The sequence below is a fragment of the Acinetobacter sp. COS3 genome, from assembly GCF_000475335.1.
In the GTDB taxonomy this organism is placed as follows: Bacteria; Pseudomonadota; Gammaproteobacteria; order Pseudomonadales; family Moraxellaceae; genus Acinetobacter; species Acinetobacter venetianus.
Genome location: NZ_AXCD01000080.1, coordinates 1 through 57,671 on the forward strand (window position 1 = coordinate 1; position 57,671 = coordinate 57,671).

Genomic DNA, 57,671 nt, shown 5'->3' on the forward strand with positions numbered 1-57,671 from the left:
GCTCAAGTCTCTGAAGTGGTGGAACTGGGTCAGCTTGATCCTGAACACATTATTACCCCAGGCATCTTTGTCCAACATGTAGTTGCCGTTGAAGCCACGTCACCTGTATCAGCATAAGGAGAACAACATGAGCTATCAAAAACTCAACCGTGATCAGATTGCTGAACGTGTTGCACAAGATATTCCAGATGGGGCTTATGTCAATTTAGGCATTGGTTTACCGACCAAGATTTCAAAATACTTACCTGCCGATAAAGATGTGTTTCTGCATTCTGAAAATGGTTTGTTGGCCTTTGGCCCCCCTCCAGCCAAAGGTGAAGAAGATCCTGAACTGATTAATGCAGGTAAGGAATACGTGACTATGCTGACTGGTGGGTGCTTTTTCCATCATGGCGATTCATTTGCCATGATGCGTGGTGGACATTTGGATATTGCAGTACTCGGTGCATTTCAAGTTGCAGCCAACGGAGATCTTGCCAATTGGCATACAGGTGCAGCCGATGCCATTCCTGCTGTAGGTGGTGCAATGGATTTAGCCGTCGGTGCAAAGAAAGTGTTTATCACGACTGATCATGTCACCAAACAAGGTGAGCCAAAAATCGTTGAAGAACTCAGCTATCCAGCAACAGGATTGAAATGTGTCGATCGTATTTATACCGATCTGTGTGTGATTGATGTGACTACAGACGGTTTAAAGGTAATTGAAAAAGTGGATGGTCTGAGCTTTGAAGAGCTACAGGCTTTGACAGGTGCTCAATTGATTGATGCCACACAGGGATAATGAATCTCTCCCGTGCGGAACTTTAATCGTTCCTCACCCTTTAACAAAGGGTGGAGTTCCCCCTCTTTACAAAGAGGGGTTAGGGGAGATTTTTAAGGAAAAACACATGAAAAACGCTTATATCATTGATGCCATTCGTACTCCATTTGGTCGTTATGCAGGTGGTTTAGCGCCTATACGTGCAGATGACCTTGGAGCGATTCCACTTCAGGCCTTGATGCAACGTAATCCAAGTGTCGATTGGCAACAAGTAGATGATGTGATTTACGGCTGTGCCAATCAGGCGGGTGAAGACAACCGTAATGTGGGGCGTATGTCAGCATTATTAGCAGGCTTACCTTATCAAGTGCCTGCTACTACAGTGAACCGTTTATGTGGTTCATCACTGGATGCGATTGCCATGGCTGCGCGTGCGATCAAAGCCAATGAAGCTGACCTGATCATTGCTGGTGGTGTGGAAAGTATGAGCCGTGCCCCATACGTGATGGGTAAATCAGAGAGTTCATTTGGACGTAGTCAAAAGATTGAAGACACCACCATGGGATGGCGTTTTATCAATCCAAAACTCAAACAAATGTATGGTATAGACACCATGCCACAAACGGCTGAAAACGTGGCAGAACAATTCAATATCAATCGTGCCGATCAAGACCAGTTTGCCTTGGTGAGCCAACAACGTACTGCAGCAGCGCAAGCCAAAGGCTTTTTTAAACAAGAGATCGTGCCCGTCACTATTCCTCAGCGTAAGGGTGATGCGATTGTGGTGGATAGCGATGAACATCCGCGTGCATCAACCACGATTGAAGCCTTAACTAAACTCAAAGGTGTGGTAAAAGCAGATGGCACAGTGACAGCAGGTAATGCATCAGGGATTAATGATGGTGCAGCAGCACTCTTGATCGCCTCAGATGAAGCGGTTGCTCACTATCAACTGAAACCACGCGCCAAAATTATTGCTGCAACAACGGTGGGTGTTGAACCACGCATTATGGGATTTGCAACTGCACCTGCAATTAAGAAATTACTGCAACAGACCAATCTGACATTAGAGCAGATGGATGTGATTGAGTTAAACGAAGCCTTTGCAGCTCAGGCATTAGCGGTAACTCGTGATTTAGGTTTAGCTGATGATGATGCACGTATCAATCCGAATGGTGGTGCGATTGCTTTAGGTCATCCTTTGGGTGCGTCAGGCGCACGCTTAGTCACCACCGCATTGAACCAGCTTGAACAGATTCAAGGACAGTACGCATTGTGTTCAATGTGTATTGGTGTGGGTCAAGGCATTGCGCTGATTATTCAACGTGTTGAGTGAGGTTTGATATGAGCCAGTTATATGCCAGCTTGTTTTATCAGCCTGAAGCCACGGACATTTTTAGTGATCGTGCTTTGTTGAACTACATGATTCAAGTTGAAGTTGCTTTAGCAAAAGCTCAGGCGCAGGTTGAAGTCATTCCCATATCTGCTGCAACGATCATCGAGCAAGTTGCACAAAATGCATTAGAAGCTATTGATTTTGATGATTTAGCCGTTGCGTCAGGTTTGGCTGGAAATATTGCAATTCCTTTTGTGAAGCAATTTACAGCAATCGTAAAACAACAAGATCAAGATGCTTCTCGATATGTGCATTGGGGTGCGACTAGCCAAGATATTATTGATACAGCGATGATTTTGCAGTGCCGTGATGCATTGCTATTGATCGAAAAGCAATTGCAATTTGCTTATCGCATTTCGATTAAACAGGCACAGCAATATCGTAATCAAGTCATGATCGGACGTACATGGTTGCAGCAGGCATTACCTATTACTTTGGGTCATAAATTTGCGCGTTGGGCAGCAGCATTTAAACGTGATTTAGATCGCTTACAAGCTATGAAATCTAGAGTTCTAACAGCTCAGTTAGGTGGTGCAGTAGGTTCTTTGGCTTCTTTAGGAAATCAAGGCTCGGCAGTCGTTCAAGCTTTTGCAGCTGAGTTAAATCTAACTGTTCCTGAATGTACGTGGCACGGTGAGCGTGATCGTATAACTGAAATGGCTGCCACGCTCGCAATCATTGTTGGTAATACAGGAAAAATGGCTAAAGATTGGTCATTGCTGATGCAAACAGAAATTGCAGAAATATATGAGCCGACAGCGAAAGGGCGTGGTGGTTCATCGACAATGCCTCACAAACGAAATCCTGTTGCAGCAGCTTCAGTTCTTGCAGCTGCAAATCGCTTACCAGCATTAATGGCTAGTGTTTATCAAAGTATGGTGCAAGAGCATGAGCGAGCTCTAGGTGCTTGGCACGCGGAATGGTTGGCGATTCCAGAAATTTTTCAGTTATGTGCAGGCGCATTAGAGCGGACTACTGACGTGCTTGAAAATATGCAAGTCAATCCTGATGCCATGCAGTGCAACCTTGAATGTACCAATGGATTGATTATGGCTGAAGCGGTGATGATGGCACTTGCAACTAAAATCGGGCGATTGAATGCGCACCAGCTAGTTGAGCAAGCTTGTCAGCAAGCCGTTAATCAGCAACAGCATTTAAAAATCACATTATCCGAGATGGATGAAGTCAACGTACATTTGAGTCCAAGTGAACTGAATGAGATTTTCAAACCTGAAACTTACCTCGGAAATATTCAGGCGCAAATTGATGCGGTTCTAAAAGCAGCACAAGGAGATTCGGCATGATGATCAAAATAAGCAATCGTCAAGGCCATCAATTGGCTGTTCAAACATCGGGTTTGAAAGACGCACCTGTACTCATGTTCTCAAATTCTTTGGGTACTGATCATGGGATGTGGCAAGCGCAAGTTGCAGCTTTTGCTGAGCATTATCAAGTCATTACTTATGATACGCGTGGGCATGGTGACAGCGATGTAATTGTCGATACAACTTTGCAAAATCTTGCTGAAGATGTGGTGGATATTTTAGATGCCTTAACAATTCAAAAAGCCCATTTTTGTGGAATTTCAATGGGTGGCATCACAGCGCTTGAATTAGCGATCCATCATGCTGAGCGTTTTCATAGTATTACCGTTGCGAACTCTGCTGCCAAAATTGGTACAGCCGACGCATGGAATATGCGGGCAGATAGTGTTGAACAAACAGGTCTAGCAGACATCGTGAAAACGACACATACCCGTTGGTTTAGTGAACATTTTGATTATGTACATGATGTTCTGGCTCAAAAAACAATTCAGAGCTTAGCGGTTACACCAGCACAGGGATATGCCAACTCTTGTAGAGCATTGGCAAATGCAGATGTGCAATCAAAGCTGAGCTTGATTCAAATCCCAACTTTAATTATCGCAGGTCAATTTGATCCTGTTACTACGGTTCATGATGCAGAGTTCATGCATCAGTCTATTGCAAACAGTCAACTTGAAATCTTGGCAGCGTCTCATTTGTCCAATATTGAACAACCCCAAGTTTTCAATCAGGCATTGGCTAAGTTTATTCAAAAAATATAACCGCAAAGGTTAGAAAGGAATTCGCCTACAAGGAGGCAACTATGGCACAGGAATTTGCTGCCCCAAAAAACAGTATGGATGCACAAGCACTGATTAATGATGCACCAGTAAGCAAGTATCAATGGATGATTGCAATTATTTGTTTTCTCATTGTATTTGTAGATGGAATCGATACTGCTGCGATGGGTTTTATTGCACCAGCATTAGCACAGGATTGGGGAATTGATCGTTCTCAACTCGGTCCTGTAATGAGTGCGGCGCTGGGTGGGATGATCATTGGTGCATTGGTTTCAGGCCCAACTGCGGATCGTTTTGGTCGCAAAATCGTTTTAACGATTTCAATGTTGATCTTTGGTGGTTTTACTTTGGCATCTGCTTTTGCAACTGATCTGAATAGTTTAGTTGTATTGCGCTTCTTAACAGGTATTGGTTTAGGCGCTGCAATGCCAAATGCAACCACATTATTCTCAGAGTATTGCCCGCAACGAATCCGTTCTTTGCTCGTCACTTGTATGTTCTGTGGTTATAACCTTGGCATGGCGATTGGTGGCTTCATTAGCAGTTGGTTAATTCCAACATTTGGATGGCACAGCCTATTTTTGGTCGGGGGAGTTTCTCCATTAATCCTCATGATATTGGTGATTGTACTTTTGCCAGAATCATATCGTTTCCTAATCGTCAAAGGTAAAGACTCTCAGAAAGTACGCAACATTCTGAATCATATTGCACCTGAAAAAGTACAGCGTGCTGAAAGCTTCCATATTCCAGAAGAGCAATCTGCTGTTGCAGAAAAGAAAAATGTATTTGGCATGCTGTTTTCTAAGCAATATGCCAAAGGCACAGTTTTGTTGTGGTCAACTTATTTCATGGGATTAGTGGTGATTTACTTACTCACCAGTTGGTTGCCAACGTTGATGCGTGAAACAGGTGCGACTATGGAGCGTGCAGCATTTATTGGTGGCTTATTCCAATTTGGTGGCGTGTTGAGTGCCTTGTTTATTGGTTGGGCAATGGATCGCTTTAATCCAAATCGCATTATTTCAGGTTTCTATTTTATTGCTGGATTGTTTGCAGTGGCGGTGGGCAAAGTCTTAGCAATCCAACATTATTGGCCATTCTCGTATTGTGCGCAGGTATTGCAATCAATGGTGCGCAATCGTCTATGCCTGCCTTAAGTGCTCGCTTTTATCCTACTCAATGCCGTGCAACAGGCGTGGCATGGATGACAGGTATTGGTCGCTTTGGAGCAGTATTTGGGGCTTGGATTGGCGCAGTTTTATTAGGTAATGATTGGTCATTTACCGCGATTTTAAGCCTCTTAATGATCCCTGCAACAGCAGCTGCGGTCGCGATCTTTGTGAAATCTTTAGTTGCTCATACAGATGCAACCTAACATTAAATCTCTCGATATCAGGACAACGCCAATGAATGATGAGCAGCGTTATCAACAAGGACTTAAAGTCCGTACAGAAGTACTTGGTGAAAAACATGTCGGTCGTTCTTTAGAGAACCTGAATGATTTTAATCAAGATTTCCAGAATTTTATTAGTCGTTTCGCTTGGGGGGAAGTGTGGTCACGTGAAGGTTTACCACGGCACACCCGTAGTTTAGTCACCATTGCCATTTTATTGGCCTTGGGACGAGAAGATGAATTGAGAATGCATTTACGTGCTTGTTTTAACAACGGGGTGACCAAGGATGAGCTTAAAGAACTGATTTTACATAGTTCATTGTATGCAGGTTTACCAGCCGCAAATGCGGCCATGCATATGGCTGAAGAAGTGTTCAAAGAGCTTGGAATAGATGTGCAACCCGTTTCAGTACAAGCAAAAGATTAAGGAGACCGTCATGTTACATCACACATTGGGTGCATATCCGCAACGCGATACAGAGGATCATCCGCCAGCATATACACCGGGCTATAAAACCAGTGTATTACGCTCGCCAAAGAATGCATTGATTTCGATTAATGAAACATTGACTGAGGTGACTTCACCGCATTTTGAGCCGAGTATTTTTGGGCCTAAAGACAATGATTTGATTTTGAATTATGCCAAAGAAGGACTGCCGATTGGTGAGCGGATCATCGTTCATGGCTACGTGCGTGATCAGTTTGGTCGCCCTGTAAAAAATGCCTTATTAGAAGTTTGGCAGGCCAATGCATCGGGTCGCTATCGTCATCCAAATGACAAGTTTATTGGTGCAATGGACCCTAACTTTGGTGGGTGTGGTCGTACTTTAACTGATGAAAATGGTTTCTATATTTTCCGTACCATTAAGCCCGGCCCATATCCTTGGCGTAACCGTATCAATGAATGGCGTCCTGCACATATCCATTTTTCTCTTATAGCTGATGGTTGGGCACAACGTTTGATTTCGCAGTTCTATTTTGAAGGCGATACCTTAATTGACTCATGCCCAATTTTAAAAACCATTCCATCTGAGGATCAACGTCGTGCTTTGATCGCGTTGGAAGACAAAAATAATTTCATTGAATCAGATAGCCGTTGCTACCGCTTTGATATTCATCTTCGTGGTCGTCGTGCGACTTATTTTGAAAATGATTTGACTTAATGGAGTGACAGAATGAACGCGTGGAATTTTCAGGAACTTAAAGAAACACCATCTCAGACAGGTGGTCCTTATGTTCATATCGGTTTATTACCTCAACAAGCCAATATCGAAGTCTTTGAACATAACTTCAATAATCAGTTGGTAAATGAGCAAACTCAGGGCGAGCGTATTCGTCTTGAAGGTCAAGTGTTTGACGGGCTTGGTTTGCCATTAAGAGATGTATTACTGGAAATCTGGCAAGCAGATGCCAATGGGGTTTATCCAAGTCAGGCTGATACACAAGCAAAAACTGCTGATCCAAATTTTCATGGATGGGGACGCACAGGTGCAAATTTTGAAACTGGTTTCTGGAGTTTTAACACCGTAAAACCGGGTTCAGTTTCAGGACGTAAAGGTACGATCCAAGCACCGCATATCGCAGTGGCTTTATTTGCCCGTGGCATCAATATTGGTTTGCATACGCGTATTTATTTTGAAGATGAAGCAGATGCAAATGCAAACGATCCTATTTTAAACAGCATCGAGTGGGCCACACGTCGCCAAACACTGATTGCAAAACGCACAGAAGCAGATGGTGAAATTGTTTACCGCTTTGATATTCGTATTCAAAGTGAAGATGAAACTGTGTTTTTTGATATTTAAGAGTTAATAACGAAAGATTGCTTTGTCTTGGGAAAGACGGGCATCCATTAAGGATGATGAAGATGAAAATGAAAACACTGGCAGCGTTTACGCTGCTTGTAAGCCCTTTTTTTGCGGTTCAAATGGTACAGGCACAAGAAAATACGCATAGTCCAGTTCAATTGGCTGAGTTGGTGAAATCACCTGTTAAAACAATTGTACCGATCACAGCGAAAACTAAAGATCAGGCTTTGGCACAAGCAAAAGTGATTGCGGCAAATCCAGATGTAGATTTGGCTGAGTTTCGTATCGATTTACTTGATTTTGCGAATGAAACTAAACAAGTGATTGCATTGGGTCAGGAGCTAAAACAGATTCTAGGCAATAAGCCTATGATTGCGACGATTCGTACGCATAACGAAGGTGGCAAGCTCACGATTAGCGATGTTGACTATGGAAAAACTTACCAAGCTTATTTAAAACATCCTTTTATGGACATGTTGGATGTTGAAATGTTTCGTGACCAACAGATTGTCAAAAATATCGTGAAATTGGCGCATGATAAAAATGTACTGATCGTCATGTCGAATCATGATTTCCAAAAAACGCCAAGTGAAGATGAGATCGTTAAACGTTTATTAAAACAAGATGAACTTGGGGCAGATATTTTAAAAATCGCAGTCATGCCACAAAGCAAACAAGATGTCTTCACTTTGATGAATGCAACTTTAAAAGTGAGTGAGTTGTCCAAGAAACCACTGCTCACAATGTCAATGGGAAGACTTGGAACGATTTCCCGAATTGCAACAGCAAATATGGGCGGTAGCTTTAGTTTTGGCATGATTGGTGAAGCTTCAGCACCAGGTCAAATTGATGTAACTCAACTAAAGCAGTTTTTAAAAACGGTTCAACCGACACAATAATTGAAAAGGATTTGTTAGACATGAAATTGATTTCTTTACGTTTAAGTACTTTAGCGATGGGTTTGGCTATATCTAGTTTGGCTACAGCAGAAACGTATGTGGTTGATCGTTATCAAGATGATGCTGAAAAAGGCTCATTACGTTGGGCGATAGAGCAGGCAAATACTCAGCCGACTGTAAGCAGTGAAATTTTGATCCAAGCGGTAGGAAAAGCACCTTATGCAATTAAGGTCAATAGTCCGCTTCCAGAAATTAAAGCACCAGTAAAAATTATTGGTACACAGTGGGCCAAAACTGGTGAGCATATCGCGATTGATGGTTCAAACTATATTAAAGGCACAGGAGTAGAAGCTTGTCCAGGAGCAGTTGCAGGGCAATTTGGTACTAATGTTAGAACGACAACTTTACCGGGAATTGTTTTACGTGACATTAATGGCGTAACTATCCAGGGTTTAGAGATTCGTCATTTCTGTATTGGCATTTTGATGAATCGTGCGAGTAATAACGTCATTCAAAACAACCGCATTATGCATAACTATGGTGGTGCAGGAGTAATGCTGACGGGTGATGATGGCAAAGGCAATCCAACTGCAACGACGACCAATAACAATAAAGTGCTCGATAACTATTTCCAAGACAATGGTGATGGGCTTGAGTTAACGCGTGGCGCGGCATTTAACTTAGTCGCAAATAATCATTTTATTTCAACTTCAGCAAACCCAGAGCCGTCACAAGGCATAGAAATTCTTTGGGGGAATGATAATGCTGTGGTTGGCAATAAATTTGAGAATTATTCAGATGGTTTACAAATCAACTGGGGTAAACGTAACTATATCGCCTACAACGAACTCACCAATAACTCAAATGGTTTTAACTTGACGGGTGATGGCAATATTTTGGATAGCAACAAAGTGCATGGCAATCGTATAGGAATCGCCATTCGTTCAGAAAAAGATGCAAATGCACATATCACACTGACTAAAAATCTAATTTGGGATAACGCCAAAGATATTAAACGCTGTGAGGCAGGTGGGAGTTGTGTTCCAAATCAACGTTTAGGCGCGATAGTTTTTGATGTTCCGGGCTTAGAACATGCGCATTTTGTGGGTTCTCGTGGGCATGGTGTGAAGATTGATCCTGCAAATTTACAGAAAACTTGCCAACAGCCAAATGAGCAAGGCTGTAATGCGCAGCCCAACCAAGCAATTCAAGCACCGAAATTGAGTTTCTCAAAAGGACAAGTGAATGTGGTTGTAATAGGGCAAGCAAACCAGCGCTATCAAGTTGAATTATTTGGCAATCGTTTAACGAGTTCAAATGAAGCAGAGATTTACTTAGGTTCAATCGTTGCTGCGACCAATGCACAAGGCGAAGCGAATGTTTCATGGAAACCAACAACAAAAGTAGCATCTCTAACTGCAAATGTAACGGATCAACTCGGTGCAACATCTGAACTTAGTACAGCGCTAAAAATGAAATAAGAAAGCACGGAGGCTTTTTATGAACTCAAATAAGTTATTGATTAAATTAAGCTGCTTGGCAGTTGCTATCTGTACAGCGCAAAGCAGCTTTGCAAATGAACCGTGGTCACAAGATCGTCAATGGCTACTTGGTGATTGGAATAGTCAACGCCAACAACTTGAACAAGACGGTTATAAGTTTACTGCATCGATTATGAGCCAAGGGGCGACCAATCTAGATGGCGGATATAACGATACCAACACATTTAAAAATGCAGCACAGTTAGCGCTAGGTGCAAATTTTGATTTAGAAAAAATTGCAGGATGGAAAGATACAACAGCCAATATTGTCATTACAAAACGTGATGGTAATGCGCTAACTCTTGAGCAGATTAAAGACCCACGCTCAAGTGCATTAGGTAACTCACAAGAAATTTATGGTCGAGGCAAAATCTGGCGTTTAACCCAAGCATGGGTAAAAAAAGGTTTTGCTGATAATACGGTTCAATTCAAGATTGGACGTATGGGCATGTCTGATGACTTTAATAGTTCGCAATGTGAATTCCAAAATCTACTGCTATGCGGTGGTCAGCTTGGAAAATCAATAGGATCTATTTGGTACAACTGGCCTGTAGGGATTTGGGGAACCAATATCAAGTATCAGTTTTCCCCTGAATGGACGCTTGGAGTCGGTGTCTATGAAGTAAATCCTGACAATGTAAAAACCGAAAAAGACAGTGACGGTTTTAATTTGGATATGGATAACGTGAAAGGCGCAACGATTCCAGTAGAACTGGCGTGGCGACCTAAACTTACGATATTTAATGGTTTGCCGGGAGAATATAAGGTTGGTGCGTTGTATTCGACTGCTGAAGCAAATGATATTGCGACGACCGATAAAGTCCATGATGGCAAGCATAGTTTTTGGTTGAATACTCAGCAGCAACTCACGCAGAAAGGCGACGATGCAAAACGCGGTTTATACGCCAGTTTTAATGTCGTTGTGAATGATAAAGCCACTACGGCAGTTCAAAGCACTCAGCAACTCGCACTTTGGTACAAAGGGGCTTTTGATAGTCGTCCACATGATTCGATTGGTTTTGGTATTGCCAATTATTTAGTCAATGACCGTTATAAAGATCGTCAAATCGCAACGAATACGAGTCGTGGTTATGACGAATATGATGCATTCGCAACAGATTATGTCCCAGTTCAACGAGATGAACTCAATGTTGAGCTGAACTATAGCTATCAATGGTCACCAGCAGTTATGTTAAGACCAAACCTACAATATATTCATCAACCCGCGGGTGTAAAAGAGGTAGATGATGCTTGGGTTGCTGGATTGAGCATGCGAGTGAATTTCTAATATAGGAGTATGAAGTATGTCTGAATCTACAAGCTCACATACCATACTGAAGATATGGTGTCTGATTTTAGGCTTAGTATTACTGCTCACAGGACTGTTTTTTACAGTCGGTGGCGCTAAGTTAGTTGCTTTAGGGGGATCATGGTATTTCGTGATCTCTGGTGTATTCACTTTAGTATCAGCAATTTTCATTTTTAAAAAGAAAGCAGTTGGCGTTTGGCTATTCAGCTTAGTGTTCATCGGTACGATTATTTGGTCACTTCTTGATGCGGGTTGGGAGTTTTGGCCCTTATTTTCACGTTTGATGTTCCCAGCGGGTTTATTTGCGGCGTTGATGTTTACATTACCTTCGATTCGTCGTTATCAAATTCAACCGAGTGCTGATTTAGCTGCTTATGGCTTTGGTATGCTGACTGTTCTAGGCATGTGCGTCGGTCTCTACCAAATGTTCCAACCTCATGCGACAGTTTCGGCTTCAGGTCAGGAGCTACCATTAGTTCCTGTTAAAACAGATATGAAGCAAACCAATTGGCAGCATTATGGACAGGATTCGGGTGGTAGTCGCTTTGCTGCTTTAGATCAAATTACTCGAGATAATGTTCATCAGTTAAAAGAAGTATGGCGTTTTCGTACAGGTGATTTTACGACGGGTACCGGTAATGGTGCAGAAGATCAAATGACACCTTTACAAGTCGGCAATAAGATTTTCTTGTGTACACCACATAACAATATTTTTGCTTTAGAGGCTGACTCTGGCAAGCAATTGTGGAAAGCAGAAGTTAATTCAAAAGCGGATGCGTGGGAACGTTGTCGTGGTGTTGCTTATTTTGATTCGACTCAACCTTTAGTTCAGCCAATATTAGCTGGTGCGACACCCGTTAAAACGGTTGCAACAGATACAGCATGTTTAAGGCGTGTGTATACCAATACACCAGATGGGCGATTAATTGCAGTAAATGCGGATACAGGTGAACGTTGCAAAGACTTCGGTGTAAACGGTACGGTGGACTTACTCAAAGGTTTAGGCGAGGGTACCAAAGCGCCACGTTTTGAAGTAACTTCAGCGCCAACGATTGCGGGAACAGTGCTCGTCGTTGGAAGCCGAATTGCAGATAACTTCGCAGCAGATATGCCGGGTGGAGTGATTCGTGCATATGATGTCATTACAGGTGAATTACGTTGGGTGTTTGATCCACGAAATCCTGATCCAAATTACATGCTTAAAGAAGGCGAAACATACAAACGTAGTTCGGCGAACTCTTGGGCAGCGATGTCATATGATCCGCAAATGAATACCGTGTTTTTACCAATGGGTAGCTCATCTGTCGATGTTTGGGGCGGCAATCGTCAGCCTTTAGATCATAAATACAATTCATCTGTTTTAGCTTTAGATGCGACAACAGGTAAAGAAAAATGGGTTTATCAAACGGTTCATAATGACTTATGGGATTTTGATTTACCGATGCAGCCAAGTTTGGTGAACTTCCCGATGAAAGATGGCAGCAATAAACCTGCTGTTATAATTGGAACTAAATCAGGTCAATTCTTTGTCTTAGACCGCTTAACAGGTCAGCCTTTGACAAAAGTGATTGAACAACCTGTCAAGCCAGCGGACATCGAAGGTGAACAATATAGCCCAACGCAACCTCGATCAGTTGAAATGCCACAAATTGGTAATGCAGCCTTGACTGAGTCTGATATGTGGGGTGCGACACCTTTTGATCAGCTGATGTGTCGTATCAATTTTAAATCGATGCGTTACGAAGGCTTATATACAGCACCTGGCAAAGACAAATCTTTGAGTTTCCCAGGCTCCTTGGGTGGTATGAATTGGGGCAGTATTGCGTTTGATCCAAGTCATCAATACATGTTTGTGAATGACATGCGTTTAGGTTTATGGATTCAGTTAATTGAACAGACACCTGAAGATTTAGCGCTTGAAGCCAATGGTGGTGAGAAAGTGAATACAGGTATGGGTGCAGTACCAATGAAAGGTACACCATATAAAGTTAACAAAGATCGCTTCTGGTCTAAGTTGAATATTCCATGTCAAAAACCGCCGTATGGAACAATGACTGCAATCGATATGAAAACGCGTCAAATTGCATGGCAAGTTCCAATGGGTACTGTAGAAGATACTGGTCCAATGGGAATCAAAATGGGGCTTAAAGCACCAATTGGGATGCCAACGATCGGTGGGCCGATGGCAACGCAAGGTGGTTTAGTCTTCTTTGCTGCGACACAAGATTACTATTTACGTGCCTTAGATTCGTCTACAGGTAAAGTCTTATGGAAGTCTCGTTTACCCGTGGGTAGCCAAGCTACACCGATTAGTTATGTTTCCCCTAAATCAGGGAAGCAATATGTATTGATTACCGCTGGTGGTGCACGTCAATCGCCAGATCATGGTGATTATGTGATTGCTTATAGCTTAAACTAAGTGTTTAATTGATCCGTTCTAAAGCCTGCAAAAGCTTACTTTTGCAGGCTTTTTTATTTAAATCATGCAAGTCATGTATTTTATAAAATCTCATAATCGATAATCAAAAAGATGAAACCAAACTAGAAAATTGGCATATTCATTGCTTAACATAAATACATCTGGTCAGACCAGTCAGACAATGCAATAAATTGGAGCAAAAATGGACTTGGAACAATTCAATCAATTGGATACAGCGCATGCCGAAGCGGCATTAAGCCCATGTGTCCATATTCATTCATGGATTGAGCATTTAGTTCAACATCGTCCGTATTCGACTCGTGATGCATTGTATCAGACTGCCAAAGTTCAAGCTCAAACATGGCAATGGTCTGAGATAGCAAATGCTTTAGCACAGCACCCTCGGATCGGTGAGAAAAAAGCAGCGAGTGCATTGTCTGAAAAAGAACAGCGCTTTTCAGCCAAAGAGCAAGGACAACTTGGGGCAGATGAAGACCTTCAACAAGCACTGTATCAGGGCAATTTAGATTACGAATCTAAATTTGGACATATATTTTTAATTCGTGCGGCAGGGCGAACTGGCGCAGAAATGTTAGCTGAGTTACAACGCCGTTTAAACAATAGTGTGGTGCAGGAACAGCAAGAAGTTCAGCAACAATTGGCTGAGATTGCACTTATTCGTTTAAAACAGGAGATTCAATAATGGCTGGTATTAGTACGCACATTCTAAATGCTTCACTCGGAAAACCAGCAGTTGGAGTTACTGTCAAATTATTTCGAGAAGTAGAGCAACAATACGTGCTATCTGATGAGCAACAGACGGATGCTGATGGACGTATTAAAGCATTTGAGTTTGAGTCTTTTACGCAAGGGAATTACCAGCTGATTTTTGAAATTTCAGACTATTTTCAATCGTTAAATACAGAGAGTTTTTATCCGAGAGTGTGCATTGATTTTAAAGTACTTGATATACAACAACATTATCACGTACCGCTATTAATCAGCCCTTTTTCTTATTCAACCTACCGTGGCAGCTAATTTAGAAATTAACCGATGTAGACATGATTAATCTTATTTGAGGAATAACTTCATGCATCAAGACAAAGTGCACAGTGATGTCGATATGGATGTTTCAGCAGAACATCAATATTTGGGGATGAACAAAAATATCATCTATGGTTTGCAACATGTGCTGACCATGTATGGCGGAATTATCGCTCCACCACTGATTATTGGTGCAGCCGCAGGTTTAGACGGTTCGGAAATCGCATTATTAGTTGCTGCAGCACTGTTCGTCGGGGGAATTGCCACAGTTTTACAAACCATTGGTTTTAAACATTTCGGGGCGAAATTACCCATTGTGCAAGGTGTCTCGTTTGCAGGGGTTGCCACGATTCTTGCCATTGTCAGTACGGGTGGTGGGTTACCATCTGCATTTGGTGCAGTCATTGTGGCTTCGATTATCGGATTATTTCTAACTCCTTTTTTTGCCAAAATCATTCGATTCTTTCCGCCAGTAGTGACGGGTTGTGTGATTACCATGATCGGTATATCGCTTACACCTGTAGCGATTCGTTGGATTATGGGGGGAAATCCAAAGGCAGAAAACTGGGGCGATCCAGCAAATGTCGGACTTGCTGTTATGACTTTGGCAATCGTGATCATCTTTAGTATGTTACGCAGCCAAATTCTACGTCGACTGGCAATTTTAATTGCTATCGTATTGGGTACGATTCTGGCTTATTTCGCTGGCTTTGCAGATTTTTCAAAAGTTGCATCAGGTTCTATTTTTGCTTTACCTAGCTTTTTCCATTTTGGTTCTCCAGTTTTTGAATTCTCTGCAATTCTATCTATGACTATCGTGACTTTAGTCATCATGACGGAAACAACAGCGGATATTATTGCGATCGGAGAGATCGTGGGCACTAAAGTTGATTCAAAACGTATCGGCGATGGTTTGCGTGCAGATATGTTGTCGAGTGCAGTTTCACCGATCTTTGGTTCATTTATGCAAACCGCATTTGCCCAAAATGTAGGGCTGGTTGCGATTACAGGCATCAAAAGTCGTTTTGTAGTTGCAACTGCAGGTGGAATCTTAATCGTGTTGGGATTATTGCCAATCGTAGGTCGTTTAGTGGCTTCGATACCAATGCCCGTGTTAGGTGGCGCTGGAATCGTATTATTTGGCACAGTGGCGGCGAGTGGTATTCGTACTTTGGCGAAAGTTGATTACAACGACCACAAGAACTTAATTATTGTGGCGACTTCGTTGGCTATCGGGATGATTCCAATCGTAAATCATGAGTTCTATGCACAGTTTCCGATTTGGGTACAAACACTTCTTCATTCAGGCATTAGCTCCGCTTGCCTCACCGCAATTTTCTTAAATATTGTGTTTAACCACTTACCGTTTACCAAGAAGTCTTCGGAAGTTGCAACATTACCTGTAAATTCAGGTCATTAATTTCAACCTTAACGACCTCAGTTTTTAACAAGCAACGTTTTTAATTTTAATCATCAACCATTTAAAAATCGCTTATTCAATTTTGAATAGGTCTTGGGGAGCTTTTGACTTCAAAAAAGTTAAAAGTTGGGTTTTTGACAACTTAAAAAATGGATTGAGTTGATTTTTAAATGCATCATTCGGGGAACTTTATGAAAAATTTTACTTTGAAATCTGCAACTTTGCTGATTGCAATGGGGAGTATGAATCAGGTTTGGGCTGCGGATACCAGCTTAAATGGACTCTTTAATTTAGGACAGGACTGTAAAGTCCAAGATAATTCAGTGCAATCCGTACAAGCAATGTTGGGATGTGGAACGTTACATGGTGTAGTGAAATCGACCTATTACTCGTTAAATAATGGTTATTTTGTCAATAATTTGAACCAAGATACGGTCGCCATTGGTGGTTATGTTCGATATGAAACAGCGCCATTTCTCGGTGTACAAGCAGCGGTTGGTTATGACTTACAACGTCGTTTAGATGATAAAAATCAAAATGATGAAGTTGACGAGTTAAAAGAAGATCGTGATGGTTTAGCTGAAGCATATTTGACTTGGAAAAATGATCTTGCGCGAGTCACCATTGGTAATCAACGTTTGAATTTACCGTTTATGGGAGATTATGCAGACCGTCGTGTTTTGATGTATTTATACCAAGCCGCAGATGTTCAGGTCGGCAATAATACTGACTTTTTACGTCTAACCAAGGTGAATAAATACAAAAGCTATGGCGAAGATGAATTTACTAAGACATCTCGTCAAAACTCAAATATCGAAACAGATGGTTTATGGTCATTTGGTTTGGGTAAAAGTTTTGATTTAGCCAGTGATAAAAAATTAAAGGCGCAGCTTTGGTATCAAGATTATGATGATTACACGCGTTTGATCTATGCTCAAGCCGATTTATCTTTTCCCAAATTAAATTATTCGCCAGAGTTTTCTGTGCAATATATTTCAGGTAAAGATCAAGGCAAAGCATTGGCAGGTGAGGTGAATAGTCAAATTTTTGGTGCACAAGCTGCGTTGAAAGTATTGCCTAAAGCGAGTTTGAAAGTGGCCTATAACTACATCAAACCAGATAGCGAAAGTTATTTAAATGGTGCTTTATTAACGCCGTACGCAACCAAAACTTCTTCAGGGGAAATCTTCGCACAACCATTTTTTACCAGCACACAAGATCTCGGTGCAGGAAATGCATTTATGCTTTCACTTGAAAGTAAAGTAACTGATCAAATAATCGCAGGGGCGCGATATTCATTTATGGATTTGAAAGAAAAAGAGAATGTAGCAAGTCGAAATCAATCTGAATATATGATTTTCGGGATCTATAATTTTTCAGGTGCTTTAAAAGGTTTCAGTGTGAGTAATTTCTTTGGTATCCAAACTTCACCACGTTATGAAAAAGACTTTTTACAAAACCGCTTTACATTGAGCTATAAGTTTTAATTTTTTCTGAAATCACAAGAGCCTATCTATATCTGAGATAGGCTTTTTTATTTTCAAAAATTAGATCGAAATTATGAATAAATCAGCTATCTAAAATATTTAGACAAAAAAAGCCCCCATTGAAGGGGGGAGTTAAAACTTGTAGCTATCAATCTAAAGGATTTCCCACAATATTGCTAATAATTCCTTGCATGATGTGTGATCCTTGTTCTGTATAGAGTGATTGATACCATTCTTCAGTCACTTTTTGATCTTTCATATGTGTTACATCGCAACGTTTACGCGCACGTAGTACCATTTCTTTGGTGCGATCATTACGTTTATTTTGATAACGCTCAAGCGCATCATCCAATCCGAAAGTATTTATCTGCAAAGCGCGTGCCAAGTAAATCGCATCCTCCATCGCTTGACAACCACCTTGACCTATATCAGGAGTCGTACTGTGCGCCGCATCGCCTAATAACACCACGCGACCTTTATAAAAATTCATAAAAGGTTCAATGTCATGAATTTCGACACGATTGGTTCTTTGCTCATCTAAGCAATCAATCAATTGATGCACAGGTGCACACCAGTCTTGAAAATGCTCTTTTAATTCAGTTTTATATTGATCACGTTGGTTAGGTAAACCGACCTCTATGGGTACATCAAAGAAGAAATAGAATCGATTTTCCGCGACAGGCATGAGAGATACACGTTTTCCTTCACCTACATAAGTTGTCCATTGTTGTGCTGGTGCAATAGCCTCATTAATTTCAATCAAACCATTCCAGTTTACATAGCCTGCGTAGCGGCGTTCCACTTGATAGCCAAGAACAAATTTACGTGTAATTGAATGTGTGCCATCTGCACCAATTAAAAGATCAGCTTGGACTTGAGAACCATCGTGAAAATGCAAACAGACATGATTAGCATGATCTTCAATTGCCATCATTTTCATACCGAGTTTGATATCTTCCATACCGAATTGCTGCATCAATAATTGTTGTAAGTCAGCACGAGCAACAGGGTAGGCTCGTTGCCCAACTTCTTTATAGAGTGGAGTTAAGCTGAATTGAGTCATGGTGTGCTGATTCAGTCCATCAACATAGGCAAGAGATTGCATATCTCCACCCAATGCTTGAATCTGATCAGTCAGCCCTAAATAGTTAAGGCACTTTACACCATTTGACCAAAGTGAAATCGCAGCTCCAACAGGTAGAATCTCAGCAGCTTGTTCGTAGATCGTGACTTGATGACCAAACTTTTTTAAAGCGATACCAGCCGTTAAACCGCCTATACCTGCACCAACAATCGCAATATTCATTTTTAAGACCTTAAATATTTTATCAATACATCAAAAATTTCTAAGGAGTATTAAGCGAGAAGCGTGCCAATTTTATAAACTGGTTTTACTGGTCATACCAGTGATTTTGCATCATTAGAATGCAAGATAGGGTGAGGCGCAATATCATTGTTCAGAACGTGAAATAAAGTGGTGCAACTTGTGCTGATCTTATCGGTTAGACATATTCAAAGTTAATTTGTGTACCTTTAGCTATCATGTCGAGAAAAATAAACACCAGCTCTTTGTGCAGCACCAATAATATGTGCACGCATGGCTTTTTCAGCAGCAGGCGCGTCTTGTTGGAAAAGTGCTTGCAATATCAAATCATGTTCTTGAATGGTCTTGAATGCTAAATTTGGTTGAACAAATGGAAGAATTTGACTCTTTTTAATCCATTCAGTATGCATTTTAAGAGTTTGAATAATAGATTGATTGTGACTCAACTCGATCACATGTTGATGAAACGCATAGTCAAATTCAGAAGCGGCTTGCCAGTCCTGTTCTTTGATTGCATGTGCTAGATTTTCATAATGTTGCTGCAATATTGTTTTATCTTGTTCAGTTAAATATTCACATGCAAGTAGGGCACAAAAGCCTTCGAGTACATAACGTAATTGATAAAAGTCTTTTAATGAAACTCGATGTTCCCCATCCCATTGTTCAGCTGCTTGGCTATGTTGTGAGATAACATAAACGCCTTTACCTGCTTTGATTTCCAATAAACCTAAAGCAGCAAGACGAGTCAGGGCTTCACGTAGAGAGGCACGGCTTATGCCGAGTTGTGCCGCTAAATCACGTTGCGAGGGCAAAGCTGATCCAATCGCATAGCTGCCTTGTTGAATGCGTTGATGAATCACTTCCACAGCTTGCTCAGTCACCTGAGATGATTTTCCATTGAGCATCGCTTGTGGGTTCATAGGCGACGAATCCTAAAAATAATAAACAGTTTGATTCTACACAAAAATTACGATTTTTTTAGTGACTCAATTAAAAATTAGGAATATTTTTATAACAGGTCAGACCAGTTGGACTGGATTTTGCATAATTGAATTGAAGTAAAAATATTTAGGATTGATCAATGACGGTGCATATAGCGAAAACAGTAACTTTACCAGATCATTTACAGGGTTTAACAAATTTGGCTGATACCCGAATTGGTGCAACCATTGTGTCTTGTTCAGATGATTTTTTCGCAGAAGCCAAAAGAATGCTTCAAACTGAACCAGCCAAGTTCATCGAAGGTAAATATGATGACAATGGTAAATGGATGGATGGTTGGGAAACCCGACGTAAACGTGAAGCAGGCTATGACTGGTGTGTTGTTCGTTTAGGAGTTACTGGAACAGTCTCTGGTTTTGATATTGATACTTCATTTTTCACAGGAAATTATCCTGCATCAGCATCAATTGAAGGATGTTATGCACCTGATGAGCAATTGGATCATGCGCAGTGGATTCCATTATTAGAAAACTCAGTATTGTCACCCGATCATCATCATTTTTTTGCGTGTCATCCTCAAAAGATTACGCATATCCGCATCAATATTTTCCCAGACGGGGGAATTGCCCGTTTACGTGTCTATGGAAATGTCGTTTTGGAGCATGTAGATACGACTCAGCAAATGGATCTAATTGGATTGAAAAATGGTGGGAGAATCGTTGCTTATAGTGATGCACATTTTGGTCATCCTAATAACTTATTAAGTCCTGATCGTGGCATCAATATGGGGGATGGATGGGAAACCAAGCGTCGTCGTGCACCTGGGTTTGATTGGTGCATTATTGCTTTAGGGCAGGCAGGTCATGTTGAAAAAATTGAGGTTGATACTGCTTATTTTAAAGGGAATTACCCTGCATTTTGTTCAATCCAAGCTGCGTATATTGAGGGTGCAACCGATGCGCAATTGATTCCTCAAAGTATGTTTTGGTCTTTTTTATTGGAGCAGCAACCTTTATCTATGGATGCAATTCATGAATATATTGCAGAAGTTTTGCAGCATCAAAAAGTGAATTATATCCGTGTAAATATGATTCCTGATGGTGGGATTAGTCGCATTCGTTTATGGGGTAAGGTCGGTATTTAAGCAGTATGGTGTCGGGCGTATTTACTGCGCCCTGATATTGGCTTAGCGATTTAGGATGTTCTAGCAATGAATAAAACCATGATTCCAATACAACCTTTAACCCAAGAGGCATTTGCAGCATTTGGCGATGTGATTGAAACTACAGGGCGAGATTTTTTTCCGATTAATCAAGGTTTAACAGAGCGCTATCATGCATTATCTATCGCGCAAGTGTCTGGCGATAATGTTGCTGTGGGGATCAGTGTTTTCCATAATTTGGCGGCAACAACGCTTCCTTTTAGTATTGAAATGTTGGAACGGCATCCTTATGGTTCACAGTCGTTTATCCCACTACAACAGCAAAAATTTATAGTCATCGTGGCGCTTCCTTTAGATCAAAAGCAACCCAATGAACAAAAAATCTATGCATTTCTCACCAACGGTAAGCAGGGTGTTACTTATCACCAAGGGGTTTGGCACCATCCACTCATTACTTTAGAAGCCAAAAGTGATTTTTTAGTGGTGGATCGTATCGGTGAGGGCAAAAATTGTGATGTGCACCATTTGGCTCAGTCATGTTGGATTATTGAACAACAGTTGCAGTCAGAGATAGTGAGTCTCTGACCGCAAATTTACTCAGTATTTTCCTTCAAAATTTGCACTAATTCTTTGTTTTAAATATTCCTTAGCCGTGATCACAGGGTATTTCTTTTTAGGACTTTCAATCACAACATCTTCATTGGCTTGGCAAAAGAATGCCAAACTATATCGTGGACCCTGATATTCATGAGCTTCAGGATTTTTTACACGATGGAAATTAGATGGCAATTGATCATCGCTCCAACGCATCAACATATCTCCAATATTACAGGTAATCACATCGTCTCTTGGTTCAATGCTTGTCCATTGTTGTTGCTCCATATCTTTACCAGGACAGACTTGCAAGCCGCCTTGACCTTTGCGCTGGAACAATAAAGTTAAGCAATCAAAATCAGTGTGTGCACCTGCACGCCATAAACCAAGTTGATCTTTAATGGCTGGGTCGATTGCATAGTAGTGCAACATCCGCAGAGTACTTTGATATGTTTCTTGGTCTGGATCATGTGCAAGCGCAAAGAAATTATCTGCAAAGCCAAGTTTGTAGGCGAAGCAAGATAATATTTTCATACCGACTTGCCAGCAAGATTTTTCAAACTCTAGCATGGTTGCTTTAAATGTCGGTAATTCTTGTTCGGTTGGATATAAGCCAGCCATACGTGGACGAGTGATTTGATAAGATTCTTTTTGATCAGGCGTACTGGTGGATGGTCGAATTTGCGCTTTACTTTCCCAGCCCGCATTACGGTTCAATGGGTATTGTGCTTTGATGTGTTCAGGAAGATTGAAAAAGTTTTCAGTCATTTCAAAGGCATTTTTGATTTGATCTAAATCAATGCCATGATTTGAAACTTGAAAAAAACCAATATCTGTTGCGGCTGACCAGAGCTGATCTGCTATGTCATACTTACGTTGTTCAAAGTCAGATAAATCAATCACGCGAACTTCACGTTCAAATGTTTCTTGACCTAAAGCGCCCATGCGAGATTCTTTCTGGAGTTCTTCGAGGCTGTAGTTATTTTCTTCAGCTAAGTTGGTCATGTTTGCATTCATATTTCACCTCAATTTTTGGATAGACCATGACCCAATCAAATTGAATGAAAGGTGACTGGGTCATTTTTTCAAAAAAGAGCAACACTTTCTAAATCAATAGAAAATGAGCTTATTTCTGAGCAATGACCCACATATATTTTTAGATATATGCTGAACGCTTCTACTCTGACAAATCTATATAAGCATTTTCTATACCAATGTTTATAAATAAGTCGTGAACGAGATTGCTATATAAAAAGTCTTAGATTTTCGACTGTTTAGCTAAAAATAAATCAATAGGTTTGGTGGCTAATTTAATATTTGATTCTTTTTTGCGCATGGTATGGACTTAAAATGGTGCATTTTATTTTTTTATCTAAAATAATTCAGAATAAAGCGCAGATGTTAGTGAAGAATGAATAGCTAACATCAATATGCAATCTAGTCTGTTAATCTATCTATATGAAAAATATCTATTAAATAAATACTGGCATGGTGTTTGCTAAATCATAAGTGAGTATAAGCGGTTAGTGTGTATTACACATGGGACATTGCTCTACAGCGTTAGCTGTTCCTCTTTTGGGGACAAAGTCATTATTTGGCTTTGAGAGAATCTGTGTGCTTTTATACATTTGGTTTTGATTCCCCTAAAAGAATAGCGAAATGAGTTCATACATATTTAGGGGTCTTACTTATGAAAATTCAGCACTATGTAGGCAAAGGACGATTAACTGTCATTGCAAGCGCATTATTATTCAGTTCATTTACTCAAGCTGCCGATAAATTGGTTCTACAAACCACATGGTATGCACAAGCTGAACAAGGTGGTTACTATCAAGCTTTAGCACAAGGGATTTATAAAAAATATGGTCTAGATGTCGATATTAAAATCGGCGGGCCACAAGTCAACAATATGACTTTATTACTCTCAAAACGTGCAGATATTATTATTAATTACGATTTACAAGTTCTTAAAGGAATTGAAAGCAATTTCCCAATCAAAGCCATTGCTGCACCATTTCAATTTGATCCACAAGGCATACTCACACATAGCGATGTTAAATCTTTAGCAGATCTGAAAGGAAAAACGATTCTTGTCTCGACGAGCGGTCAAGCAAGTTGGTGGCCTTGGTTAAAAGGTAAATATCATTTAAATGCAGCTCAAGCACGTCCGTATACATTTAACATGCAGCCATTCCTTGCAGGGAAAAATGTTGCGCAACAAGCCTATGCGACTTCAGAAGTTTTACAAGCAAAAAAAGCTGAACCTTCAAGTAATTTCTTCTTATTTGCCGATGCTGGTTATCCTGCTTATGGCGGTATTTTGGTTACACGCAATGATGTGATTCAAGCAAAGCCAGATGTGCTGCGCCGTTTTGTTCAAGCCTCGATGGAGGGTTGGAAAAATTATTTAGCAGATCCGAAATTAGGAAATGCAGTAATTAAAAAAGAAAATCCAAATATGAATGATGAGCTACTGGCTTTTGCTGTAGATCAAATGCGTAAACGCAATTTAATTGACGGTGGCGATGCAAAAAAAATGGGTGTTGGTGTGATGACCGATGCCCGTTGGAAAGCAACGCGTGACTTTATGGTGGGTGCAGGTTTACTCAATGCCAAAACCAATTGGAAATCGGCTTATACAACACAGTTCGTCAATACTGCGAAGAAATAAGCTGTTTTGAATCGGTTAATAAAATAGGGTATTTGCACGAAGGGGAAACCATATGAATTCAGCTTTATCTGTTGATATTCCAGTCAAAGAATCATCAAATTTCGTAACGCCAATGATTATGGTCAGAGGCGCAGAAAAAACTTATCCAAATGGTACACATGCATTACAACGTTTAGACCTCAATATTGCGCGTGGTGAAATCGTCTCTTTGCTTGGACCATCGGGGTGCGGCAAAAGTACATTATTGAAAATGTTTGCTGACCTTGAGCAGCCTTCGGCGGGTCATGTGCGTTGGAACGGCAAGGCTGATATTCAGTCACAATGCAAAATGGCGATGGTATTTCAGGAAGCCACTTTAATGCCGTGGTCAAATATTGAAGATAATGTTCGTTTACCTTTGGATTTAAGGCATGTTGCCAAATCAGAAAGTACGCCAAAAGTCCACGAAGCTTTAAAAGCTGTTGGTTTGGATAAATTTGCTAAAGCCTATCCAAGAGAACTATCTGGCGGTATGCAAATGCGTGCTTCACTTGCAAGAGCATTGGTTACAGAACCTGATTTATTACTGATGGATGAACCCTTTGGCGCTTTAGATGAGTTTACGCGGCATAAATTAGATAGTGACATTCGCAAACTTTGGTCAGAGCGTGATCTAACGGTCGTGTTCGTTACCCATAGTATTTATGAAGCGGTCTATTTGTCTTCACGTGTGATTGTGATGGGTGCACGCCCAGGGCGAGTGGTTGCAGATCTACCTGTGGATGGACCGTATCAACGCGATGAATCCTTTAGAACCTCTGACGGCTTTATCAAACAATGCTCTCATCTTTCTGAATTATTAGCCGAAGCAAGTGGAGGACATGATCATGATTAAACCTTTATTGCAAAATCCTGCGATCCAGCGTATTGCTGCACCACTGAGTTTAGGCTTGTTGTTACTTCTAGTTTGGCAACTGAGTTTTCAACAGATGAATATTCCTGTTTATATCGTGCCGAAACCGAGTGACATTGTAATGAGCATGATCAATCAATCTGGTTTGCTATTTGGTAGTTTATGGGTCACTTTGAAAATTACTATGTTGGCGTTTGCGTGTGCAGTCATCATTGGAACTTTGGTTGCTTTCGTATTTGTACAAAGTCGTGTGCTTGAGGCATGTTTTATGCCGTATGCAATTTTATTTCAGGTTACGCCGATTGTTGCAATTGCACCACTAGTAATTATTTGGATTCAAAATACAACTCTGGCTTTGGTTGTATGCGCCATGTTAGTGGCAATTTTTCCAATTTTAACCAATACAACTCTCGGTTTACGCAGCGTAAATAAAGGTTTGCTTAACTTATTTCAGATTAATAAAGCGAGCCGTTGGCAAATTTTAATGCGCTTACGAGTGCCAAATGCGTTGCCTTATTTCTTTGGTGGTTTACGAATTTCCTGTGGTTTGGCTTTGATCGGTGCAGTGGTATCTGAGTTTGTTGCAGGAGCAGGTGGTACTAGTGCTGGCTTGGCGTATCAAATCCTACAAGCGGGTTTCCAGTTAGATTTACCATTAATGTTTGCCGCTTTATTTTTAATTACTTGTACAGGTCTGGGTCTATTTGTCGCCATGTCTTTGTTGAGCCGTATTTTCTTAAATAAATGGCATGAGAGTGAACAGGTATGATGAACCACAGTTATTTAATTAAAAATGCCCATGCGATTTTGACAGGTTTATCAGCGAATGCCGCGCGGTCTTCTGCCACTGATATTCGTATTCAAGATGGTAAAATTAAGGAAATAGGTCAGCTTAGGCAACAACCACATGAACAGGTGGTGAGTGCAAAAGATTGCGTTATTTATCCAGCGTGGGTCAATACACACCATCATTTGTTCCAATCTTTACTGAAAGGTGAGCCGCAAGGCTTAAATCAAAGTTTAACAGCTTGGCTTGCCAGTACTCCATATCGTTTTCGTGGTGCATTTGATGAAGAGATATTTAGAGTTGCAGTTCGTATTGGCTTAATTGAATTATTACGTTCAGGTTGTGCAACAGTCGCCGATCATCATTATTTATATTGGCCAAAAATGCCGTTTGATGGCGCTGCGATATTATTTGATGAAGCCGAAAAGCTAGGCATGCGTTTTGTGTTGTGTCGAGGTGGTGCAACGCTCACGCGTGGTTTAGAAAGTGAATTACCACAGGCGTTGCGCCCTGAAAAGTTCGATGACTATATGGCGGATATTGAGCGCTTAGTGCATTTATATCATCAACCAGATGGTCATGCTTTTCGTAAAATTGTGATGGCACCGACATCAACTTTGCACTCAACAACAGCGCAACAGTTTCGGGAAAGTGCCAAGATCGCGCGTCAACTAGGTATCCGAATGCATAGTCATTTATCTGAAACAGTAGATTATCTGGATGCGGCAAAAGCCAAATTTAACATGATGCCTGTGCAATATTGTGCCGAAAATGATTGGGTGGGAGATGATGTTTGGTTTGCGCATCTCGTGAAGCTATTACCTGAAGAAATTCAAATCTTGGGGCAAACTCATACAGGTATTGCACATTGCCCACAAAGTAATGCGCGTTTGGGTAGTGGTATTGCTGATTTAGTGACTTTAGAAAAAGCTGGCATGACCATTTCAATTGGTGTTGATGGAGCAGCATCAAATGAGGCTGCTGATATGTTGTCAGAAACACATGCAGCGTGGTTATTGCAACGTGCTCGAAAAGGGATGTTGGCTGTCCCACAGTACGAGGGTGGGCAATTTGAAGGCGGGGCTGATGCTGCGACTATTGAAGATATTGTACGTTGGGGCACAGTTGGAGGCGCTAAAATCTTAGGCCTAGATCAAGTGGGTACGATTGAAGTAGGTCAACAAGCTGATTTAGTGCTGTATCGTTTAGATGATGCTCGTTATTTCGGCTTACATGATATGGCAATTGCTCCTGTTGCGAGTGGTGGTCGCGCACATATCCAAGCAATGTTTATCGCAGGGAAAATGGTGATGGAAAATGATCAAATTCCTGATTTAGATATGATGGAATTGGCTTCGCAAGCTAAGGATGCAGTAAAACTCTTGCAACAGAGGAGTATGGAAATGGCGAAAATAGCCTAAACAGTTATGTAATATTACTAGGCTATGATTTGCTTTAGGTTCTGTTGACATTTCAGACATGTATTGCGTTATAGGTTAAAACGGCACAAACAAGGCATGAAACGCAGGCAATGGCATCCCCCTTGTCAAGTTTCGTAACGAAGTTTGAGGAAGTTTTAGCCATAACCCTGAGCAAGAGCAAAGCACTGCTTTGATCGCAGCGCAAGGCGAAGCTCGAGGACAGGGGTATTTTACTTGCGGAACGTTGTTCCTCATACTGCGTTATCTTGCGAAACAGTGTTTCTCATTATTTAGAATGACTAAATTTCGCAAAACATGCCTTGTATCGTCTAAAAAACACTCACTGTCGCAATGAGAGCTGAAAGCTCGCAAGGTGAAATGCCAACAGACCCTAGTAGAGCTTAAGCTTTTTGAATTTATATCGTTGATTACTATCGTTTGGGGCGGCAAGGATGCCGCCAGTCTAACGATAGATTTACCCCTGATAAGGATGATGTTTATACCAATGATCTGCGATTTGCTGACGCGTACATATCCAAACCTGATCATGGCTTTGAACATAATCCAAAAAGCGTTGCAATGCCTTGAAACGCGCAGGACGACCTAAAATACGACAATGCATCCCAATCGATAACATTTTTGGGGATGTTGCGCCTTCTGCATACAACACATCAAAAGCATCTTTTAAATATTCAAAAAAATCCTCACTCCGATTAAAACCAGTTGGAGAAGCGAACTTCATATCATTGGTATCAAGGGTATAAGGAATAATAAGATGCGGACGAGTTTCGCCATTCTCTTTCGTCAATGATGACCAAAAAGGTAGGTCATCGCCGTAATAGTCACTGTCATATTGCACATGATCATAATCTGCTAACAGTTGACGCGTATTAGGGCTATCACGACCTGTGTACCAACCTGTCGGATACTCACCGAATAAATCTTTTAAAATTTTCATCGCTTCAGCCATGTGCGCTTTCTCTGTTTCAATATCGATATTTTGATAATGAATCCAACGCAAGCCATGAGAAACAACGTCATAGTGATTTTGTTTGATTGCTTCAACCACTAAAGGATTTCGTTGTAATGCCATCGCAACAGCAAAAATCGTCATCGGTAAATGACGTTTAGCAAACTCCTGTTGAATTCGCCAAAACCCAACACGTGAACCATACTCGTAGATTGAATCCATCGAAAGATGACGAGCAGGATAACTATCAGCCCCACTGATTTCAGAGAGGAACTGCTCTGAACCATCATCACCATGCAGAATATGTTTTTCACCGCCTTCTTCATAATTTAAAACAAATTGAACCGCAATTTTAGCTTGATTTGGCCACTGAGCATGAGGAGGGTGATTGGCATAACCGAGCATATCCCGAGGGTATTGAGCAGTGAAATGAGGCGATTTTTCTGAGATTGTCATGTGGATGCCTGATGATTCATAGTACGTGAAACTTCACATCAAATTACTCGATGATCTATTTTGGTGTCAAATAATAAATTTATTTAAATCATATGCTTATTTGATTTAATTTGGTGCAAATATCTTGCTTTATTCAAGGGTAATATTTCATCATGCCCGATTTTAGTGCCTCCATTTCTTCAATGATTTGATTCATCATAATTTGAGAAATTCTTGAAAGTTGCCGTTTTGGTGCAACACATAATGCAAGGGTGATGGGGTGCAATCCATTTTCTTTAATTGTTCTAAACTCAAACTCGCCACTTTCTATAAATGGGTAAACATCGAGATAACTCATGATGCTAATCCCCAAGTTTTGCTTGATTAAAGAAATCATCATCCGAATATCATTACATTCAATTTGATGTCTTGGATTAAAGTCATGTTTCTTATATAAAGCAGTGACATGATCATGGATAATTAAAGGTGCAGCTGGAATAATGTGGTTAGATTCAAGTGTATCTGAAAAATAGATGTGCTCTTTTGTAGCAAGAGGATGTTGTTTGGACATGACAATCCCGAGTGGCATTTCAATAAAAGCATTCACATGTAATTGGTGTTGATGTTTAGGATTTAGGATTAATCCAAAATCAAGTTCGGCATTCATCACCATTTCAGCCACGTGATCGCTATCCAAAATGCGGATATTGAAATTGATCCATGCATATTGTTGATGTATGGATTGAATGACTTGCGTCACAAAGCTTTCACTTAAAGCAGAAATCATTCCAAACTCAATCGTGCCACGCTGTAGCCCCTGAATTTCATTCAAACGCTTTTGTGTCATTTGAAAATCTTTTTGCCAACTGCGTAAATCAGCATAGAGAAGCTCACCAGCTAATGTGAGTTTTAAACCATTCGGCAGCCGTTCAAATAATGCAACGCCAAGCTCTTCTTCCGCGAGAACAATTTGTCTGTGTACCGCTGAAACTGAAATATAAAGTTGATCGGCAGCTTTTCGCAGGCTTCCTGTTTTAGCGACCGCAATAAAATATTCAGCAAAACGTGAAAATGGTAATGCCATTGCACATTCTCTTTAGATAAAAGCATTGCGGAGATAAAAGCAATTTTAGTGCCGATCTGTTCTAATTTTTAGAATGCTTCATTGAGATCATTCTAATAGACGAAAAATAAGATATCCCCCAAACTATTTTTAGACAAAGAGATCAATGATCTACAGAAAAAATAGTGTGAGTACAACATGAATGCGATTCCTCTGATTAACCTGCCAAATAAGCCATGCCATAGCCAATTTGATGATCAAGATTGGCAAATCTTGGCGCAACATTGGTATCCTGTTGCTCGTGTTGAAGATGTGACCACGAAGCCTCATCAAGTCACACTGCTTGATCTGAATATGGCAATTTATAAAACTGAGTTAGGCAATATCCATTTAGTTCGAGATATTTGTCCACATCGAGGTGTGCCGTTAAGTAAAGGATGGGTGAATGGGGAAACAATTATTTGTCCTTATCATGGACTACATTTCAATGAAGAGGGCAAATGTACCAAGATTCCTGCACAACCTGATCTCATTAAAATTTCAGATCGTTTCACCCTAACTAAGTTTCCTGTCGTTATAAAATATGGTTTGGTGTGGACGAGCATTTTAGGTCGAGATGAAAGCGCTGCGAATTTCCCAGCACTAGACACATGGGACAGTGATCAGCATCAAGCGATTTTGCCACCTTATGTTGATATTGCTGGTTCAAGTGGTCGTCAATTAGAGGGTTTTATCGATGTAGCCCATTTTGCATGGGTGCATCATGAAGCTTTTGCAGACCGTGAAAATCCAGTTGTTCCGAAATATTCGACAGAACGAACCGATTATGGTTTACACACTGAATATGTCAGTAATGTCAGTAATTACCCACATGGGATGCAGCATCTCGCACCCGATGATTTTTTATGGGAGCGTATTTTTGACGTGTATCCGCCATTTTCAGCAGTATTGACGATTCGTTTCCCAAATGATGGTGTATTAAAAATTTTAAATGCTTGTTGCCCGATGTCGCACAACAAAACGCGTTTATTTGTGCCTTTGACCCGTAATTTTGATACGACAGGGGATTTACAAGCCGTCTATGATTTTAATGCACAGATTTTTGCTGAAGATCAAGAAATGGTGGAAGCTCAGAAGCCTGAAGAATTACCTTTAGATATTAGTATGGAAGCACATTTTGAAGCCGATCGTTCATCAACAATGTATCGTCGTATTTTGGCTGAATGGGGGCTAAGTAAACGCTATACGGTTTAACGATCAATCATCTACTTTATAGAAATCATTTTAATTCGCATCAAAAGTGTTTATTTATTCGTATTAATCGATCTTTCATTAAAGAAAGATTCGCGATTTAACAGACAATCCAGATGACTTATTTGTATAAGCTTGTATATACAAATATTAAAAAATTCATATACAATGACTTCGCGTATTTTTGTATGAGTTTTAGTCGATGTCAACAGCTTCCAAGCAGACTGATTTGGACTTGTCTTTAGCTGAAGACAGTCCTGTTCCTTTGTATTTACGTGTGAAACAAATGATTTCACAGAAGATCTACGAAGGAACGTGGACGGTAAATAAAAAGATTCCTTCTGAAAGTGAATTGGTAAAGTTACTGGGTTGTAGTCGCATGACAGTCAATCGTGCGTTACGTGAACTCACCAGTGAAGGCTTACTTGTACGCATCCAAGGCGTAGGTTCTTTTGTTGCCGAAGGGCAAGGACGAACTGCTTTATTTCATGTGAATAATATTGCTGAAGAAATTATCGCACGTAATCATAAGCATCGTGCAGAGGTTTTGATTTTAGAGCAAATTCAAGCGGATACTGAACAAAGTGTTTTGATGCAAATGCGAGAAGGACAAAAATTATTTCATTCAATTATTGTGCATTATGAAAATGACGTGCCTGTGCAAATAGAGGATCGTTTGGTTGATCCTGTTTTGATTCCTGAATATTTGGCACAAGATTTTACTGCGATTACTCCCAATGCATATCTCATGTCAAAAGCGCCTGTTACGGAGGGTGAGCATGTAGTCACTGCAATTTTGGCTTCTGCTCAAGAAAGTAAATGGTTAAAGATCAATAAAACTGAACCTTGTTTGTTGATTCGTCGTCGTACATGGTCGAACAAACAACTCATCTCTAGTGCACGTTTGATTTATCCAGGTAGCCGCTATTACCTTGAAGGCAAGTTTACCCAATGATTTATTTTAAAAACTAGAGCTAATGTAATCAAGTTGTAATGTATCTATAGAAAGATTTATAAAGCATTTAAATTTGATAAGACAGTCTAAATCTATCAATTACATTGAATGATATACGGTGCTATATGACTGAAGTTATGAATTCACCTCCTATAGTTGGTGTAGGGGTGATGATTTTAGATACAAGTGAAAATGTGCTATTAGGCCTGCGTTCGAAGTCTGGCGAGGTCGCATCATGGTGTTTTCCTGGTGGTAAAATTGATACTGGTGAAAGCTTTGAGCAATCTGCCATAAGAGAGACTTTTGAGGAAACAGGTTTAAAGTTAGATCCGAAAGAAATGCAAGTTTTTTCAGTCTTTGTAGATCGCACAGCTCCTTATATTAATACGACAGTTGGTTTGTGCTACAAGCTAAATGATTTGCGATTAAAAGCGAATGTTCAAGTTATGGAGCCTGATATTTTTCAGCAATGGGATTGGTTTAGTCTATCTGATTTACCTGTTAATTTATTTCCTGCAACCGAAGTAATGTTAAAGATTTGGGGAGATAAAGCATTATCTTCTCAATGGGCTAGCTATCTTATTAAGTCTTAGTACATGCAAAAGTATTATTTAAACTGAACAGCAATTAAAGCAAACTTGTCTAATCGAACTCACAAAAATTTAACTTTTCCTTACTTTTTTGAAACCCATACAATTTGTAGTTGTATGGGTTTTTTATTGAGATTTAAAAAATAAATCTTTTTATTTCATTGCTTTGAAATTTATTTTTAAGAATGGAATGAAATGCATCTTTTCAAGATAAAAGATTTGTGTAGTATATGGATGTATATACAAGTTAATACATTGCTATACAGTAAAAGCAGTTTAATTTGCGGTTCAAATCTCAAAGGAAGGAGTCCGATCGTGACTACAATGACAACAAAATTTCGTGACATAGAAATTCGCGCACCACGTGGTACAAAGCTCAATGCGAAAAGCTGGTTGACCGAAGCACCGTTACGTATGTTGATGAATAATCTTGACCCTGACGTTGCAGAGAATCCGAAAGAGCTAGTTGTTTACGGTGGGATTGGTCGTGCTGCACGTAACTGGGAATGCTTTGACAAGATTGTTGAAACGCTTAAAAACTTAGAAACAGATGAAACCTTATTGGTTCAATCTGGAAAGCCTGTTGGTGTATTTAAAACGCATAAAGACGCGCCACGCGTTTTGATTGCAAACTCGAACTTAGTACCGCATTGGGGAAACTGGGAGCATTTCAACGAATTGGATGCCAAAGGTCTTGCAATGTATGGTCAAATGACAGCGGGTTCTTGGATTTATATTGGTAGTCAAGGCATCGTTCAAGGAACTTACGAGACTTTCGTCGAAGCTGGTCGCCAACATTACAATGGCAATTTAACTGGTCGTTGGGTACTTACTGCTGGTTTAGGTGGTATGGGCGGTGCTCAACCATTGGCTGCAACACTTGCTGGTGCATGTTCACTGAATATCGAATGCCAACAAGCCAGTATCGATTTCCGTTTACGTACCCGTTATGTCGATGAGCAAGCAACGGATTTAGATGATGCTTTAGCCCGTATTGAAAAATATACAAAAGAAGGCAAGGCGATTTCGATTGCACTGCATGGCAATGCTGCGGAAATTTTACCTGAGCTGGTTCGTCGTGGTGTCCATCCTGATATGGTCACAGATCAAACCAGCGCACATGATCCATTGAATGGTTATTTACCAATTGGTTGGACATGGGAAGAATATCGTCAACGTGCTAAAACTGAGCCTGAAGCAGTTGTTAAAGCTGCTAAACAATCTATGGCGAAGCATGTTCAAGCAATGTTAGATTTCCAAAAAATGGGCGTACCAACCTTTGACTATGGCAACAACATCCGTCAAATGGCGCAAGAAGAAGGCGTGGAAAACGCATTTGATTTCCCAGGCTTTGTTCCAGCTTATATTCGCCCATTATTTTGTCGCGGTGTAGGTCCATTCCGTTGGGTTGCACTTTCAGGTGATCCAGAAGACATCTATAAAACAGATGCAAAAGTAAAAGAGTTAATTCCTGATGATGAGCATTTGCATCGTTGGTTAGATATGGCACGTGAACGTATTAGCTTCCAAGGTCTACCAGCGCGTATTTGCTGGGTTGGTCTAGGATTACGTGCAAAATTAGGTTTAGCATTCAATGAAATGGTACGTAGTGGTGAACTTTCAGCACCAATCGTGATCGGTCGTGACCACTTGGATTCAGGTTCGGTTGCTAGCCCTAACCGTGAAACCGAGTCAATGCAAGATGGTTCAGATGCCGTTTCGGATTGGCCATTACTCAATGCTTTATTAAATACAGCTGGCGGTGCAACTTGGGTGTCATTACATCACGGTGGTGGTGTAGGGATGGGCTTCTCTCAACACTCTGGAGTTGTGATCGTATGTGATGGTACAGATGAAGCAGCAGCGCGTATTGCTCGTGTACTTACCAATGACCCAGCAACAGGGGTCATGCGTCATGCTGATGCAGGTTATGACATCGCGATTGATTGCGCGAAAGAGCAAGGTTTGAACTTGCCAATGATCACGCAATAAAAATACATGGATAACGATTACGGTGCTTTTTGCAATTGTGCAAGCAGCATCGTAAGAGAACAATAGAGTGCAAAACAGGACGCCAACATGGAACTTCTTATTCAACCCGGCAAACTTACGCTAGCTGATCTCCGCAAAGCATATTTAAATCCGATCAAAGTTAAGTTAGATGACAGCGCATCAGAAGCGATCAATGCCAGTGTCGCTTGCGTCGAAAAAATCGTAAATGAAGGGCGTACTGCCTACGGTATCAACACTGGTTTTGGTTTACTTGCATCGACTAAAATTGCACCTGAAGATTTAGAAAAATTACAACGCTCTTTGGTTCTTTCTCATGCAGCTGGTGTTGGTGAAGCACTGGATGATGCGATGGTACGTTTAATTATGCTGCTCAAAGCAAATAGCTTGGCGCGTGGTTTTTCAGGTATTCGCCGTAAAGTGATTGATGCCATTCTTGCATTGATTAATGCAGAAGTTTATCCGCATATCCCATTAAAAGGTTCTGTTGGTGCTTCTGGTGATTTAGCACCTTTGGCGCATATGTCTTTGGTATTACTTGGTGAAAGTAAAGCACGTTACAAAGGTGAATGGTTGCCTGCGGTTGAAGCTTTGAAAAAAGCAGGTTTAGAGCCGATTTCACTTGCTGCAAAAGAAGGCTTGGCATTACTTAACGGTACGCAAGTTTCCACTGCTTATGCATTACGTGGTCTATTTGAGTCAGAAGATCTTTTTGCTGCTGCGACAGTATGTGGCGGCTTAAGTGTAGAGGCAATGTTGGGTTCACGAGCGCCATTTGATGCACGTATCCATGCAGTCCGTGGTCAACGTGGTCAAATTGATGTGGCAGCTGCTTATCGTGACTTACTTACTGAGTCTAGTGAGATTGCACATTCACATGAAGACTGTAGCAAAGTTCAAGACCCTTATTCATTACGTTGCCAACCACAAGTGATGGGTGCTTGTTTAACTCAAATTCGTCAAGCCGCAGAAGTATTAGAAATCGAAGCCAACGCTGTATCAGATAATCCATTGGTATTTGCAGCGGAAGGTGATGTGATTTCAGGTGGTAACTTCCACGCTGAACCTGTCGCAATGGCAGCGGATAACTTGGCTTTGGCTTTGGCTGAAATTGGTTCTTTATCTGAGCGTCGTATCTCAATGATGATGGATCGCCATATGTCACAACTTCCACCATTTTTAGTGGCAAATGGTGGTGTGAATTCAGGCTTTATGATTGCGCAAGTGACAGCGGCAGCCTTGGCAAGTGATAACAAAGCACTGGCGCATCCTGCAAGTGTTGACAGCTTACCAACTTCTGCAAACCAAGAAGATCATGTTTCGATGGCACCAAATGCGGGTAAACGTTTGTGGTACATGGCTGATAATGTACGCGGTATTTTAGCGGTAGAGTGGCTTGGTGCATGCCAAGGTCTTGATTTCCGTGAAGGTTTAAAAAGTTCTCCTAAGCTTGAACGTGCGCGCAAAGTGCTACGTGATCAAGTGCCTTACTACAGTGAAGATCGTTTCTTTGCACCTGATATTGAGCAAGCAAGTGAATTGTTAGCTAGTGGCTGCTTAAACGAATTACTGATCGAAAAGCTACTTCCAAGCTTAGCTTAACTGAAATGTGATCTATAAAACGACCACTAGGAGTGGTCGTATCTAACTAAATTTCCTAAGGATTGGAGATAATAATGTCACAGAGCTCCACATTACAGCGGGGTTTAAACACCCGTCATATCCGTTTCTTGGCTTTAGGTTCAGCGATTGGAACGGGACTTTTTTACGGTTCTGCAACAGCAATAAAAATGGCAGGCCCTTCAGTTTTGCTCGCATATATCGTTGCAGGGATTGCAATTTATATCGTGATGCGTGCATTAGGTGAAATGGCTGTTCAAAATCCAGTTTCTGGTTCATTTAGTGAATATGCTTCTCAATACATTGGTCCATTGGCAGGTTTTACTACGGGTTGGACTTATGTTTTTGAAATGATCATTGTTGCTTTAGCTGATGTCACTGCTTTCGGGATTTATATGGGATTCTGGTATCCCGATGTACCTCGATGGATTTGGATTTTATCGCTGATTATGTTCTTGGGTGCGATCAATCTTATACACGTCAAAGTATTTGGTGAACTCGAGTTTTGGTTATCAATTGTTAAAGTCACTGCAATTGTTGCGATGATTTTAGGTGGTTTGGGACTCATGTTCTACGGATTTCATGCGGATCACAGTGGTTTCACCACAGGCATTCAAAACTTATGGGTACATGAAGGCTTTATGCCGAATGGTATTGCAGGTTTAGTTGCGTGTTTATCAGTTGTAGTGTTTGCCTTCGGTGGTATTGAGATCATTGGGATAACTGCTGGTGAATCTCAAGATCCGAAAACCTCTATTCCTAAAGCGATCAATGCAGTTCCAGTACGTATCTTATTGTTCTATGTACTAACAATTTTTGTTTTAATGTCGATTTTCCCGTGGAATCAAATTGGTAGCCAAGGCAGCCCATTTGTACAAATTTTTGAAAATTTAGGGATTGGTTCAGCGGCAACGATTTTAAATATTGTGGTGATTACAGCAGCTGTATCTGCCATTAACAGTGATGTGTTTGGTGCAGGTCGTATGCTGTTTGGTATGGCAAATCGTGGTCAAGCGCCACAAGTTTTCCAAAAGCTTTCTCGTAATGGTGTGCCTTGGATGACTGTTGTGGTGATGGCAGGTGTGTTGTTGATTGGCGTGGTATTGAACTATCTGATCCCAGAAAATGTATTCATCATCATTGCCTCAATCGCTACATTTGCCACAGTTTGGGTATGGCTGATGATCTTACTTTCACAAGTTGCGATGCGCCGTAAATTATCACCTGCTCAAATCAAAGCGCTCGATTTCCCAGTGATTGGTTGGCCATATGCGCCTGCATTTGCAATTGCATTTATGGTGTTTATTTTGGCAATGATGGGATATTTTCCTGATTCACGACCAGCAATTTATGTGGGCATTACGTGGTTAATCTTACTTTGTATTGCATACAACATTTGGGTCAAACCTAAACCGAATGCTGTCAAAGTTGATGATCATCTATCACCAAGTATCAAAATGGAAAGCTAATAACAGAATGACTTGAACGCAGATTGCGCTTGAGTCATTTGAGGAATAGTCAATGAAAAAGCTTTGGAAAAACTGTCATATTGCAACCATGCAAAATGGACAATATTCCAGTATCGAAAATGCTGCAATCGTTACTGATAGTGAAATCATTCACTGGATAGGTTCGCAACAAGATATTCCACCTAATGATTATGCAGAGATAGTAGATTTAGCTGGTGCTTGGGTAACACCGGGTTTTATTGATTGCCATACGCATAGTGTCTTTGGTGGCAATCGTAGCGTTGAATTTGAAAAACGCTTGCAAGGTGTGAGCTATGCTGAAATTGCAGCGAGTGGGGGCGGGATTGCCAGTACAGTGCGTGCGACGCGCGAGGCGAGCGAAGAACAATTACTTGCGTCTGCATTGAAACGAATTCGCTGTTTACTTCAAGATGGTGTAACAACCATCGAAATTAAATCCGGTTACGGTTTGGATTATACCAACGAGCGAAAAATGCTCCGTGTGATTCGCCAAATCGCTGATACGCTACCGATGACAGTGAAAAGTACTTGTTTAGCTGCACATGCTTTACCGCCTGAATATAAAGATCAGAGCGATGCATATATTGAGCATATCTGTACAGAAATGCTGCCTAAACTGCATCAGGAAGGTTTAGTTGATGCGGTAGATGCATTCTGTGAACATTTGGCATTTTCTCCAGCGCAAGTTGAACGTGTATTTCAGACAGCTCAAGCGCTTCATTTACCTGTGAAGCTTCATGCCGAACAACTTTCATCGTTAGGTGGTTCGAGTCTAGCTGCGCGTTACCATGCATTGTCAGCCGATCATTTGGAATATATGACTGAAGATGATGTCAAGACGATGGCTGCTGCGGGTACAGTTGCGGTGTTATTACCAGGTGCATTTTATTTATTACGTGAAACGCAGTTCCCACCATTAGATCTTTTGCATCAGCATGGGGTACGTATTGCACTATCAACGGATTTAAATCCGGGGACTTCGCCAACCCTATCGCTGCGCCTTATGTTGAATATGGGCAGCACTTTATTCCGTTTAACGCCTGAACAAGCCTTAGCTGGTGTTACGCTTCATGCCGCATATGCGCTTGGATTGCAAAACACGCATGGTTCGTTGGAACAGGGTAAGGTCGCTGATTTCATTGCTTGGGATATTGAACATCCTTCTGAGGTTGTTTATTGGCTCGGTGGCGATTTACCTAAGCGTATTGTTCGTCATGGCAATGAAATCTCAGTTTGAGGTCTAACACAATTTAAAATAGTGAAGCATTATGAATCATTCATTTAAGTGGCAAGGTCGAAATGATGGTGAGGGTGAAGCTCACTTACGCCTACATCAAGTGGTCAATACAAGCCAGCATCCTTCATATGCATTGATTGGCTTTAGTTCGGATGAAGGGGTAAAGCGTAACAAAGGGCGAATCGGTGCGGCAGATGCGCCTGATATGATTCGTGCACAACTCGCTAATCTTCCAGTTCATCAGTCGATTAGTATTGCTGATCTGGGCACAGTAGTTTGTGATCAGGGTAAATTAGAACAAGCTCAAGCTGAATTAGCTGATTGCGTAGAAAGAACGCTGCAACAAGGCATTAAACCTGTGGTGTTAGGTGGTGGTCATGAAGTTGCATTTGGAAGTTTCTCAGGATTGTTTCAATATATTCGTAACAACGAGCCAAATGCAAAAATTGGAATTATCAACTTTGATGCGCATTTTGATTTACGTGAAGCTGAACAAGTTACTTCAGGCACACCATTCTTAAACGCTGCAAAATTGTCCGAACAACATCAGCAAGATTTTCATTATTTATGTATCGGTGTAGCAAAACATTCAAACACAAAAGTGCTGTTTGAAACCGCTGATCGACTGAATTGCGAATATATATACGATCAGCAACTTCACTTACTAAATATTGATCATTTGAACAAAAAAATTAACAGTTTTATAGAAAAAATCGACCACTTATACATTACAGTAGATATGGATGTATTTAGTGCCTGCATTGCTCCCGGTGTCAGTGCGCCAGCGGTCAAAGGAATTGATCTAACAGTCTTTGAACCATTGTTACAAGCCATTAAGAAAACAGGAAAAATTCGTGTTTTTGATGTGGCTGAATGCAATCCACGGTTTGATTTGGACAATCGTACAGCCAAATTAGCCGCGTATATTATTTTTAATTACTTATTCGATTGATGGATCGGCTGCGTTGATCCATCAATTTTAGTTTTATAAGGATAGACAATGTCTAATTTATCTTATGTCTCCCAAAATGACGGTCCATGGCAAACTTACCTCGAACAAATCGATCGTGTTGCGCCATATTTAGATGATCTCAAAGACTACATTGACACACTGAAACGTCCTAAGCGTGCTTTAATCGTTGACGTGCCAATCGTAATGGATGATGGTTCGATTCGTCATTTTGAAGGTTATCGTGTTCAGCACAACTTATCTCGTGGTCCGGGTAAAGGCGGTATTCGCTACCATCCAGATGTGGATTTAAATGAAGTTATGGCGCTTTCTGCGTGGATGACGATTAAAACTGCTGTTGTAAACTTACCATTTGGTGGTGCTAAAGGCGGTATTCGTGTTGACCCTCGTCAACTTTCTCCTCGTGAGTTAGAACGTTTAACACGTCGTTATACTAGTGAAATTGGTCATATTATTGGCCCTCAAAAAGATATTCCAGCTCCAGACGTAGGTACAAATCCAAACGTAATGGGTTGGATCATGGATACTTATTCATCTGGTCAAGGTCACACTGTGACTGGAGTTGTAACTGGTAAGCCAGTTCATTTAGGTGGTTCTTTAGGCCGTATCAAAGCGACTGGTCGTGGTGTATTTATCACGGGTCAACAAGTTGCTGAAAAAATTAAATTGCCTTTAGAAGGTGCTAAGGTTGCAGTTCAAGGTTTTGGTAACGTAGGTAGTGAGGCAGCTTATTTATTTGCTGATTCAAAATCTAAAATCGTTGCGATCCAAGATCATACGGGTACGATTTCAAACCCTGAAGGCATTGATGTAGCTGCATTGAAAAACTATCTTGAAAGCAATCCTGGTGTTGGTGGATTTGCTGGTGCGCAAGCAATCAGTGATGAAGCATTCTGGGATGTGGAGATGGATATCTTAATTCCAGCTGCATTAGAAGGTCAGATTACTGTAGAACGTGCTCAAAAACTAACTGCGAAGTTAGTCCTTGAGGGTGCAAATGGTCCAACTTATCCTGAAGCTGACGATATTTTAGTTCAACGTGGTGTAACGATTGTTCCAGACGTAATCTGTAATGCTGGCGGTGTAACTGTATCTTACTTCGAGTGGGTACAAGATATGTCGAGCTACTTCTGGTCTGAAGAAGAAATTAACGAAAGACTTGATAAGCTGATGATCCAAGCGATCAATGACGTATGGCACACTTCAAGTGAAAAAGCTTGTACGTTAAGAACCGCAGCCTTCATTTTAGGTTGTGAGCGTATCTTAAAAGCGCGTAAAGAACGTGGTATTTTCCCAGGTTAATTGATTTAATCTGAACACGATTCGGCGACCTTAAAACCAGTGTTTTAAGGTCGTTTTTATTTTTAATCAAGGAAAAAATCTTTCTGTAGATTAGTATTTCCCTCAATACAAGCATAATCTTCAAAATCAGTGATACCGACTCTAGATAATGCTTGTTCATCAGTCAAACTATGTCCACTAAGCTCACCTTTTACAGTTGTGTAAATTGTATAGGCTGCATCAGCCATGATTTCAGGTTTACGACTGACGTGTTGTGTATTTTCCTCACCTAAATTCTTTGATACAGCTGCCGTTGCAATATAGGTTTCTGGCCATAAGGTATTACAAGAAATCCCATATTGGCGAAATTCCTCAGCCATGCCTAAAGTAAGAATCGTCATTCCATATTTAGACAGTGCATAAGGGGATAACATACCTAACCATTTGGGTGACATATTTACGGGTGGAGATAGACTAAGAATATGTGGATTTTCCGATTGTTTTAAAAAGGGCAAAGCCGCTTGCACACAAATGAATGTCGCGCGATGGTTAATATTCTGAATTAGATCATATTGTTTTAACGAAGTTGATTCGATACCAGTGAGTGCAATTGCACCTGCATTATTGATGAGTACGTCAATACCACCGAAAGTTGATGCTGCTTGTTGGATGGCGAGCTGAACTTGTTGTTCATCACGCACATCTAAAATTAAAGGAAGTGCTTTGCCACCTGCCGCTTCGATTTCCTCAGCAACACTATAAATTGTTCCAGATAGCTTCGCCGTTTCCACTGCTGTTTTAGCCGCGATCACAACATTTGCTCCCGCTTGAGCAGCTTTTAGGGCAATCGCTCTGCCAATTCCACGGCTCCCACCTGTAATAAAAACTGTTCTTCCTTGCATATTTTTCATCATCATTCCTCATTGTATTTTTATAAAAAAGCGAATTAAATCATAAATGGATGTGCATACTTTTCTTGATCAAAAATTTGGCGTTGTTTTGCTATCTGTACAAGACGATGACGTAGCTGTGTTTTGATCACAGCATAAGTTAAACGATGCTTTTGTGCCATTTCCTCAGCAAATCTCAAGGTTTCTGCTTGTAATGATTCAATGGGGTGAATTTGACTGACAACTTGAGATTGTAAACATTCAAGACCCGTCATGGTTTTACTGGTTAGTGCCATTTCCCATGTTGCATGACGATTTGGCAGCAATTGCACGATTTTAGCAACCGTATCGGTGAATGGAATAGTGAGGTTGACCTCTGGGAAGCAGAAACGACCTTTATCTGCGCGCATAAATCTAAAATCACATGCTGAAGCCAAGATTGCGCCACCAGCATAGGCATTACCGTTGATTTCAGCAATCACAGGTAAATTGAGCAGCGCTAGTCGAAGCAACATATTTTCAAGTTGAACTGTAAAGGCTTTTTTCTCTTCGATTGATTGCTGCATGAGCCAAGCCAAATCTAAACCATTGCAAAAAGTCTTGGCGTGATCACTTCGAATAATGAGGCTAGCATTATTTTGATTACTTTCGATTTCATCAAAAATTTCTAGATATTCTTCTAAGACTACTTTATTCAATGCATTTTCATGATCACCATTCTGTAAGGTCAAAAGGTAAACGGATTGTTGTTTATCGAGAGACATGGTTGCCATTTCAGCAACTCCTATGAGCTTATATTCATCATTTACTGACTGATTATTTCGAATATAAGACTCGCGCAATAGGTGAGACTATGCCATATTAATGATCATTTTAGGACATGAGCAACTTTATGCGTGATCCTTTTGGACTATTCCAAGAAACGATTTCAGTGTCATATGCGCATATATTATTAGAAATTACACATGAGTATGACATTGACTATCAAACTGTTTTACAAGATACAGGTCTTGTTTTCTCAGAAATGAAACAGACTGATGCCAAGATGAGTGCACATCAATGGTCTAAATTGGTAGTTAATGCATTACAACTCACGGATAATCATCGTCTTGGAATTGAATATGGGCAGAAGTTGCGCCCAACTTCTCATGGTGCGTTAGGCTTTGCTTTTCTAAGTTGTGCTGATGTTGAAACCGCTTTGAACTTATGCCAACAGTATTTCTGTACACGCATTCAAAATTTTGTACCCGAATGGCGAGTTGAAGAGGACTTTGTCTATGTCTATTTAGATGATGTTCATCCTGTAAAATTAGGCAATGAACAACAATCAGCTCAATTAAGAGCTTTTCTCATTGAAAGTTTAATTTTTGGAGCAATTCATTTTCTAGCTTTATTTTCACAAGAACTAGCCGAAGAGTGTGATGTGTATTTAGATTGGCTACAATCACAAGATTATATCGCTATTTCATTAGCATCTATTTCTCTGAATTTTAATCAAAAACGTAATGGTTTTAGATTCCCAAAAAAATATCTGCATTGTAAAAATCAAAATGCTGATCAAATGTCTTTTCAGCAGGCACTTTTATACTGTGAAAATGATAAAGGCAAGTTGATTAAGGAAACGCATCGAGACCTACAAAAAAGTATTCGTTTAGAGTTACTCTACAATGCAAGCAATGGTTATCCAACATTACCGATGATCGCTGAACGTTTGAATATGTCTGAAAGAACGATCAAAAGACATTTGCAAGCTCAAGGAACAAGCTTTCTTCAGATATTATCTGAAGTACGATTTAGCGAAGCAAAAAAGCTATTACAACAACAGCAACATAGTATTCAGGATATTGCAGGAATTGTGGGCTATGAAGAAGCTACCAACTTTATTCGTGCCTTTAAAAAGAATTTTGGAGAGACACCAAGTCAATATCGGAAAAGGTTTTTATTACAATGAATTGATATTATTTTTAAGGCTGTTTAAATAGTAATAAGTGAGTTGAATGTAGTCTGGTCGAACCCCCATCTTGTTTCAGTATAAACCTGCGGTTCGTTCTACCTTACGATACGTTGTTTCTCGTTCGGCAAAAGTAAGCAAAACCATTGTCATCCACAAAACCTATTTAATTTTTCACCTACTTTAACTTTGTTGATAAACACGATCTTTTTAATCGCTCGCAGCTTTGGGATGACGTTTCGGTGGATCAAAATTTAAGTATCATTCAAAGAAATTAGTTTCATTCATCTGACATAGAATGCTGAATCGTTTGAATAAACAATTCCAGCGAATGCTTAATCTGCTCGCTCCATTCAAAAGAACAATTCATACGAATATAGTGCTGATGTGACGGCAAGACATTAAAAAGAGGACTAGGCGCAACACCTACTTGCTGTTGAATCAATTTTTCATAGACTTGCATACTACTGACTCTTTCAGGAAGTTGAATCCATAGGAAATAACCACTTGGATAATTATAAACTTGGCAATCAGCAGGTAAATGTTGTTTCAGGTAATTAAAAAATTGTTTCTTATTCTTCTCCAAAGCGCGTCTTAATACTCTTAAATGCTTTTCATAATGATGATGCGCTAAAAACTCAACCAGCACGTTTTGAATCAATGCATTTGCAGAAATCGTGCTCATGAGCTGTAGGTGTTGAATATGTTCAGAAAATTTACCCGCATAAACCCAACCAATACGAAAGCCAGAGCCCAAAGTTTTAGAAAATGATGAGCAGTGCAGTACTAAATTTTGCTGATCGTAATATTTCATTGGCAATGGTTTTTTAGAGCTATAAAACAATTCTTCATAGACATCATCTTCAATTAAATGGATTTGATGTTCATGTAAAAGTTTTGCGATTTTATATTTCATTTCATCGCTGACGGTAAAGCCGATTGGATTATGTGCATTCAACATGAACCAGCATACTTTGATCGGATAAGTTTTTATAACCTGCTCAAAAGCTTCAAGATCAAAACCATGTTGAGGATGTTCAGGAATGGTAATAACTTTCAAACCTAAGCGTTCTGCAGCCTGCCATGCGCCATAAAAAATGGTCTGTTGTAATAAAATATAATCGCCCGGCTGCGTAATTGCTTGTAATGAAAGATTAAGTGCATCTAAGCCGCCTGATGTGATCACAATGTCATCAGCATCGGTCGGAATTCCTTGCATACAATAACGTTGGGCAATCAGCTTTCTTAATTCAAGATTGCCAGGTGGCAGATTGGTGGTCTGATCATAACTATGTCTATTTCGAGACAGTTGTCCCATGATTTGAATTAATTTGGGTGGATAGAGTAATTGGCTATCAGGAAAAGCAGAGCCTAAAGGAACAATCTGTTTTGGCTGAATCGATTTGAGATATTTAAATACAAGTGAGTTAATTTCAATTTTAGGGTTCAAAGAAACCACAGAATAAGCTTGTGGGATTTGAGAAGCCGTTTGTTCAGCAACGAAATAACCCGATTTTTCTTTAGAGTAAATAAGACCTTGAGACTCTAACTCTTGATAAGCATTCATCACGGTAATTAAGCTAAAACCTGAACGTTGCACTTGCTCTCGAAGAGAAGGCAATTTCGTATGTGGTTGCCATGTACCATTTTCAATGAGTAACTTCAGGTTTTGCGCTAGCTGTTCTGATTTATACATAAAATTTGGAGTCTAAACCTAATCTGTAGTTGTTAGATTTCATAAATAATTATTATTTTATAACAGATTTTTGGTGAGTCATGCATCTGTTATATTTTTTTAGTGTAACTCTGTAGCTATTCAATAACTTTCCAGACGCTCAAAATAACAGCATGAACTCAGAGCATGATTTGAAGGTTTTCATGCTCTAGAAATGATGATTTAGGTTGAATGGTGTATCACAATGTTTATCACGAAAGAACTCAATTCGATCATACAACTGTTCAATGGTGTAGCACCATCGCAAGCTGTACAAGAGCAGTTGCAGTTTGAGTATGTAAATCTTGAAGCGACATTGTTACGAGCAAAGGTGCTGAGGGATTTTTCTAAAGATCAGCTTGTATATATTGCTCAAGCGAAAATCGATGAAAATGATAATAATCTTGGTTATTTATTTGCGCCATTTATCATTGCCAATCTAAATCAACCTGTGATCTATAGCACGCCTGTTTCAAGGTCTGTTTTAAGCATTTTGAATCAATATTATCAGGCTGAGAAAAATCTAAACCTGAGAATAGAAGAGGTGATTCAGAGTTTAAAACTTCATATTGATTTGGTTGATCAAGTAAACACCGAGCAAGACTTTTTATTTAATCGTTTGATTAAAGCACTTTGTCGAGCAGATGTTTCACAGATTTTTTTAATCACGCATTTAACTTTGGATATACAGCAACTGAAACAGTTACAGAAATATTTGAATGTTGAAATCTTTGTTATTAAAGCAGATCGATCTGAGAACCTAATTCAAGATGAAATGATTCATCTCAGAAAACTATTGTTCAAGAACAAAGATGAGATGCACAAAGAGGTGTGCGGTTTGTATTCAAATTTAAACGCAAATTTGGTCTCTCAAACTGGAAATTTTAATCATTCACAAGCCAAGCATTTGATCGAAGATATGTTTTATTCAGAGCATATCTTTGAAAAATTGTCGGTTTATGCCGAGTACCTACAAACGCGTATTCAAAATGGCGCAAGTTATAAAGCCTTATCCATTGCCTGAATTGAATAACTGAATTTTGTATATTTTAGGAGTAAAGCTCATGCCACAAGAGCAATCAAAATTTCCATATTTAGCAGTTGGCATCAGTATCTTGTTAGGTTGTTTGTTTCTCGTTTTTTTCTTTCTCGCTATCAGTCATCAACCTGATTATATGCCTTCGCAACAGCAGAAACAGACTACTGTAGAGGTTAAAAATTCAACTCAATAAGCCTGTCGAAGTTTTAGATCAGTTTCTCTCTTACTGGCAATCTGAGCGCTTGCCAGTAATTTTTTTATACTAAAAATTAGTATCGTCTTGGTGATTTTCCTGTCCAGCGTTTAAAGGCTCGTGAAAAATTTTTGGTATTGGTGTATCCGAGGTGATTGGCAATATTTTCAAGAGATAAGCTAGGGTTCTTGATCAGTTGGATGGCTTTTTCACAACGGATTTTGTCCACTAATTCTCGAAAATTTGTACCTTCACTTTCTAACTTTCGTTGTAAGGAACGCTCAGAGATTCCGATTTTTTTTAAAATGTCAGATAGAGGACTGATGCCCATTGCCTCGTCATAGATGAGATCTTGTATTGAGCTACTAAAGCTATTTTGTCTTAATAACTTACGCAATTGAGACTTACATTCTTCTCGTGATAAGCGCTCTGCAATTGCATCTGCATGGAGTAATGGAAAATCTAAAATTTCTTTATTAAATTCTAAGCGCGTCATTGGACGATTAAATCTGACCTCGCCCGGAATTAAGGGAAGTAATTTATCAAAATAATCTGGTTTACTAAATTGTACGTCCGCTAACCCGCTTAACTCTTGTCCTGAAATGCTTTTTCCCATCTGTGCAAATCCAAGCAATAAAGCAATTTGGATGACTTCGTCTAAATAATAACTCTCAGTTTGTTCGAAGATGATTGCAGCATGATCATCAAAAACTTCGAGCTTTATTTTATGAATGCTAGATTGAAGTGAAATAAACTCTTGAGCAATATTCAGTGCTTGTGTGACATTCCCTGCGAGCATTGCAGTCATACCCATTAACCCATGACAGGTAATTGTCATTTGCATACCTAAATAAAACCCAAACTCTAAATTTGGAACTTTTGTTAAATCTAATGCACGTTTCAATATACTCATGACGATTTTGGCATCAGCACGCCACAACGGTTGTAGTAATTGATCCGTATTAAGACCTGATCCAGCTAATAATTCTTCTGCTGAAATATTCCAACGAGAGACCACATCGACCATTAATGCGATATATGTTCCGGGAACAGTCTTCTCAATTTTTGTATTTATTGCCATAAAAACCCATGTCGGAAAATGATACTAAAATGGCTTATTCAGAACTATTACAACATTTTCTTTTATTGAAAAATAGCCATGTCAGCAAAGTCTACTTGACTTTAATCAACGTAAATTACTGCCGTGATGCAGAAAAATACATTCCAAATATTGCTAGGGTGGGGAATGAAAAAAGGAATTTTGATTACCGCGATAACAATTTTTTCAACAACTGTACAAGCCAAAGTCGATGTTTGTGTATTTGATCTGCTCGGTAAATCAGGTGAGGCTTATAAATCAGTAGAAGAATGGGCACTTGCTGCAAAAGCTTGGAATGCAGACTTAAATTTAATTCCTTATCAAGATGAAGCCAAAGCACAAAATGATTTTGATACAGGCAGGTGCGATGGTGTTGCGATGACATCTATGCGCGCAAGAAAATACAACAAGTTTGCTGGTTCGATTGATGCATTGGGAGCAGTGACAAATAATTCTATTGCACAAAAAGCGATTACCTATGCTTTAGATCCTCGTAATAAGCACCGTTTGGTAACTAAATTAAATGGTGATGAATTTGAGGTCGCTGCAATTGCTCAAATTGGTCTAGCGTATGTTTATGTGCGCGATAAAACGATTAATACAATTGAAAAGGGTAAGGGCAAAAAGTTCGCTTATTTACATTACGATCAAGCACAAAAAATGATTGTAGAGCGTTTGGAGTTGGTTGGTGTCCCATCAGAGATTTCGGACTTTGCTAAGAAATTTAATAATGGCCAAGTCGATGTGATTGCAGCCCCAGCTTATGCCTATAAACCCTTAGAGATTTCCAAAGGTTTAGGAACGAATGGGGCAATATTTGATTTTCCTGTAATTAACTTAACCGCTGACATCATTATCCGACCTAATAAATTTCCTAAAGGTTTTGGACTGAAATCACGGGCATGGGCAATTAAGCAGCTTCCAAAGAATTTTTCCACGATTGCACGTTTAGAAGCGGATATTCCTGCGAAATATAAACAAGCTCTTTCTTCTGAAGATAGACATCGTTACCAAAAGATGATGCGAGATGGTCGCATTGAACTTACACAACTTGGTGTGTATGACCCTGTCATGATGAGGGTTTTAAAACGTGCGCGATGTGCTGTAGAACGAACCAATTTTGAATGTTCTTTAAGCGGAGAGTGAGCAATGTCATATCCAGTTAAAAGATATTTTCAAGAAGTTAGAAATTTATTAGGTTACAAGTTGAGATCAATATGAACGCACAAACGCAACACCACAAATTGGTTGCACGATCTGTAAAATTTGATTTTTCAAATTCACCAGTACAGTGGATTCCAAATGATCCTATATGCTCACATTTAATTAATGGGATTAACCTAATTTTGCCTGCGGGAGAGTTCTGGTTTTGTCGTGTTTACAATAAGACTCTCCCATATTTGAATAATTCGATATTGATGGATGATGTCAAAGGATTCATTCGACAGGAAGCGGCCCATGCTCGTGCTCATCAAACTGCTCAAGAATTCCTGAAGCAACATGATTATGATCTAGCAACTTCTTTTAAAAAAATTAACTGGATTTTCACGATTTTGTTAGGTGAGCGCCCACTAGGCATTAAAGCATTAGAAAAGAAGTCTTTAGAGCATTTCTGGTTAGTCACTAGGGTAGGTGTAGTTGCTGCGATTGAGCACTTTACTGGTGTGCTTGGACAGTGGTGTATGGACAATACCTCGTGGGATAAAGCAGACCCAGTGATTGCTGATATGTTCCGTTGGCATTTAGCTGAAGAAGTAGAACATCGCTGTGTTGCATTTGATCTATTTAAAGAAATGATACCGAATCCTGTCTTATTTTATCTTTATCGTCAGTTTTTGATGATGCTTGTTTTTCCTATTTTTATTTACATGCTAGCCGATATCGCGCGTGATTTAGGCAAACAAGATCCAGATATAAAGATACAAAAAATTTTTAATCGCAACTTTTTCAGATTATTACCGATTTATCAGAAACAAGCGAAAGCAACAGACAATGCTCCGACATTAACGTTTATCACGAAAGCAATTGTTCGTTGGATTTCTCCAAACTTTCATCCTGAAACTGAAGGAAATACACAACAGGCTTTAGATTATTTAGCGCGTTCCCCAGCTGTTCAAGCAATCAGATAAAGGTGTTTTCTTTATTAAGAATAAACACGGTGATTTATCTGTGTGAGTTTAAAAATGATCTAGATGATCATTTTTAATTAAAAAAAGTTTTAACTATTGAATGTATAAAAACAAACATTATGTTTGTGAAAGGAAGTAAAAATGAAAAAAATGGCTTTTACGCTCGCAACGACTTCAATTTTAGCTATATCTGCTTCAACTCAAGCGGCAGTAGATGTATGTGTGTTTGACTTATTAGGCAAGTCAGGCGAAGCATATAAAGGAATGCAAGACTGGGCTTTAGCCGCAAAAGGTTGGGGCGCAGATATAAATCTCGTGGCACTTACAGATGAACAGGTTGCTGACAATAATTTTAAAGCAGGTAAATGTGATGCAGTTGCAATGACCTCTATGCGCGCACGACCATATAATAAGTTTGTTGGATCAATTGATTCTTTAGGTGGTGTTCCGAGTGATGAAATTGCAAAACGAGCGATTACATTTGTTTCCGATCCACGTAATGCGGCGAAAATGACAACCAATCTTAGCGGGAATAAATATGAAGTTGCAGGTATTTCTCCTCTAGGTTCTGCATTCATTTTTGTTCGTGACAAAAGCATCAATTCAATCGAAAAAGCAGCAGGTAAAAAATTTGCTGTATTAGGTTATGACGATGCTCAAAAATTAATAGTTCAGCGCGTAGGTGCTCAAGCTGTACTTTCAGATATTTCGAATTTCGCTGCCAAGTTTAATAATGGTCAGGTCGATATGATTGGTGCGCCAGCATATGCTTATAAACCATTAGAGTTAAGTAAGGGTTTAGGCACAAATGGGGTGATGTATAATTTTCCTGTATTACAAGTGACAGCAAATCTTGTTTTACGTCCTGAGAAATTCCCAGCAGGTTTTGGGCAGAAATCTCGAGATTGGTTTGTCAAACAACTACCTAAAACTTTTGCTACTATCAAAAAGCTAGAAGCTGAAATTCCTGCAAAATATAAAATGAATTTAACAGCAGAAGATAAACTCAAATATCAAAAAATGATGCGTGATGGACGTATTGAGTTAACACAACGTGGGATCTACGATGCCAGTATGATGAGTGTTTTAAAGAAAGCTCGTTGTTCAGTCGATAAAGCCAATTTTGAATGTTCTTTGTCGGGTGAATAGTAGAATTTTAATGAACTGTTTTTAAGCAGATGAATCAATTTTTTACATAGCATAATGAACGAAAAATTTATGATAAAAGCTTAGTTTAACTAGGCTTTTTTCTATTTTATAGATGAATGATCACACAAAACAAAAATAGAAAATAACCTCATTTCATGTTAAGTGTAATAACCATAGACACAAATGACAGCTCAGATGAGGGCGATTCCATGGATAATTCGGAACAGACCATAAATACGCAAGAAAATAATGGCTACGCTCGAATTGAGCCATATACTCAACCAGCTGGTGGATGGGGCGCATTGCTGAGTGTCGCTCGAAACCTTAAACGGCAAGATATCTTAAAAAAGGGTTCTATTACCTTACTGAATATTAATCAACCAACAGGCTTTGACTGTCCAGGTTGCGCATGGCCTGAGAAAAAAGATGCGCATGCATTTAATTTCTGTGAAAACGGAGCTAAAGCAGTCGCATTTGAAGCAACAAGTAAAACAGTTACACCTGAGTTTTTTGCCGAACATACAGTAAGTTGGCTCGCTGAACAAAGTGACTTTTATTTGGAAGACCTCGGACGTTTGACCGATCCGATGCGCTATGACGCTGCGACAGATAAATATGTTCCGATTTCTTGGGATGAAGCATTTCAGCTGATTGCAAAACATTTACAAGCTTTAGATCATCCTGATCAAGCTGCTTTTTACACTTCTGGTCGCGCAAGTAATGAAGCTGCATTTTTATACCAGCTATTTGTTAGAAGTTTTGGAACCAACAATTTTCCTGACTGCTCGAATATGTGCCATGAAACGACCAGTGTCGGTTTAAAAGATTCGATTGGTTTAGGTAAAGGCACAGTTATTCTCGATGATTTTGACGAAGCCGATGCTATTTTTAGCTTTGGCCATAATCCCGGAACAAATCATCCTCGAATGCTTGCAACACTGAGAGAAGTATCTAAACGTGGTGGCAATATTATTGCAATTAACCCAATTAAAGAGCGTGGTTTAGAACGATTCCAAGACCCTCAAGCGCCTTTAGAAATGATGACGAATGGTAGTACGCCAATCAGCCGTTATTATTTTCAACCGAAAATTGGTGGAGATTATGCATTACTGTTTGGCGTAATGAAACATTTGTTGGAATGGGATAAAAAAGCCATTGCGAAAGGCAAAACAAGCGTATTTGATCGAAGTTTTATCGAGATGAATACAGTTGGCTTTGATGAAATGCTTGCTGAAATTGATCGTACAGAATGGTCAAAAATTCATAAGTACACAGGATTGTCACCCGAACATTTAGAATCGATTGCCAAAATGTTCCTCGACTCTAAAAAAGCGATTTTCTGTTGGGGAATGGGAATTACTCAACATCGTCATGGAACAGCCAATATCCATATGCTCGCAAATCTGTTGTTAGCTAGAGGACATATTGGTCGTCCGGGTGCTGGTTTATGTCCAGTTCGTGGTCATAGTAATGTTCAAGGTGATCGAACCATGGGCATTAACGAAAATCCTAGTGAGCAAATGTTAGATAGTATTGATCGTGTATTCGGCATTAAATCACCTCGTAAACATGGTCATGGTGTCGTTGATACGATTAAAGCGATGTATGAGGGCGATGTTAAGGTCTTTATTGGGCTAGGTGGTAACTTTGCGGTTGCCACACCTGATACGCCTTATACGCAAGAGGCATTGCGTCGTTGTTCTTTGACGACACATATTACAACTAAACTTAATCGAAGCCATTTGGTCTGTGGTCAAGATGCCTTGATGTTGCCTTGTTTAGGTCGTACTGAAATTGATATGCAAGTTCATGGTCCGCAAGCGATTTCGGTTGAGGACTCGATGAGTAACGTGCATTTATCGGCAGGGCGCAATCCTCCAATTTCTGAAAATATTTTGTCCGAGCCTGATATTGTTGCACGTATGGCAGAAGCGGCATTACCTGAAACAAATGTCAAATGGCGTTGGTATATCGAAAGTTATGATCGTATTCGTGACTCTATTGCCGATGTTTTTGACGAGTTCCATGATTTTAATCAGCGCGTATATCAACCGGGTGGTTTTCATCTAGAACATCCTGCAAATCAGCACGTTTGGCATACGCCAAGTGGTAAAGCACAATTCTTGATTACGCCAATAGATGAAGTCTACGAAGATCAAGAAAATCAATATGCTGCGGCATATAGTGAACAGAAAGTTTATACCTTAATGACTACGCGCTCACATGATCAGTACAACACCACTTTATATGGTTTAGATGATCGTTATAGAGGTGTATTTGGGCAGCGCCGTGTATTGTTCATGAACCAAACAGATATTGATGAAGCTGGATTTGTAGCAGATCAGTGGGTTGATATTGAGAGTGTATTCTCTGATGGTGTGAAGCGAATTGTGCATAGTTTCCGTATTGTGCCATACAACATTCCTCAAGGAAGCTTAGCGGCATATTATCCTGAAACAAACCCACTGGTTGCTTTAGGTAGCCATGATAAATATGCAAAAATTCCTGCTTCGAAAAGTGTTCCTGTGATTCTGCACGCAGGTAAAGCACCTGAACATTTTAATTTGGCTGTAGCAGTTGATCCTGAACATGCCAATGAGCGAGTGAGTAATACATAGAACTATTCAGGTAAATAATTGAATAGATTGGATGTAAATTTTAGAGGTCAATGTGGATACACAAACACTGGGCTATGAAACGATGCAAGTGCATCGTTTCCATCGAGATATCTCTGAAAATGAATTGGATTATATTGTTCAAGAATATCCTGTTGCACTGATCTATAACGGTATTTCACATGCTGTCATGATGGCAACGCCATCTGATATAGAGGTATTTGCGAAAGGTTTTAGTCTGTCAGAAGGTATTTTAACGAACCTAAACGAGCTTTACTCACTTGAAATCAGTCAGAATGAACTGGGTGTACAAGTCGATATGACGATTGCATCGCGTGCATTTACAGCTTTGAAAGAACATCGTCGAATGATGGTGGGCAGAACTGGGTGCGGATTATGTGGTATAGAAAGTCTGAAACAACTTTATACAAACCTACCAACTGTAAATACTACAGTGCCTTCTAAATGGTTGGGTCAAATTCCAGATGCAATCGCGCAGTTAAAAGTACGACAAAAAATCAGTGAATTAACAGGTGGTGCGCATGCTGCCGCTTGGGTGGTCAAAGGACAAATTATTGCTTTATTTGAAGATGTTGGTCGTCATAATGCATTAGATAAACTGCTTGGTTACTTAGCTGAGCAAAAATTAAATGTTGCAGATGGATTTGTGGTGATGACCAGCCGTGCCAGTTATGAGCTGATCCGAAAATGTGCACAATACAATATTGGTCTATTGGCAACTATTTCTGCGCCAACCAGCATGGCAATTGAAATGGCTAAAAAATTAAATTTGACTTTGGCTAGTTTTTGCCGTGGAGATAGTTTCGTTATTTACACCGAATAATAGTAAAAATTTGTGATTATCTTGCTAACTTATTCTGTGACTTGTGTAGGATAGGTTATTAATTTTTATCCTATTCTTAACATTTATGAATACAACATTAAGACCACAGCCAGTGATTAATAATCTTTCTGGTGAAAATGCTTTATTTATTGTTCTCGGAATTCAAGATCAGGCAGATACTTCTGAAATTATTGACTTTTTAGCGAACTTTTCAGCATTGGTCAGAAGTTTGACCAATCGTTTTCCAAATGGAAATTTTAGTGCGTCCGTGGGGATTGGTTCAAAAGCGTGGGATCTTCTATTTCCAAGTTTGAATAAACCTAAAGAGTTGTATGAATTTCAGGAAATCAAAGGTGAGAAGCACACAGCCGTAGCAACTGCGGGTGATTTATTCTTTCATATACGTGCCAATCAAATGGCGATTTGTTTTGAACTTGCTTCTATTTTGCATGATCAACTCAAAGAAACGACGTTTCCAATTAGTGAAACCAAAGGCTTTAGGTACTTTGATGGTCGCGCAATTCTTGGTTTTGTTGATGGAACTGAAAACCCTGAGCATGAAATTGCCAAAGAAATTGCCTATGTTGGACAAGAGGATGCTGAGTTCCTCGGTGGTAGTTATGTTTTTATCCAGAAATATTTACATAACATGGAAATGTGGAAAAGCTTAACTACTGAACAACAGGAAAAAGTCATTGGTCGTAAGAAGTATGATGATGTTGAATTAGGTGATGATGTTAAGCCACAGAATGCACACAACGTAGTTAGCAAAGCACATGATGCAGAGGGCAATGAGCTAAAAATTCTTAGAGCCAATATGCCATTCTCTAATCCAACGGAAGGTGAGTATGGCACTTTCTTTATTGGTTATTCTCGTTCATTTAACATCACGAAAACTATGCTTGAGAATATGTTTCTTGGTAAAGAAAATGGTCACGTTGACCGTATCCTTGATTTCAGTACTGCTGTTTCAGGGAGTTTATTCTTTGTTCCAACATTCGATTTTCTTGAAGATTTAGGCGAGTAAATTTGATCCGTTGAAATAATTAAAGTTGTTTCAGCGGAAATATATTTATTGGTTAGTCATACATTGCTGTAACTTGGTACGGAATTGATTAGGAATACGATCTGATTTTTGAGTACTAAAATCAAAATAGACCTGAACGGCTTTGCCGCGTGCAACGCAATGATCATTTTGCCATGCTTCATGTGCAACGACGAAAGATGAATTTCCGATGTGTTCAATCCATGTTTTGATTTCGATGTTTGCGCCATAATAGATTTGAGCAACAAAATCGACTTCAACTCGTGCAAGAATCAAAGGCAGATTTTTAATTTCCATACTTGGGTTAAATAATCGGAAAATCGGTTCTCGTGCTGTTTCAAACCAACCTGTAATCACAGTATTGTTGATATGTCCGAAAGCATCTGTTTCATAGAATCTTGGCGTAATTGAAAGGCTAAACATTGTTTTTTACTCTGTTATACATGTGTTAAGGTCGTTTCTCTTTCAGCTTTAGCAAGTTCTGTTTCGATGTAGCTGATGATCATTGTACTTAACCCTTTCACCATTTCATCGAAGCTAATTTGTGGATTTGGTAAGATTAAATGACGCGCGACATTGAAAATACTACTATTAATACTGATATATGCTGTCACGCTGAGGTTATTCACTTTTAAATAACGTGGATGACGAATCATATATTTCATTAATACTTCCATCAGCGCCATTTCAATCTGACCAATGTATTTTTCGTATTTCAACTCTGTCGCGTAACGCAGACAAATCAGATAACGATCATCATCGCGTGTGAGTAAGTCTCTGAATGTATAAAAGATCATTTGAAACAATGGTTCTAGTTCTTGCTCAATGATAATTGGGGTAAGCTCTTTCACCATATCCAAGACTTCTTTGACAAAGGTTTTTGCCATAGCGTCATATATTTCTTCTTTATTTTTAAAATACTCATATAGCGAGCCAACACTCACTCCAGCTATATCAGCAATGTGTCTTGTGGTTGTGCCGCTAGTACCGTTAGTTGCAACTGCAATAAAGCCAGCTTCAATAATCGTATCTACAGTCACTTTTGAACGTGACTGACGTGGTTTTCGAGTTGCCATAATATCTTATTATTAAAATCCGAACATAACGTCAGATTAACATAACCGTCATAAGCATGAAAGATAGGCTTAAATAATCCGAACAAATAAAATTACATGTTTTTTATTTTATGAGATTTAACTGTAATGAATCTGTGTAAACCAATTAAAATTTAAGGTCTATAAATTACGAAAAATAAAATTTAAATTTAATAATATATTGATATTTATTAATTAAATATATTTTTTATATGGGCTTTTTATCTGATAAAAATCATAAAAAGTTATTTCAATAAAATTAAAAGATGACTGTTTAAGCGAAGAATTTACCCGAATTGAATCCGAACATAAGATCGGTTTACATTGGTTTTAGTGAAGAGTTAGGTTCACAAAAATCTCCCGAATATTTTTTCGTAACTTAGCAAGTTATTGAGTTAGACGAAAAGAGATAATCCTGAACCAAATGTAAAAGGGCAAATGACGCTCAAGTGAAGTAGGTAGGTGTAGCCATGGTTACTAGCACATTAAAGAAAGGTTTAAGTTTATTTAAATCTAACCCAATAACTGAGCAAATTGATTTTGCGAGTAAAAAAAGTATTCCAATTCGTCACTTAGCAATCGGATTTGATGGCAAACAAATTGATCTTTCATTCTATATGAACAACCAGTTTGCTACGATTTTTTTCGCGACACTTTCAGTATT

At 39.8% G+C, this 57,671-nt stretch carries 52 protein-coding genes and 1 pseudogene (1 of these 53 running past the window's edge); 42 read left to right on the forward strand and 11 right to left on the reverse strand.

The features are described 5' to 3' along the window. From IO68_RS33770 to IO68_RS33175, 17 genes and pseudogenes are all read left to right on the forward strand, one after another. Window positions 1-117, forward strand: a 117-nt coding sequence (locus tag IO68_RS33770) for a CoA-transferase (RefSeq protein ID WP_023014356.1), incomplete at its 5' end; no start/stop codon positions are given. 10 nt (window positions 118-127) lie between these two features. Further along, entirely contained in the window at window positions 128-781 is a 654-nt protein-coding gene (locus IO68_RS33100) for a 3-oxoacid CoA-transferase subunit B (RefSeq protein ID WP_023014357.1), read from the forward strand. 106 nt (window positions 782-887) lie between these two features. After that, window positions 888-2,096: a 3-oxoadipyl-CoA thiolase gene (gene pcaF, locus IO68_RS33105; protein ID WP_023014358.1), complete on the forward strand. Its 1,209-nt coding sequence runs from the start codon at window positions 888-890 to the stop codon at window positions 2,094-2,096. An 8-nt stretch (window positions 2,097-2,104) separates the two neighbouring features. Next, on the forward strand, window positions 2,105-3,460 hold the full coding sequence (gene pcaB, locus IO68_RS33110; RefSeq protein ID WP_023014359.1) for a 3-carboxy-cis,cis-muconate cycloisomerase: 1,356 nt from the start codon (window positions 2,105-2,107) through the stop codon (window positions 3,458-3,460). Then, a complete protein-coding gene (pcaD, locus tag IO68_RS33115; protein WP_023014360.1) occupies window positions 3,457-4,242 on the forward strand; it encodes a 3-oxoadipate enol-lactonase in 786 nt (261 codons plus the stop codon). Before pcaB ends, pcaD begins: the two co-directional genes overlap by 4 nt. Window positions 4,243-4,283: 41 nt before the next feature. After that, window positions 4,284-5,635: pseudogene (locus IO68_RS33120) on the forward strand (MFS transporter). A gap of 31 nt (window positions 5,636-5,666) precedes the next feature. Further along, window positions 5,667-6,080, forward strand: a complete 414-nt coding sequence (pcaC, locus tag IO68_RS33125) for a 4-carboxymuconolactone decarboxylase (RefSeq protein WP_023014361.1) — start codon at window positions 5,667-5,669, stop codon at window positions 6,078-6,080. 10 nt (window positions 6,081-6,090) lie between these two features. Beyond that, entirely contained in the window at window positions 6,091-6,816 is a 726-nt protein-coding gene (gene pcaH, locus IO68_RS33130) for a protocatechuate 3,4-dioxygenase subunit beta (protein ID WP_023014362.1), read from the forward strand. A gap of 12 nt (window positions 6,817-6,828) precedes the next feature. Further along, a complete protein-coding gene (gene pcaG / locus IO68_RS33135; protein ID WP_023014363.1) occupies window positions 6,829-7,458 on the forward strand; it encodes a protocatechuate 3,4-dioxygenase subunit alpha in 630 nt (209 codons plus the stop codon). 68 nt (window positions 7,459-7,526) lie between these two features. Continuing rightward, window positions 7,527-8,360 carry a type I 3-dehydroquinate dehydratase gene (gene aroD / locus IO68_RS33140; protein WP_161626795.1) on the forward strand — a complete coding sequence of 278 codons (834 nt, stop codon included), beginning with the start codon at window positions 7,527-7,529 and terminating at the stop codon, window positions 8,358-8,360. Window positions 8,361-8,380: 20 nt separating this feature from the next. After that, window positions 8,381-9,841, forward strand: coding sequence for a nitrous oxide reductase family maturation protein NosD (locus IO68_RS33145; RefSeq protein WP_023014365.1), 1,461 nt, complete (start codon window positions 8,381-8,383; stop codon window positions 9,839-9,841). Between the two features lie 19 nt (window positions 9,842-9,860). After that, complete coding sequence (locus IO68_RS33150; protein WP_023014366.1) at window positions 9,861-11,189, forward strand: carbohydrate porin; 1,329 nt, start codon at window positions 9,861-9,863, stop codon at window positions 11,187-11,189. 16 nt (window positions 11,190-11,205) lie between these two features. Next, the gene (locus IO68_RS33155; protein WP_023014367.1) at window positions 11,206-13,629 is read left to right on the forward strand and encodes a glucose/quinate/shikimate family membrane-bound PQQ-dependent dehydrogenase; all 2,424 of its coding nucleotides are present in this window, start codon (window positions 11,206-11,208) and stop codon (window positions 13,627-13,629) included. Between the two features lie 202 nt (window positions 13,630-13,831). Next, window positions 13,832-14,332, forward strand: coding sequence for a 2-oxo-4-hydroxy-4-carboxy-5-ureidoimidazoline decarboxylase (gene uraD, locus IO68_RS33160; RefSeq protein WP_023014368.1), 501 nt, complete (start codon window positions 13,832-13,834; stop codon window positions 14,330-14,332). After that, window positions 14,332-14,667 (forward strand): hydroxyisourate hydrolase, encoded by a 336-nt coding sequence (uraH, locus tag IO68_RS33165; protein WP_004880295.1) that lies wholly within the window; start codon window positions 14,332-14,334, stop codon window positions 14,665-14,667. The genes uraD and uraH overlap by 1 nt, the downstream gene beginning before the upstream one ends. A 52-nt stretch (window positions 14,668-14,719) precedes the next feature. Then, on the forward strand, window positions 14,720-16,093 hold the full coding sequence (locus IO68_RS33170) for a nucleobase:cation symporter-2 family protein (protein ID WP_004880293.1): 1,374 nt from the start codon (window positions 14,720-14,722) through the stop codon (window positions 16,091-16,093). Between the two features lie 191 nt (window positions 16,094-16,284). Next, entirely contained in the window at window positions 16,285-17,580 is a 1,296-nt protein-coding gene (locus IO68_RS33175; protein ID WP_023014369.1) for a hypothetical protein, read from the forward strand. 148 nt (window positions 17,581-17,728) lie between these two features. Here the strand turns inward: IO68_RS33175 and hpxO are convergent, their stop codons facing one another. Both hpxO and IO68_RS33185 read right to left on the reverse strand, forming a co-directional pair. Then, the gene (hpxO, locus tag IO68_RS33180) at window positions 17,729-18,886 is read right to left on the reverse strand and encodes an FAD-dependent urate hydroxylase HpxO (RefSeq protein WP_023014370.1); all 1,158 of its coding nucleotides are present in this window, start codon (window positions 18,884-18,886) and stop codon (window positions 17,729-17,731) included. Between the two features lie 227 nt (window positions 18,887-19,113). Then, window positions 19,114-19,824 carry a FadR/GntR family transcriptional regulator gene (locus tag IO68_RS33185; protein WP_023014371.1) on the reverse strand — a complete coding sequence of 237 codons (711 nt, stop codon included), beginning with the start codon at window positions 19,822-19,824 and terminating at the stop codon, window positions 19,114-19,116. A 161-nt stretch (window positions 19,825-19,985) separates the two neighbouring features. Between IO68_RS33185 and alc the strand changes: the two genes are divergently transcribed. After that, on the forward strand, window positions 19,986-20,990 hold the full coding sequence (gene alc, locus IO68_RS33190; RefSeq protein ID WP_023014372.1) for an allantoicase: 1,005 nt from the start codon (window positions 19,986-19,988) through the stop codon (window positions 20,988-20,990). A gap of 66 nt (window positions 20,991-21,056) precedes the next feature. Then, window positions 21,057-21,593: an ureidoglycolate lyase gene (locus IO68_RS33195; RefSeq protein ID WP_023014373.1), complete on the forward strand. Its 537-nt coding sequence runs from the start codon at window positions 21,057-21,059 to the stop codon at window positions 21,591-21,593. Between the two features lie 12 nt (window positions 21,594-21,605). Here the strand turns inward: IO68_RS33195 and IO68_RS33200 are convergent, their stop codons facing one another. Continuing rightward, window positions 21,606-22,619, reverse strand: coding sequence for an isopenicillin N synthase family dioxygenase (locus tag IO68_RS33200; RefSeq protein ID WP_023014374.1), 1,014 nt, complete (start codon window positions 22,617-22,619; stop codon window positions 21,606-21,608). A gap of 673 nt (window positions 22,620-23,292) precedes the next feature. Here IO68_RS33200 and IO68_RS33205 point away from each other — a divergent pair. From IO68_RS33205 to IO68_RS33220, 4 genes are read left to right on the forward strand one after another with little or no spacing between them, the layout of a single operon-like run. Continuing rightward, a complete protein-coding gene (locus tag IO68_RS33205; protein ID WP_007482911.1) occupies window positions 23,293-24,273 on the forward strand; it encodes an ABC transporter substrate-binding protein in 981 nt (326 codons plus the stop codon). A 52-nt stretch (window positions 24,274-24,325) separates the two neighbouring features. Continuing rightward, window positions 24,326-25,147 (forward strand): ABC transporter ATP-binding protein, encoded by an 822-nt coding sequence (locus tag IO68_RS33210; protein ID WP_023014375.1) that lies wholly within the window; start codon window positions 24,326-24,328, stop codon window positions 25,145-25,147. Beyond that, window positions 25,140-25,934, forward strand: coding sequence for an ABC transporter permease (locus tag IO68_RS33215; protein WP_023014376.1), 795 nt, complete (start codon window positions 25,140-25,142; stop codon window positions 25,932-25,934). Before IO68_RS33210 ends, IO68_RS33215 begins: the two co-directional genes overlap by 8 nt. Beyond that, on the forward strand, window positions 25,931-27,373 hold the full coding sequence (locus tag IO68_RS33220; RefSeq protein WP_023014377.1) for an amidohydrolase family protein: 1,443 nt from the start codon (window positions 25,931-25,933) through the stop codon (window positions 27,371-27,373). The genes IO68_RS33215 and IO68_RS33220 overlap by 4 nt, the downstream gene beginning before the upstream one ends. A gap of 475 nt (window positions 27,374-27,848) precedes the next feature. On the opposite strand, the gene puuE is transcribed toward IO68_RS33220, so the two are convergent. Both puuE and IO68_RS33230 read right to left on the reverse strand, forming a co-directional pair. Beyond that, window positions 27,849-28,799, reverse strand: coding sequence for an allantoinase PuuE (gene puuE, locus IO68_RS33225; RefSeq protein ID WP_023014378.1), 951 nt, complete (start codon window positions 28,797-28,799; stop codon window positions 27,849-27,851). Window positions 28,800-28,932: 133 nt separating this feature from the next. Further along, entirely contained in the window at window positions 28,933-29,862 is a 930-nt protein-coding gene (locus tag IO68_RS33230) for a LysR family transcriptional regulator (RefSeq protein ID WP_023014379.1), read from the reverse strand. Between the two features lie 177 nt (window positions 29,863-30,039). On the opposite strand from IO68_RS33230, the gene IO68_RS33235 reads away from it, so the two are divergent. From IO68_RS33235 to IO68_RS33275, 9 genes are all read left to right on the forward strand, one after another. After that, window positions 30,040-31,095, forward strand: coding sequence for an aromatic ring-hydroxylating oxygenase subunit alpha (locus IO68_RS33235; protein ID WP_023014380.1), 1,056 nt, complete (start codon window positions 30,040-30,042; stop codon window positions 31,093-31,095). Between the two features lie 199 nt (window positions 31,096-31,294). Then, on the forward strand, window positions 31,295-32,047 hold the full coding sequence (gene hutC / locus IO68_RS33240; RefSeq protein ID WP_023014381.1) for a histidine utilization repressor: 753 nt from the start codon (window positions 31,295-31,297) through the stop codon (window positions 32,045-32,047). A 137-nt stretch (window positions 32,048-32,184) separates the two neighbouring features. After that, on the forward strand, window positions 32,185-32,640 hold the full coding sequence (locus IO68_RS33245) for a nucleotide triphosphate diphosphatase NUDT15 (protein WP_227502902.1): 456 nt from the start codon (window positions 32,185-32,187) through the stop codon (window positions 32,638-32,640). Between the two features lie 321 nt (window positions 32,641-32,961). After that, window positions 32,962-34,629: a urocanate hydratase gene (gene hutU / locus IO68_RS33250; RefSeq protein WP_019384744.1), complete on the forward strand. Its 1,668-nt coding sequence runs from the start codon at window positions 32,962-32,964 to the stop codon at window positions 34,627-34,629. A gap of 87 nt (window positions 34,630-34,716) precedes the next feature. Beyond that, the gene (hutH, locus tag IO68_RS33255) at window positions 34,717-36,249 is read left to right on the forward strand and encodes a histidine ammonia-lyase (RefSeq protein ID WP_023014383.1); all 1,533 of its coding nucleotides are present in this window, start codon (window positions 34,717-34,719) and stop codon (window positions 36,247-36,249) included. 74 nt (window positions 36,250-36,323) lie between these two features. Then, complete coding sequence (locus IO68_RS33260) at window positions 36,324-37,736, forward strand: amino acid permease (protein WP_004880253.1); 1,413 nt, start codon at window positions 36,324-36,326, stop codon at window positions 37,734-37,736. Between the two features lie 52 nt (window positions 37,737-37,788). Then, window positions 37,789-38,994, forward strand: a complete 1,206-nt coding sequence (gene hutI, locus IO68_RS33265) for an imidazolonepropionase (protein WP_023014384.1) — start codon at window positions 37,789-37,791, stop codon at window positions 38,992-38,994. Window positions 38,995-39,025: 31 nt separating this feature from the next. Beyond that, window positions 39,026-39,946: a formimidoylglutamase gene (gene hutG, locus IO68_RS33270; protein WP_004880250.1), complete on the forward strand. Its 921-nt coding sequence runs from the start codon at window positions 39,026-39,028 to the stop codon at window positions 39,944-39,946. A 48-nt stretch (window positions 39,947-39,994) separates the two neighbouring features. Next, window positions 39,995-41,266, forward strand: a complete 1,272-nt coding sequence (locus IO68_RS33275; RefSeq protein WP_023014385.1) for a Glu/Leu/Phe/Val family dehydrogenase — start codon at window positions 39,995-39,997, stop codon at window positions 41,264-41,266. A 62-nt stretch (window positions 41,267-41,328) separates the two neighbouring features. Here IO68_RS33275 and IO68_RS33280 read toward each other — a convergent pair whose 3' ends face one another. Beyond that, on the reverse strand, window positions 41,329-42,156 hold the full coding sequence (locus IO68_RS33280) for an SDR family oxidoreductase (RefSeq protein ID WP_031234955.1): 828 nt from the start codon (window positions 42,154-42,156) through the stop codon (window positions 41,329-41,331). A 35-nt stretch (window positions 42,157-42,191) separates the two neighbouring features. Continuing rightward, a complete protein-coding gene (locus tag IO68_RS33285; RefSeq protein ID WP_023014387.1) occupies window positions 42,192-42,908 on the reverse strand; it encodes an enoyl-CoA hydratase/isomerase family protein in 717 nt (238 codons plus the stop codon). Between the two features lie 119 nt (window positions 42,909-43,027). Here IO68_RS33285 and IO68_RS33290 point away from each other — a divergent pair, with 119 nt between their 5' ends. Next, a complete protein-coding gene (locus IO68_RS33290; RefSeq protein ID WP_023014388.1) occupies window positions 43,028-44,086 on the forward strand; it encodes an AraC family transcriptional regulator in 1,059 nt (352 codons plus the stop codon). 280 nt (window positions 44,087-44,366) lie between these two features. Here IO68_RS33290 and IO68_RS33295 read toward each other — a convergent pair whose 3' ends face one another. Next, complete coding sequence (locus tag IO68_RS33295) at window positions 44,367-45,782, reverse strand: PLP-dependent aminotransferase family protein (protein WP_023014389.1); 1,416 nt, start codon at window positions 45,780-45,782, stop codon at window positions 44,367-44,369. Window positions 45,783-46,005: 223 nt separating this feature from the next. Here IO68_RS33295 and IO68_RS33300 point away from each other — a divergent pair, with 223 nt between their 5' ends. Continuing rightward, a complete protein-coding gene (locus tag IO68_RS33300; RefSeq protein WP_023014390.1) occupies window positions 46,006-46,824 on the forward strand; it encodes a hypothetical protein in 819 nt (272 codons plus the stop codon). A 40-nt stretch (window positions 46,825-46,864) separates the two neighbouring features. Continuing rightward, complete coding sequence (locus tag IO68_RS33975; RefSeq protein ID WP_023014391.1) at window positions 46,865-47,032, forward strand: cbb3-type cytochrome oxidase assembly protein; 168 nt, start codon at window positions 46,865-46,867, stop codon at window positions 47,030-47,032. Between the two features lie 76 nt (window positions 47,033-47,108). On the opposite strand, the gene IO68_RS33305 is transcribed toward IO68_RS33975, so the two are convergent. Further along, window positions 47,109-48,113 carry a helix-turn-helix domain-containing protein gene (locus IO68_RS33305; RefSeq protein ID WP_031234956.1) on the reverse strand — a complete coding sequence of 335 codons (1,005 nt, stop codon included), beginning with the start codon at window positions 48,111-48,113 and terminating at the stop codon, window positions 47,109-47,111. 165 nt (window positions 48,114-48,278) lie between these two features. Here IO68_RS33305 and IO68_RS33310 point away from each other — a divergent pair, with 165 nt between their 5' ends. The 6 genes from IO68_RS33310 to IO68_RS33335 all read left to right on the forward strand — a co-directional run bounded on the left by IO68_RS33310 (window position 48,279) and on the right by IO68_RS33335 (window position 55,895). After that, the gene (locus tag IO68_RS33310) at window positions 48,279-49,277 is read left to right on the forward strand and encodes a putative solute-binding protein (protein WP_023014393.1); all 999 of its coding nucleotides are present in this window, start codon (window positions 48,279-48,281) and stop codon (window positions 49,275-49,277) included. A gap of 71 nt (window positions 49,278-49,348) precedes the next feature. Continuing rightward, the gene (locus IO68_RS33315) at window positions 49,349-50,260 is read left to right on the forward strand and encodes a metal-dependent hydrolase (RefSeq protein ID WP_023014394.1); all 912 of its coding nucleotides are present in this window, start codon (window positions 49,349-49,351) and stop codon (window positions 50,258-50,260) included. A 141-nt stretch (window positions 50,261-50,401) separates the two neighbouring features. Further along, window positions 50,402-51,409 carry a putative solute-binding protein gene (locus IO68_RS33320; RefSeq protein WP_023014395.1) on the forward strand — a complete coding sequence of 336 codons (1,008 nt, stop codon included), beginning with the start codon at window positions 50,402-50,404 and terminating at the stop codon, window positions 51,407-51,409. Window positions 51,410-51,618: 209 nt separating this feature from the next. Beyond that, window positions 51,619-54,027: an FdhF/YdeP family oxidoreductase gene (locus IO68_RS33325; protein ID WP_023014396.1), complete on the forward strand. Its 2,409-nt coding sequence runs from the start codon at window positions 51,619-51,621 to the stop codon at window positions 54,025-54,027. A 52-nt stretch (window positions 54,028-54,079) separates the two neighbouring features. Continuing rightward, the gene (gene fdhD, locus IO68_RS33330; RefSeq protein ID WP_023014397.1) at window positions 54,080-54,868 is read left to right on the forward strand and encodes a formate dehydrogenase accessory sulfurtransferase FdhD; all 789 of its coding nucleotides are present in this window, start codon (window positions 54,080-54,082) and stop codon (window positions 54,866-54,868) included. A gap of 85 nt (window positions 54,869-54,953) precedes the next feature. Beyond that, window positions 54,954-55,895, forward strand: coding sequence for a Dyp-type peroxidase (locus IO68_RS33335; protein WP_023014398.1), 942 nt, complete (start codon window positions 54,954-54,956; stop codon window positions 55,893-55,895). A gap of 45 nt (window positions 55,896-55,940) precedes the next feature. Here IO68_RS33335 and IO68_RS33340 read toward each other — a convergent pair whose 3' ends face one another. Further along, entirely contained in the window at window positions 55,941-56,336 is a 396-nt protein-coding gene (locus IO68_RS33340) for an acyl-CoA thioesterase (protein ID WP_023014399.1), read from the reverse strand. Window positions 56,337-56,350: 14 nt separating this feature from the next. Then, window positions 56,351-56,989, reverse strand: a complete 639-nt coding sequence (locus IO68_RS33345) for a TetR/AcrR family transcriptional regulator (protein ID WP_004880214.1) — start codon at window positions 56,987-56,989, stop codon at window positions 56,351-56,353. Window positions 56,990-57,477: 488 nt separating this feature from the next. Between IO68_RS33345 and IO68_RS33350 the strand changes: the two genes are divergently transcribed. Continuing rightward, window positions 57,478-57,671, forward strand: the beginning of a protein-coding gene (locus IO68_RS33350; RefSeq protein WP_023014400.1) for a metal-dependent hydrolase. Its footprint extends 766 nt past the window's final position; the window shows 194 of its 960 coding nt (coding positions 1-194); it begins with the start codon at window positions 57,478-57,480; the stop codon falls past the right edge of the window.

What these genes read in the sequence shown, in the direction of transcription:
- IO68_RS33100 (WP_023014357.1), top strand. Translation starts at nt 128, where the DNA reads ATGAGCTATCAAAAACTCAACCGTGATCAGATTGCTGAACGTGTTGCA.
- pcaF (WP_023014358.1), top strand. Translation starts at nt 888, where the DNA reads ATGAAAAACGCTTATATCATTGATGCCATTCGTACTCCATTTGGTCGT.
- pcaB (WP_023014359.1), top strand. Translation starts at nt 2,105, where the DNA reads ATGAGCCAGTTATATGCCAGCTTGTTTTATCAGCCTGAAGCCACGGAC.
- pcaD (WP_023014360.1), top strand. Translation starts at nt 3,457, where the DNA reads ATGATGATCAAAATAAGCAATCGTCAAGGCCATCAATTGGCTGTTCAA.
- pcaC (WP_023014361.1), top strand. Translation starts at nt 5,667, where the DNA reads ATGAATGATGAGCAGCGTTATCAACAAGGACTTAAAGTCCGTACAGAA.
- pcaH (WP_023014362.1), top strand. Translation starts at nt 6,091, where the DNA reads ATGTTACATCACACATTGGGTGCATATCCGCAACGCGATACAGAGGAT.
- pcaG (WP_023014363.1), top strand. Translation starts at nt 6,829, where the DNA reads ATGAACGCGTGGAATTTTCAGGAACTTAAAGAAACACCATCTCAGACA.
- aroD (WP_161626795.1), top strand. Translation starts at nt 7,527, where the DNA reads ATGAAAACACTGGCAGCGTTTACGCTGCTTGTAAGCCCTTTTTTTGCG.
- IO68_RS33145 (WP_023014365.1), top strand. Translation starts at nt 8,381, where the DNA reads ATGAAATTGATTTCTTTACGTTTAAGTACTTTAGCGATGGGTTTGGCT.
- IO68_RS33150 (WP_023014366.1), top strand. Translation starts at nt 9,861, where the DNA reads ATGAACTCAAATAAGTTATTGATTAAATTAAGCTGCTTGGCAGTTGCT.
- IO68_RS33155 (WP_023014367.1), top strand. Translation starts at nt 11,206, where the DNA reads ATGTCTGAATCTACAAGCTCACATACCATACTGAAGATATGGTGTCTG.
- uraD (WP_023014368.1), top strand. Translation starts at nt 13,832, where the DNA reads ATGGACTTGGAACAATTCAATCAATTGGATACAGCGCATGCCGAAGCG.
- uraH (WP_004880295.1), top strand. Translation starts at nt 14,332, where the DNA reads ATGGCTGGTATTAGTACGCACATTCTAAATGCTTCACTCGGAAAACCA.
- IO68_RS33170 (WP_004880293.1), top strand. Translation starts at nt 14,720, where the DNA reads ATGCATCAAGACAAAGTGCACAGTGATGTCGATATGGATGTTTCAGCA.
- IO68_RS33175 (WP_023014369.1), top strand. Translation starts at nt 16,285, where the DNA reads ATGAAAAATTTTACTTTGAAATCTGCAACTTTGCTGATTGCAATGGGG.
- hpxO (WP_023014370.1), bottom strand. Translation starts at nt 18,886, where the DNA reads ATGAATATTGCGATTGTTGGTGCAGGTATAGGCGGTTTAACGGCTGGT.
- IO68_RS33185 (WP_023014371.1), bottom strand. Translation starts at nt 19,824, where the DNA reads ATGAACCCACAAGCGATGCTCAATGGAAAATCATCTCAGGTGACTGAG.
- alc (WP_023014372.1), top strand. Translation starts at nt 19,986, where the DNA reads ATGACGGTGCATATAGCGAAAACAGTAACTTTACCAGATCATTTACAG.
- IO68_RS33195 (WP_023014373.1), top strand. Translation starts at nt 21,057, where the DNA reads ATGAATAAAACCATGATTCCAATACAACCTTTAACCCAAGAGGCATTT.
- IO68_RS33200 (WP_023014374.1), bottom strand. Translation starts at nt 22,619, where the DNA reads ATGAATGCAAACATGACCAACTTAGCTGAAGAAAATAACTACAGCCTC.
- IO68_RS33205 (WP_007482911.1), top strand. Translation starts at nt 23,293, where the DNA reads ATGAAAATTCAGCACTATGTAGGCAAAGGACGATTAACTGTCATTGCA.
- IO68_RS33210 (WP_023014375.1), top strand. Translation starts at nt 24,326, where the DNA reads ATGAATTCAGCTTTATCTGTTGATATTCCAGTCAAAGAATCATCAAAT.
- IO68_RS33215 (WP_023014376.1), top strand. Translation starts at nt 25,140, where the DNA reads ATGATTAAACCTTTATTGCAAAATCCTGCGATCCAGCGTATTGCTGCA.
- IO68_RS33220 (WP_023014377.1), top strand. Translation starts at nt 25,931, where the DNA reads ATGATGAACCACAGTTATTTAATTAAAAATGCCCATGCGATTTTGACA.
- puuE (WP_023014378.1), bottom strand. Translation starts at nt 28,799, where the DNA reads ATGACAATCTCAGAAAAATCGCCTCATTTCACTGCTCAATACCCTCGG.
- IO68_RS33230 (WP_023014379.1), bottom strand. Translation starts at nt 29,862, where the DNA reads ATGGCATTACCATTTTCACGTTTTGCTGAATATTTTATTGCGGTCGCT.
- IO68_RS33235 (WP_023014380.1), top strand. Translation starts at nt 30,040, where the DNA reads ATGAATGCGATTCCTCTGATTAACCTGCCAAATAAGCCATGCCATAGC.
- hutC (WP_023014381.1), top strand. Translation starts at nt 31,295, where the DNA reads ATGTCAACAGCTTCCAAGCAGACTGATTTGGACTTGTCTTTAGCTGAA.
- IO68_RS33245 (WP_227502902.1), top strand. Translation starts at nt 32,185, where the DNA reads ATGAATTCACCTCCTATAGTTGGTGTAGGGGTGATGATTTTAGATACA.
- hutU (WP_019384744.1), top strand. Translation starts at nt 32,962, where the DNA reads ATGACAACAAAATTTCGTGACATAGAAATTCGCGCACCACGTGGTACA.
- hutH (WP_023014383.1), top strand. Translation starts at nt 34,717, where the DNA reads ATGGAACTTCTTATTCAACCCGGCAAACTTACGCTAGCTGATCTCCGC.
- IO68_RS33260 (WP_004880253.1), top strand. Translation starts at nt 36,324, where the DNA reads ATGTCACAGAGCTCCACATTACAGCGGGGTTTAAACACCCGTCATATC.
- hutI (WP_023014384.1), top strand. Translation starts at nt 37,789, where the DNA reads ATGAAAAAGCTTTGGAAAAACTGTCATATTGCAACCATGCAAAATGGA.
- hutG (WP_004880250.1), top strand. Translation starts at nt 39,026, where the DNA reads ATGAATCATTCATTTAAGTGGCAAGGTCGAAATGATGGTGAGGGTGAA.
- IO68_RS33275 (WP_023014385.1), top strand. Translation starts at nt 39,995, where the DNA reads ATGTCTAATTTATCTTATGTCTCCCAAAATGACGGTCCATGGCAAACT.
- IO68_RS33280 (WP_031234955.1), bottom strand. Translation starts at nt 42,156, where the DNA reads ATGAAAAATATGCAAGGAAGAACAGTTTTTATTACAGGTGGGAGCCGT.
- IO68_RS33285 (WP_023014387.1), bottom strand. Translation starts at nt 42,908, where the DNA reads ATGGCAACCATGTCTCTCGATAAACAACAATCCGTTTACCTTTTGACC.
- IO68_RS33290 (WP_023014388.1), top strand. Translation starts at nt 43,028, where the DNA reads ATGCGTGATCCTTTTGGACTATTCCAAGAAACGATTTCAGTGTCATAT.
- IO68_RS33295 (WP_023014389.1), bottom strand. Translation starts at nt 45,782, where the DNA reads ATGTATAAATCAGAACAGCTAGCGCAAAACCTGAAGTTACTCATTGAA.
- IO68_RS33300 (WP_023014390.1), top strand. Translation starts at nt 46,006, where the DNA reads ATGTTTATCACGAAAGAACTCAATTCGATCATACAACTGTTCAATGGT.
- IO68_RS33975 (WP_023014391.1), top strand. Translation starts at nt 46,865, where the DNA reads ATGCCACAAGAGCAATCAAAATTTCCATATTTAGCAGTTGGCATCAGT.
- IO68_RS33305 (WP_031234956.1), bottom strand. Translation starts at nt 48,113, where the DNA reads ATGGCAATAAATACAAAAATTGAGAAGACTGTTCCCGGAACATATATC.
- IO68_RS33310 (WP_023014393.1), top strand. Translation starts at nt 48,279, where the DNA reads ATGAAAAAAGGAATTTTGATTACCGCGATAACAATTTTTTCAACAACT.
- IO68_RS33315 (WP_023014394.1), top strand. Translation starts at nt 49,349, where the DNA reads ATGAACGCACAAACGCAACACCACAAATTGGTTGCACGATCTGTAAAA.
- IO68_RS33320 (WP_023014395.1), top strand. Translation starts at nt 50,402, where the DNA reads ATGAAAAAAATGGCTTTTACGCTCGCAACGACTTCAATTTTAGCTATA.
- IO68_RS33325 (WP_023014396.1), top strand. Translation starts at nt 51,619, where the DNA reads ATGGATAATTCGGAACAGACCATAAATACGCAAGAAAATAATGGCTAC.
- IO68_RS33335 (WP_023014398.1), top strand. Translation starts at nt 54,954, where the DNA reads ATGAATACAACATTAAGACCACAGCCAGTGATTAATAATCTTTCTGGT.
- IO68_RS33340 (WP_023014399.1), bottom strand. Translation starts at nt 56,336, where the DNA reads ATGTTTAGCCTTTCAATTACGCCAAGATTCTATGAAACAGATGCTTTC.
- IO68_RS33345 (WP_004880214.1), bottom strand. Translation starts at nt 56,989, where the DNA reads ATGGCAACTCGAAAACCACGTCAGTCACGTTCAAAAGTGACTGTAGAT.